The following is a 55,260-nucleotide window of genomic DNA, read 5'->3' as shown; positions in this document are numbered from 1 at the left end:
TTTAAAGGATGTAGGCGCTCGATATACCAGTAACGATCTTGTTTCTCGATTACCGTTTGGATTTTGGGTTCACATGTTACACCGAGACTACAACAACCCTCGCAACAGAGATCATAACCTATGGCAAACACAGTTGGATAAGTGTTTCCCGAACGCTAGAGAGAAGAGAGTTAAACTCAATACATTATTTCAGAAAATGGGAGCATTAAATAAGTTCAGGAATCGTTTATTCCATCATGAGCCAGCATGGAAAGGTAGATCCACTCGAAACCGAGTTGATGCTATTGAGTTTCTTCTAAAAATGTTTAATGAGCACACGGACGCTATTTACTTACTATCCACTTCTAAACGAGAGCTTATTACAGTGTTAGGGTTTGAAGAAAAATTCAATCAAGAGTGTAATATCAAAAACTTAGAACGTTTTGAGTCGTTGTTAGCTCCTGAGAGTCGAAATACTGGCGATTAGTTAGCTAGACATATTTGATAGGTAATTAAATTGGAACATACTAGATATATATGACGGGTAGGAATATTACAGAGTTTCAGCTTATAGCAAACGCTAAGGGTTGGAAGTTTGAAGAAATCGCAAAACGTTGGGGTAAGTCCGAACGCCAGTTATCACGGATAGCAAAGGCGGGTGAACAGCGTGACTTAGACGCTGTGAATGGCCTACCAAACAAAGACAACGAACAAAAGGGATAAAACGATGGGTAGAGCAAAACCAGTCACAATTGCAGGGCGTTTGTTTGAGAAACAAGCGGATGCTGTAAGCTATTTTACAGAGCAAAAGGAAGAAAGGTTAGCAAGTGGTCAAATTAAAGAGGGAGAGCTATACGATGCCCTTAAAGATGTGTACGAGCGATACTGTGACAACTCCCCTGGTTATGAGCTTAATGGTCGATTGATCACTGCATTCAGTGTCGCCTATGAGAAGCGTCAGAACAATGGAGTGTGGGCTACATATGCTTGCTATAAAGTGCATTTTAGCAATGATGAAATTAGACCGTTCTCAATACCAAAAGCAGTGAGATCAGTAGCGAGTAATTCTTAAGGGGAATAATGACGAAAGAAAGTAAGGCGGAAGGTTGCATATACATAATTCTTAATGGGACAAATCCAAATGAAATTAAGATTGGACTTACGGTTGATCCTCCACAGCGATTAAAGAGTCTTTTCTCAACTTCTGTTCCAGCACCGTTTATTCCAAAAAAAATCTGGTATGTGGATGATATGCGCGAAGCAGAAAAAATCGCACACTGCTACATGGATGGGCATCGTATCAACAAAAAGAGAGAATTTTTCTTTTTGGTAACGCCAAGTATGTCTCACCAATGGGCTAAACCTGATTCGGAAATGTGTGGGTTTGACAGTGCTGATTTTTACATAGACCAGTATGCAGAGGTGATTGAAGAACACTGGTCGAGCAATGGAATCAATTTTAAAAGAATTAATGTAGCGAGTTGTTTCAAAAGTAAATGGAATAATTAGGGAAAATAATGCAGTCAGATAATCAGTGCCGATATAACCCTTTGCTCTTAGGGAAGGCTCCAAATCTAGAGAGTAAAAAGATCTATTTAGATGATGACCAAGTTAAAGGCGGAGCCATGTACACTGTACTATCTAGCGGCACATCGAATAGATACCCTCTATTTTTGCATAAGCCTACCAACAAGCTGCTTGGTGGAAAATATCACGTATTCTGCTCACAACAAGAACTGTCTGATATTCATAAAGCAATAGTCCAACATGCTTAACCTGTAGGCTATATAGACACTAAAGTAGACATGTATATGTCATCACCGAATCCCATTCCTGTAAGTCTATACGATGGTATTCCCAATTCGTATTGGGCAGCAGCCTACGAAAAGGGTAGCCGAGTTCATCGCGAGGAACGGCATGTAGAAGAATTAAAAGCAAGAAACGAAATTTAGGGGGAAAGTTGAATATGGAACAACTTGATAAAAAAACGCAAAAAGCATTTTTAGCTAAGACCGCGCAGTTTCGTAAGTTCAACGGAACTGTTAATAAGACCGTTGATATCGACACATCTGACATTGAGAATTTGTCAAATGAAGAGGTTAACGTGATTGCTGGTAATGTTTCTCACAAAATTCAGTTGAAGCAAGAAAACGAGTCGTAGAGGGAAAAGATGGCTTTGCAAAACAAACAACTAGTGATTAGTGATTCTGATATTGACGCAGCATTACACCATCTAAATTCGTTACCTCATACCGTGACTGCAACAATGCCACAACCTTGGGCTAAACAAACATTTTTGGAATGGTTGAAAGAATCACTCCCAAAAAAGATTCAGTACGGGGATCATTTTGATGTTGCTACTGGTGTTTACGCGCATGTAGTTCCAGTTGGTCACGGTTACTCAAATTACCCAAATGATAAACGATACTTGATTGTTTTGTCTATTCGGTCAGGGAATACCGATTTTGATCATTTGAACGAAATTAACTGATAGAGGGAACTGAGCTCTGGGTTAGACCTCCAAGCAGTGCGAATGGTTACTGGATTGAAGTTAGTACCGCAGAACTGTATGAAGTGCTAAAGCCTAAGAGCTAATTTAGGGGGAGAAATGGATGTGGCAGTAATATTGAAAGTTTATGGTACTGATAACACAATTTTCTATATCAGCAGACCGGAGGGCGAACGTGGGGGTGGTTTCAGTGAGACGTCAGACCTTTACAACGCGTGGATTTTTGATGAAGCACCATGTGTGTCTGATTACTTGTTTGAACCAGGAACAAGCATCACTGCTTCTGAGGTGAAAGTCGATAAATCGACTGGCAGAATTATCGCTGAGAGCGGTAAGGAGTCGGTAATATCAAGTGACTCGAATCCAAGACACCAGATCGGCAAAATACGACACTTTTCAAATTAAGGGGTAAAGGCATCATGACCAAATCGATAATTATCGCGGCAATAATCGTGGCGTCTGCAATATTAATCGCTCCTATAGTACTCCATCAGGTGAAACTGAATGAATGCAAAAAAGCATATTCATACATGGATAGCCTTGGTGAAGGTTTCTCCACGGCTCATTGTTTCACTATTTTAAAATAAGCAGGGAATATTGAGCATGTCATTGGTTTCTATTGGTTTGCTATTCAATTTATTGGGTACGGTATTGTTAGCTCTTTTTGGTACTACCGTTACTCAATATGGCAAGGATGGAGCGGAAGCGTTTCATGTCCAAACAGGCGATGAATCAAAGAAGTACGAGTATACGTTTCAATTAATCATGCAGTTTATTGGGTGGTTCAGCTTAATTTTGGGCTTTGTACTTCAACTAATTAATGAGCTCATCAAATAACGAGGGAATAGCCTTTTTGCAGAACTGCAACAAGTAACGGAAAGACCAAGGCGGCCGCTACCAACTAATTAGGTAACGCTGCCACTTTAGTATGAAACTTTAATACTCAGTATGAATCTTTGTTTTCAATCTCTTGAATAACTATTATGTTCTCTTGCTTGTTGTTTTCTAGTGCTTCGGTTGTAACGTAACCAATAGAGTTAGGGTTGTTAGAGACTCTCTTTAAGACAGATTTGTAGTCAGTAACAAAGACTCGTCCCTTGGTTCGGCCTTCGTTGATTTGTTTCGCCCACTCTGACTCAAGTTCTATTTCACTTTTGCCAGTGACAAGGGAATGAAACAGCTTCTTCTCTTCACTGTTTTTATCCAGTTCAACAACATAGACGGTTTCACCATTATCTAAGGTAGTCATACTCCCTGAAAAAATGGATCTGATTTCATCCATAGAAAAACCGTCGATGTTATCAACTAAACTGTTACCAACTACAACCATTCCAGCGTGTGTATTAATTGAAAGTGTCGCTAAAGCAAAAATTATCGATCTATTCATTACTATTCCTTAACGGTCTAGTGTGAAGACCTAGACAATTTTTAGAGCATTTTATGAGCTTTAGTTTATGCCATTAGATTACTATCCAACCTACTACCTAAAATTACATATATGGAACGGTGTTAGTCTTATCAAAACGGAGCATTGATTCTTCCATTAAATCAGACCAATGGTACATCTTCTCTATGTGGCCTGAGCTCTCCCGACCGTTGTTATCGAGCAGTAAACTGTTCATAGGATTACCAATAACAATGTATTGACCTGTTTTCCCCACTTTAAAAACCGACAATACGCTTATTATCGCAGTTACATCTTTTCCTACTAGAGATTTTGCTTCTCCCGAGTTTGCTTTAATAAATTGAGTAAGTCCGCGTTCACTACCATTGCCTCCCTTACGGAAGAAGTGATCTAGCCATTCAGAATTTGTGCGCTTGTCAGTTGAGAAATACTCATCATTAGAGTGTTCGGGTAGATATATCCCAACCGGAGTGCGCAGGTTGTAAAACAAACGCATTTTGGGGTCATTAGCGTGCATCCTATCAACTTCTTGTTTATCACTAAGCGAAGCAATAGTGATCCCCTTTAAAGCCATTTCGTTCCATGTCGCATAATTCATCGACTTAGAATAGTGATCAGCCCAGAGGTTATTCGTCATAATTACAGTGACTTTGAAATCTTGAAGATCGCCTTTCTCATTGATTTGAACGGTGTTAAATGGCACAACAAACGCGTCAATATCACCTTTGTACATGCTTTGAGTTAACTTCACCTTGAATCTGGCAAATGTTGGGGTACCCGCTAATTGTGCTTGTTGTGTTGCAATTGAACCGAATACTTGGCGGCGATATTCATTGTGTCCTTGAGTAAAGTCGGTGCTTAACTTAATAGCTTGATGGCTATCAATTAGGTTTTGAGCGTAGCTTTGCGTTAGCAACGGTGCATTGGAAAGGGCTTCTTGCTTATAGTCTGAGTCACTTTTATATGTTGACTGGCACCCTGAACTTAGTATTGCGGACGCGACGAGTACTAATGTTTTTGTGTATACCGGTTTCAATTTCATGGCTCGATCCTTTGATATTTATTCGTAGAAGCTAACTTACTTCTAAGGTATCAGCGTATCTTATTCGCGAAACCTTAAAGAACATAAAAAAAGCCGCTTTGAATAGCGGCTTTTTGAGAGGTTAATAGAGTACTGGCCTTTCGTTAAGGTGAGCATAGAGAGAAGATAGAGGTGGCTCTTTGGGCTTCTTTCGCTTCTTCCTAGTATGCGTGTCGTTAAGTGATTGAGCTTCTTGTTCACGTTCGATAGCCTCTGTGTGCTCTTTTACACCCTCAATGAATTCAGGGTCACTCATGGCTTTTTTACGTAGAACGTTAATTCGCTCAAGTGTTGCGGATAGAGAAGACGACATATAAACACCTCTTTTCTGTGCAACCACTTCAAGTTTAGAAAATTCACTCGAAAATTTCATTACTTAGGTTGCTAGTTAACATACCTCCAGTAAAACATTGCTTTTGCTTCTCGCAAGTCGCCACTTAATGAACCTGCCAACTTTTGATTTGATAGCTGCTGTGTAGCCCCATTTCAGAAAGCTCTTGTTCAATCAAACTTCTAACGAAAATTTCACCCCCGTTGCCAACGGTTAAGACAGAGCTTGGTATGGAAATTTTCATTTCGTGTCTGTTGCCATCTTTGTGATTCTTCGCCGCTACTACCGCTTGAGTAAAACTTGATGTTCCCATAGGTTATTCCTTGTTTGGACCAAGTAAGTACCTCTATATCAACACTGATCTTTGTAACCGCAAGAATGGGGCGATAAACGTGTCGAGAGGACTTACCCATGGTTTCTTATTGCAAGCGTCTCTCGAATTGAAGACTCATATATCTCTTCATTTCACTTCCTAGCCACTGACCAATTGGCTTTGGCACTCCGTTACCAATTTGCTTATAAGCGTTTGAATTCGATACAGGGAAGGTAAAAGAGTCATCTAACCCCTGTAACCGAGCCCATTCCCTAACTGAATATGGGCGGACATCCATTGGGAATCGCTTATCTACAACCAATCTAGTACTCTTATCCCGTGAATAGTGGGCGAGGCATGTGGGTGCTATGTGACCTTGGGACGGATCGCTAATGATCGGTAAGTCCCGGTACATGCCGTTCATTCGGTTGTAAATGGCTTTAGGTAGAGTTATTTCTGGATCGGTTTCTAAAATATCTCTAAGCGAAGTAGGCTTATGGCAATATGGCGGTCGTATTGAGAATGGTCTTTTGGTACCTACTATCAACAGCCTAGACCTTTGCTGTGGAAGCCATATGCTTGACTCAATCGGACAAAACGTCTGGATGAAATAATCCGGCATCTTTGACATTGCTTCCATGACAACAGGAAATGCGCGCATTCCGGGGACATTCTCAACTGCATAAAACTCAGGTCTAGCTAACGCGAGGTGTCGAAGAGCATGCAAGAAGAGATCATCTCCCGTTCTAACCCCATGAATATCACCAATTGTCGAATAGCGAGTACATGGATACGTAAAGATCATTCCATGACACGATTCTTGTTCGAGAACTAATTCAGTTGTTAGGTCGCATTCTTTTACGTGATCCCCCAGATTAGCTCTATAGGTTTGGCAAGCGTATTTATCTAACTCGAATGCTTGGTTTATAGTGATACCTGCTTCAACTAAGCCTGAGTCAAAAAGTCCAGCACCACAAAAATACGAATTCACTGTTACTTGCACTTAACTTACTCCGATAGCAGCTGGAAGTACTTATATCCTAGATACAAGGTGTATTGATCGAATGCTTCGGAATAGTGGGTTTCACAGCCGGTGGAAACGCATCGGTAATCACCGTTGTCTGTTTCGACGAACCAACGGGGGTCATCAAACTCGTCAATTGCATTTATGAGTAGCTGATTGGAGAATTCATTAAGTTTGCAACTGCCATCTTCCGACAAGGCTTTAAATTGACTTTTTGGGTCTGCATAAGGGCGGCTTGTTATTTCACTCAAGTTTTGGAATGAGCCAAGTACGTCAAAGAATCGCTCTTCTGACTTCACAAGGTACGTAATCACTTCGTCTTGGTCATTTAGTACTGCGTATATATCACTGTAGTGACCACAATATGCGAGGTAATCTGAAATAGCAGTCGCCAGTAAAAAGCTTCTATCCCTAAACTCATACCAAGAACGATTGTCTGGTAGGTCAGTGCTCAAATTAGGATTGATAGGTAGGGTTAGATCTTTCGAGACCATGTTCTCTGAGGCATAGAAGTGTTTCATAAAATCATCGATGCTTGTAGATAGTTGAAACTCAGAGATGCAGCCTTTTTGCTGTCCCAAGGGGGCTGCTAGAGATTTCAGTCCAATAACTAGCTCAGGATTAGCAAGATCTTGAAGGGCTTCAATAGGTAGCTCTGTGTCTCGACGAAGAGAGTCTGCAGTGACACCGAATTGATTCAGATAATCGTGAATCAATTGTTCGGCTGTATGGCCACGTGTCTCAATACAATGAAGCGTTACAGATGAAAGCAACATGTTGTTGCTACCAAGTGCTACAGGTTCATTGAATGTTGCTGTATAGATTTTTAGTCGAGGTTCTTCAGAAGAGAGTAGTTTTGTCATGGCTGTGCCTCCTTGTTGCTGTTCCTCCTATTAAATTCGCATGAGATAAAAGGGTCGCAACTGAAAGAAGTAAGATTTACAGATGTAGTTATTCCACCCCACCCTACACGTCCGTTAGTAACGAAAATGTTATGTCTCATTCCTTGCAACTTCAGGTTTGCCCTTTGACGTAACTATGGTTAACACCTAAAGCCGATCGCTTATTCACTCTTAAATCTACTATTTAAAAAGTGTCAGTGTGAAAACCTTGGCGTGTTTGGGCTTTTGTGTCAGCTACAACATTTGAGAAGACGGTCATTAAAGGTCGCACCATGGGTACATTGATTGGTGCTTTGATTATCGGCTTCCTGAACCACGCACTAAACAACTAGATGTTTCTTCTTGCTACCAGATGCTTGTAAAAGCAGTGTCTCTACTGCTGGCGGTATTGGTTGATATCAAAAACAAGTAATACAAAAAAAATGACTCAAAAGGCCATGAGATATGAAATCAAGCCCAAATAACACAAACTACACAAGGATGAGAATTATGAAAAAACTATCAACTCTTTTTGCTGTATCAGTATTCGCAGTATCGGCATCGGTATAAGCTATACCATTTGAAGGTCAAGGTTTAGGCCATGGAGTGAAACCAACCCCGAACGTGCCTGTACCAGAAGTGCCACCAACGAGTGATGGCAAGCTTAGTAACGTGTTAGGTACGAATGCTGTCTGCGTTGGTATCTCTTGGGATGTCGCACCAACATACTACAACCCATATTTAGATAAGATAGCAACGGAATCAGAGTTCCCGTTATTTCCGTCGACTTATGGGAACTTCATAGATGGCTCTAAAAAAACAAGTACAAATGCACTATGTGTTGGAATCTATTGGGACGTAGTACAGCCATTTGATGGGGACACGAACTACACAATGTGGTCGTTACAGCCGGTGTATCCGGACTACAATCTTGGGTAATTAAATAGTGCATAGATGAAGACTGCTCCACAGTGCAGTCTTCTTTTATTAGCAATACCTAGACATTTCTGAGCCGTTAGTAACTATTCTGACGTTATGTGAGGCTCAGCAATCAATATACTTTCAAACAAAGAGTCGCAATCGTCCCATACTCGACTCGGGTCTATATCGCCTTCGAAATTATTAGGGCGAAACTAGAGGGTGTGAAGTTTTGATAAGTAGTTAATTACAATGTCATAATCCTTGTTGAAATAGACAACATTACCTTGCTGGACCGCAGGTAAACGAACTTTGTATGTTATCAGGCTAGCCTCATTATCTGGCTCAATTTGAACTTGTATGTCCATTTGTTTGCCATTAACGATAATGGCGTATTTATAGTCGTCCGTGTATTTGACTTCACGTTTTATTGCAGTTCTTGTTTCATCCACCCCTTTGTTTGAATGAACTTGGTAGACGAGTTCATAGTCATTGAATGTGCTCGCGATGTCGTCGGTAGTATACTGTTTGTATGAGGCTATATAGTCCCCATTTGAGGTCGAGTTCTCGCGGAAGTCACTCATCTTCATAACAGTTCGATTGGGTTTTGAGTAGACGCGCGTATCTGCTGTGATCTGGTATCTTTCCAAATCAACTCTTGGGTACTCACATCCATATGAAGTAGCTCGAGCCGGTACTTCTATCACGCATCTTTCTCGTTTGAAACGGTATTTTGTATTAGAGAGACTATGGCTTTGCTTTTGGCCGACACTTCTTCCATTTTTTAATACTTGATCAAAGCGCATACTGTCGGATCGAGTGAGTCCGCTGAGTGTATTTGACTCGAAAGTTACTGGGTCGAAGATTGACTTAAAGTGCTGAGTGCTGTTCGAGTGCACTCCGGGTATGACAACATAAAGCTCTCCAGGTAAATCCTTCTCTGCCACAACAACTTGAGGTACGTGGATAGAGTTTTGACTTGCTTTTTGGTGTGTAGAACCGCAGCCAGTCAGTATGGCGGTCAGAGCGAGAGTAAGTGCTAGGTTTTTCATTTTTAAATTCCCTTTGTTATAAGACTTAAATAATTAGTGTTCAGTTTGTAAGCGGATCAATATCACCGGCGTGAAAGGTAAAGTCGCTATGAAATTTGATCGAATGCAGACTCAGATATACGCCTACAAGCTTTTGAATTTGTGTTGAGGTCGAGATAAATCACGGAGAAACACTTAACAGCTTGGTAGCCTATGTTTTCGCTCGGTACGACTTGGTGTGCAAAGTGTGTGCTCTTATCTTTATAGAGAGTAATAAAGGTCAGTAAAGTGAGCAGAACGGGTTACGTATATGCAGGTATTTATGTTGAATGAGGACGAATGCCCAAGTAATAAAAGTATAAGGTTGAACCTTTCTGCTTGGCTACCAATCTGTCCCAAAATAGGAACTAAATCATACTCTTGGTTTAGCTATCGGGTGCGCCGGATTTTTGAATTCGATAACTCTTAATTTTTCCCACTCCTCTAGTTTTAACCAGTTGTTTAAATCGATCACTCCCACTTTCTCAACTCTAGTTTTGAGCGCTGATATGATGTTGTGCTCGCCATAAAAAGGGTTTATCCATTCCCCACCGTCTTTTTGGGTTATGTGTAGTTTGTATGTTGTCTGGTGAATTTCTTCGCCAGATTCGTTAACACCGGAGTACTGGTTAAAACCAACAATCGATATATAAACATCTACCGAACGAATTAGGTTGTTTTCCATTGAAATTGCCTAACTAATCATCTTGTTTACAGGTTTCCTGTAACAGTGGTTACAGGTAATAGATTAAATACTTATAACAGCGGTTTGCTCACATGTTTCTAGCTTCGTAAGTTTGACTTTTAACCGACATCCGGTGATACACCTCAATAAAATGGCAAAGCTATACAAATGAAAAAGGCATAAACCACACACCCTGTAGTTTATGCCTTTAGAAATTAAGTCTTTAGTGCTCGGCGGTAACGGAACTTAAGTATCCATTTTGTTTATCTGGTCAAGCTTTCCAAATAACCGGTGATCATGCCTCGCAATTCCTTTTTGTCAGGCATACTGGTAAACCCCTCTCTCGAATCTCGAAAGGCGAGAAATAGGAATTGATTGGCGACAAACTGCATTAATTCCCAGAGCATGTTTTCTTTCCATGCAATAGGGTTTTTAGTTTCGAAGTGGTAGACAAGCTCATAAACAAGCTCAGTGTATTCGTAGAGATTGATCAAAAAGGAGTCTTCCCCTTCACCGAACGAATCACCTGTATTACCGCCTAATGTCTCTAATTTGTTAAGAACGGCAGTGGCCAAAACATGGTGGTATGACGCTTTAATCGCTTCCATCTGCGTTACTCCTTATGCTGCATTGCTTAAGCGTTGAATGTGTATCTCTATAGTGGTTAACAGGTCCGTTTCCCATTCGCAGCTCGACTTTGAGTTATCAGCACCATAAATGCTCAGAACTTCAGCCTTGTTGTTCATCGGCATCAGTTTTACTCGGTTTATTGCGCCAGATTTAAGAAATTTGAACTCAAGGTATCCGTATTGAGATGAAAGGAGTTCTACGCCATGTTTAGCAATGATTGTATTGATTACTGTGAGTGGGCTTGTTTTGCCCATGATCGAGTTTTCTATGAGACCTTTGTTCTTGGCCGCCGACTCTTTAAGGGTAACCAACGAGATAACGGTGTTAATTGTTCTATGTAGCTCTGCCGGGTTCCAACCATAAAGTTCAGACCAGATGTTACTTGGAGCTTTCGTATTACCGTAAATTGCGATGAGCTTTGGGCTGTCTTCAGTGACAGATTGTGAAAATGTGGCAAGTTTGATTGGCTCACTTCTCCCTTCTTGGGTTTCAAAGATGTAACGCTTGTTCGGAAGTAGTGAATTCAGTATTGATAGTGCCATTTAGTTTCACCTTTTTGATTGCATATGTGACTCCTACAATAACCCCCGCTTTTAGGTGCGCAAATTTGGCTAGTGCTTGCATATGTTTGACATATGTAAGTTGTGATTTATACTAAACATATGTTGTGCATATGCCAAAGCGAGGGTGCAATGAGAACAGTATCTATTTTTAAAAATGGCAGGAATCAAGCGGTACGCTTACCAAAGGACTTAGAGTTTGACGGTGTGAACGAGCTTGAAATCCATAAAGAGGGTGACGTAATTACCTTACGTCCAGCTAGACCGGATTGGCTTTCTTTTGGGAATCAAGAAAAAGCTGATAGTGACTTCATTGTTAACCGTGAAGATGTGATTGAGGACGAAGGACGTTTTAATTTTGAATAAAAAAACCAACTACATGCTTGATACGTGCATCTGTTCTTTCATTATGAGGGAACACCCGATTACAGTTCTTCAAAAACTTCAAACAGTGGTTAGTAATCAAAATCGAATAGTTATCTCTGCAATTACCTATCAAGAAATGCAATATGGGTTACTTGGTAAAAAAGCATCACCTAAACATGCTGTGCTTGTTGAAGAATTTCTAAAACGAGTTGATGAAATTCTTCCTTGGGATAAAGCAGCTGTTGACGCTACAACCAACGTTAAACGCGATCTAATGGCTAAAGGTACTCCTATTGGGAATAACGATACAGCTATTGCAGGTCATGCTATTTCTACAGGCTCGGTATTAGTGACGAATAACACGCGTGAGTTTCAACGCGTCTCTGGCTTAAAACTCGAAGATTGGGTTCACTAGAAAGGTAAAGAGTAGTGGTAATCACAAGATATTTTTGGTTTCGGTGTTACCGCTGATAAGTCTTGAGAATGCTCCAAAAACTATAAAGGCGACCATTGGGTCGCCTTTTTTGAGAGTGGTACTGCCGAAAGTAAGTTGAGTGCAAAGGTCAGAGTTTTGTTCATTTGGTTTTTTGCATTCTACGGTGGTATTTTTGTTTGCTGGGTTTAGGCATGAGCCCTTTTTTTCTTAACTCGTACGCTCTTGTCATTACCGTGTGGATTGTACGCTCTAATGCAAAACTCACTTGTTCTGGCCCCATTGTCTCGTAGTTCTCAATTAAAAACTGCTGATCTAATGTTGTCCAAGGTTTGCCTTGATTCTTATGTAGGTCGGGATGGTAGTTCATGCGACCGTAAGAGTCGTACGTAACCTCTATTGATGAATTCATATAGTGCCTATGGAGTTGGTCTAACAAGGTAACTGTAATCTTCTCACCTATTTGAAACGCCGCAATATCCGCTATTGTTAGACCTTTTCCACCTTCTTAAATACAACCGTTAGTCCTTCCGTATAGCTAAACCCGTAGCCGTAGGCATACCCGCTTTTGTATGCCTTGCTTTTAAAGTTGTTTCCCTCTTGAACCTCGTAGTTATAGTTACCACTTGTAATCGGTGTCACCGAGAGCACTTCATACCCATCTAGATTGAATTCTTCCACGGCTTTTGCCAGATCGTTAGAGAGCCTAACGGCATCAAGCTGACAATCACTCATGCCCACGACTTCTTCTTCGACAACTTTCTCGGTCACTTTCTGGCGAAACCCTAGGAATCCCTTACGAACCTCTCCTGTTGGGACGTTCTTGGTGGTACTTTTCTTGATCGGTACGCCATAGGCAGGAATGAAAAGGACTTTATTCATAACTTCAACACTCCATATGCTCTTCAAGGGTTATAACCGCGTGTCGCCAATCTGATGCAGTGTGCTCCTGATCTTCAATGTAGAAATAGTCCATTTGCTCTTGGTTTGAATAACCAAGTTCTGCAATCATTCCGTAGATTGACGGTGTATATGTTCGCGCCTTCTTTACCTCTTCAACATCCATGGCCCACCAAAGAATGAGACCATCAGCATCTTGGGTGCAGCAAGTTGCTTCTTTTGGCCAAGGAAACCCACCTTGTTTGAGCATATCCGATAGGGTTATGTTTGCTTCTGGTGCTTGAAGGCTTGCTTCTAAGTTAATGATTATGTCTCTCAATCTATTACTCCACATCGTCCCTAATTTCCGGCACTGACGCTTTAGAACCTCATCTTTTGACGAATATTCATGGTAGCTAAAAACAGCTTCAATGAACTCTGATTCTTCATTAGACAGATTCACGCTAAATCCTTCCTTTGTATAGTCAAAACAAGGTGAGTTCTGGTTCCCATCAATCCCATTTCGTTTTATGACTGTTTTGTTTTCGTTAGCAACGAGACTGTCGTCGTTTTTGTCTTCCAACATAATCAAAACCGTCACTTTTAAGCATTGTTAATCTAGCTTATGCCTTTTTATTCGTGGTGGTAACGGCCTGTTGAGTAACTTGCGAGAGCTCGATGTCATGAGATTCTAAATGTATAAGCAATCACGAGGTAACGTTATGAATAACAACTGGTTTGAGCATTTAGAGACGACTGTAAAGAATCGTATTTGTGGGAGATTTGAGTTACCAAAGTTTGAAGGGAAGAAGGAGTATGGACGTATTCTTTCTTCGATGCCTTACAAGAAGAAGGCCTTGAGTGACTTAGTTGGGGATCCGGATATTACAGATGCCCCTCAAGCGTGTATGGCTTGTTCTCGATAACTTGGTTAGATACCTAACTCCAAAAAATAAAGCGCCGAATTGTTCGGCGCTTTTTCTTTTTCCCGCATAAGGCGTTTAAGGTTGTTCGTTCTTGGTTTTCATACGCTTGTCTTCGCGTCTATCTAGATACTCAATGGCTAGAAAGAGAATGAAGAGAATCGATGAGGTGATCATGCAAAATAGCTTGTAAGATTCGATACCCATAGTGTATTTCCTTTTTATAGACCCTTTCGGGTGTTGATTGGTTATTTGTTTTTGTTCGACTTCGGCTCAAGCATTATCTTTAGTGCCAAGATGAGTAACACTAACGGCGTAGCTAAAACGAAGAGGGAGTGTGCTTTTAACAGTTCAATCATGGTATTTCCTTTTTTAGACCCTTTCAGGTAATTGCCGGGGATGGCGTAGGTGTTGTTAGCCGAGTCCTTACATCTAAGGTGGCCACGTTATCGGCAGTGGCGTTTTGCTTAGGTTAAGCAACATGTTCACTATGACAAACGCTCGTGAATTTAGCAACATGTAATAAAAATGGGGCCAGAGCCCCATGTTTATCTATTACGCGGCCATTCTTTCGGGCCTTGTTTGACGATCCATTAGCTCTTCTCTAATTAGGTCCATATCCCCAACGGACTCACCGCTTTCGTCGGTCATGATTGGTAACCGCAACTTATATAAATATTCCCTGTTGATGAAAGCGAAGGCTTGGCCTTTAGGTAGACTCATTATCGTATCCGGGCTAATGATTGGCTCATGTGCTTCAATTACAACACTGGCTTGTGTTCTGGTACCAAAGAAACTCTCGCCGCTCGCTTTTTCGTCGTCATCGAAACTCGCTTTCGGTGTTACCGCGCCGCCATCCGTTACGGCTCCCTGAACATCTAATCCCAAGTAATCACAACTACCCAATTGGTCTGTAAGCATTTCTGCAGTAGCTTTGTTAGCGATTCGCATCATCCAAATAGAGTTAAAGTTACCAAAAACAATATCGGCAAGAGCCTTGTCACCAAGCTTGCCTTCAACATCCTGTCCAACCTGAGTAAAGGCGAACACGCGTACCCCTGCAGAACCACTTCGGTTCAAAAGAGGGATGAACTCTTCACCAATAAGAGCTTGAAACTCATCACAGAACAACCAAATAGGAATAATGTCTTGGGTGTTACCACCAGGCATCCCTTTATTGGTACCGTAGTTGTTTATCTCACCTGCTTTAGCTACGAGGTCAGCAAAGAACGTGTTACCAACCGCTTCAGCTACAACCTCATCTTGCATACTACTGAATCCAGCATAGAAGATGCCTTTGCGTTGGATGATCTTGTCCCAACTAAATGTTCGTCTTGGATCTTTCAAATTATCAAAGTTTGGTGAAATAACATCGGCCAGCTTACCGGAAGTTAACTTGGTAAGAAGAGGAATAAGACTGGCTGTAAGCTTTGAGGTGTAGGCTTGGTCGGTACGCATGGTAGAACGTAAGCCTTCAAACGACTGATTAATCAGCTTTGGATTTCGTTCATAAAAATCCGTGGTCAGTTTATCGGTGACAACGGTTTTGTGTGCACGCCCTTTAAGCTGCCCCATTTTCAATTTGTCTTCAACTAGTTCCCCTTTAGCGTTCATGTGGAATTTTGGTCTTTCAATCTCCTGAAGTTCTTCTTTCCAAGTAGGGTTGTCACGTTTCATCAGGTAACGCCCATAACGATTAAACAGACCTTCCAAGTCTTCGATGTTAGCCTTCATTGACTTGAATGTTGGGCGTTCACCCATATCTAAAAGTGCAGCCGAAACGTATGTCATGAAGTTGAAAGCAAAATCTTTGAATACCTGCCCGTCACCGCCCCCTGACATCTGGTTTGCGATTCGGCCTGCAATCGCCGTCAATCTAGAGAAGGATGAGATAGCGTTATATCGAGCAGATATTTCAGGTTCGCCTAATAGGAAGCAGTAAAAGTCGTCCTCCCTGCCCAATCGCTTAGCTTCTGACCACATAATCCCTAGGAGCTCTAAGTCACCTTTCGGATCAAATACGCCGGTTACTCCGTCTCTTCTCATTATCATCTGGGTAGCTTGAAAGCGTAACATGACGGTTTTTCCAACCCGGCTCTGGCCCAAACAACAAGTGTGACCAACCATATCATCAAGTTTGATATATATGTCTTCTTCCTCGGCAGCGCCGACACCATGAGTTATAGGTGAACCGCCGACTGGAGGTAGTGGGCGAAATGGGTTATTCAGCTCCAACAACCACAGTATCTTCAGCTTTTGCTTTTTGGATGCTTTGGCGATTCTGAGTTTCAACTTATCTAGAGAGGCGGTGATACCGCGTTGCTCTTTAACCGCCATTGATTTTTCATTTCTACGAAGCCAATGGAAGAACTTTCCCCTCTCGTAGTATTTTTTATATTCCCTTTTTTTGGCATCCCAGACGCGTTGAGAGTGTACCGGCGTAAAATTAAAACCTTTTCCAATCCACTGTAAGTCGTTCGTCCACTTAAGCTGCTTAGGAGTTATCGTAAAAGCTTCCATCATTGTTAGGGAGCGCTTGTACTTTCGAATGAAGATAAGCGATTTGATACGTGGATAGCTTAAACCAATCCCAATCAAAGATATCAATACTTGCCAAGGAAGTGAGAAGCCCAAGAAGTCCGCGTATATCCATACCAACGGAATCATAAAGAGCGAGTAAATGATCGTTCTGATCTCATAGTTCGGCCTTAACCAACCATCTAATTCTCTTTCAGTGCTCATTGAATGCCCCCTTCCTTAGTGAGTAGGATTGGGTAGGTACCTACGCCTACTAGCTTCAGAAACTCGGTAGCATCCATCGGCTGATACATCAGATCCGGTGCGAACGTATTTATTGCTTGAAAGTCAGTAAGGCTCTTTACCTCCGTTACGATAACCGCTGCGTTTAGTCTTCGTATGGCGCCTAAATTAGCTTTAAACCAAGCAAGTGAGTACCTATCGGAACCAATGATTGCTATTGGTCTAGTAATGGCTGCAATTGCCTCTTTAGATAGTTTAACGGTTCGACTTGGCAGTCTAGTGGGTTTCATTGACGTTTGTACCGGGAACACAGAGCGTAGTACTTGGTTATCCAATTGTTCTTTTGTGATTTGCCCTTGTTTATATTTTGCTTGGGCAATCATCTCTTCAATCTGTCTTTTTCTGTTCTCGCCACTGATGTTACTTTCAATCTCGATAACCTCTTGAATATGCTTGGATTTGCTTTCGTCACTGGCCAACAAGACCATGTTCGGATCGCCAAACTTATCAGTATCTACAACTACGTTTCTGATTGAACTTTGAAACAACGCGTTTAGCCTTTTAGTTTCCTTGATTAGAACCTCTTCTAACTGCTTGTCTGTAATGGGTTTTCTATCGTACTTACTATCGGCATCAACCGATGGCTGAGTCTGCTTTCCGGTAGTAATTTTGGTTCCCGTTACCGTCGGGTTAGTTATGTCGGTTGCATAACTGGTACTAGACACTAAACACAATACGATTAGGCAGAAAATTACGCTTGTCGCGCTTTTATTAATAAAACTCATATCCATATACCCTCCTAATTGAGCCGCTGCTTTCCTCTGAGGGTGTCTAGCGGTCATATAGGTATGTTTGCTCGATTAATTGGTTAATCGGCTCTATAGCGCTTTGTGGGGATTTTGATCCTTTTAGATCTTACTTTTCATCCAACCAAATTCTCAGCTGCGTATGGCTGATTCAATTTAACGCTTAAGAGCCTACTCAGGTCGATTCATTGCAAGCTTGTTTTGATTAACAAGGGCTCTCTGATAAGAGCCGTTTTGGATCCGTTTTAGCTTGTCCAAAAACTCAGCTTGATATTTGTCAGCCAACCCATTGTTATTGTTTGGGTTGTGATAGCGACCGGCGGCAACGACCCAGTTCTTGTGAATTCGGTATTGCTCGATAAGTATTTGTGAGGCAATCAATCCATTTTTTGTCGGGTGTGCGAGCTCTTCAATTGAATTGACCCGGTGAGAATGCCACTTCCAGTTAACTTGGAATAACCCGACATCGAATGATCGTCTTCCACTCTCCATGATTTCCTTCGACCTCGCGACCAGTTGTTCGTAACTTGCGAAACGCTCAGGCTTACCATCTAAGTTAATTGAGTAAGGCCAAGGTCTAACCGTCTTGTCATTCATGCGGGCGTTTGTCTCTTGCGCTGCTAACGCATACAAGATGTCTGCAGGGACATGAGTGATTTTTGAGATCTCAATGAAGTAAGTTGGTACGTATATTAATTTTTTTCGACTGTTGTTTTCGGCAGAAACGCTTGTGTGAAACAAAACTGAAATTAACAACACCGACTTTAGAATTAAGCGCATACTTAACCCTCCGTAAGTTATTAATTACTGTGATAACGTGTCGTGCCTTTGTCGGTTCTTGTTATGTAGAAAGGAACCTTGCCACCATTTCGGTACTGCTCAATGTAAGGGTTATCTCGCTTTGCATTGATCGTGATTTGACGGGCAAAAATGTCAGCTTGTGATAAACCAATATCGTTAAGCAATTCGAGTACTGACTTTTCGTTTGCGTTGGTAGCGTGTATGTCGAGCTTGGTAACGTTAGATGTCGACGCTACCGCGAGGGTTAGAAATGTTTTGCAGGAAGTGTCGCAGGTGCTTAAGTCCAAAAAAATTGAACGAAGCTTATCAAAGTTACCTGGTAGTACTTTGGCTAATCCCGTTTCTTGTTTCTTGTTCTTTGAAGCAATGAGAGGATCCAGTTCTGACAGAACCGCATTCGCTGATAACTGGAAAGCAATCTCTCTGTCTCTACGATCCTTTTCTAGTTGATTCATGATTCGAGCGTACTTGCGACGTTCGTTTTCTGTTTTGGCTAAGTTTCCAAGGACAATAGGAGGATCTAAATCAGGCGTCCATGTAGCTCTTGGCGTGTACTCCATGGCGTATTTATATTTAGCCCAATCAGCATTTCCGAGATTCCAGTTACGTGCTTTTACTTTATCTTTTTCTGTAAGGGTGATTTCAACACCATCCACTTCATAACTGTTGGTCGCGTTGCCAGTAGTCGTATCTATAACTTGAGTCTGTTTTACTTCAAGTGGTGGTGTATAAACAGCCGAGTTAGCCGAGAAAGCTAACAAGGCTGTAGTCGTTAGAAGGCAGTTAGAAAAACGCATAAGATTTACCCCTCTTGCACTAAGGTAAATTTGTCACCAGATAAACTTTCAATAAGTACGCTATCACTGGTGATTTTTCTTATTTGGTATTGCCCTACTTGGTCACCTTCGATGATAGGGATTGCACCACTAATCATATCTGATAGCTCAGCGACTCGTTGGCTCCCATGGCTAACAATGCTTTCTAACTTAAGAGGTCCAATTTTTGTGATCACTTCACCGTAAGTTGAGTCTAGGTTGTTTTCTTGATTCCTTGCTTTTTCAGACTTTGAAACTGAAACTTTTTTGCCTTCTTCAAGATCGAGCATTTGCTTGTAATCTTCTAACTTTTTAGCGATTAGCAATTCCGAGCTTAAACTTTGTTCATGTATCTCCTTAATTGAAACTCTAAGACGTTCGACCTCTTCTTTTGTTTCGAGTGAAATATTTTCAGTGACTTTCAATTGGCCTAGACGTTGACTGATTTCTTCTAAGCGTTGTGATCGTCTGTTTGACTCTAATTCAAAATTTCCAATCTCGTCTTCAAGCTTTGCTGCAACATTGTCGATACGTTGTTTGAGACTTATTATCTGATTTTCCATTTCTTCTACCGATTCATTAACCCCAATGTATTGGTCTAACTCTGTTCGCAGGTTTTGAAGTTCCATCTTCATTTTTTCCATCTCTTTTGCAGATGGGTTCGGACTACTATCATCAGACATACTAACCAAGTTATAAAACTGGTCATTATTAAAAAAGTAGAAATAGCCGCCACCGACAACTGCACTGAGTAGAACTACACCTCCTATCAATCCAATCAGACTGGTTTTCTTTTTTTTCAATTCACCATCAGTCTTCGTAGCTTTTCCTTTTTTATTGGATTCAGACTCATGAGTCTGCTCAGTCGTTTCAGACGATAGCATTTCTGCAGGCTCACTTTCGTTGCTGTTACCAACGGTTACACTATCGCTACTTTGATAGACAGAAGCTTTAGTTTCAGATTCTTCTACTGCATGTACACCTTCACCTACAGTAGAGGTTTCTAGTTTTTCATTTGGGTCGCGCTTGTTTTCATTTCGCATCTTTAGTACACCTCAGTTAATTAACTGGCGTTATCGTGATTATTCTACTTTCCTCGTTGACGCTGATTTCAAATCCAGCACCAACGATAGTCTCGACGACTTGAAGTGTCGTTGAACGTTGAAAACTCCTATTCGTTATTGGAAGTTTTAGCGAATAGAGATTGAGAGTTTCGTAGTCCGTTTTCTTCAAGTCTTCGAGTGAATATCCCGACAAACTGAGGGCATAGTTTATGGACTGCCCGATGTACTTTATTGATGATGGAAAACTTAATGAGGTAACTTTAAGAAGCGGGTACTTTTGTTGAAGTTCCGTATCTACCTTTACCTGCGTATAACCACCCACATCCATAACTAGATTTTCGGTAACTTTTTGAGTATGCCTGTCTGATGCATGAACTGAAAAAGAAACTGCGAATACAAGTAAGGTCATTCTACTTTTACGCATTGTGATTTCCTGATGTTTAGTTAGCTAACTAACAACTAGACGCAAATCAGGATTCAGCACCTTTTTTAAGATTCCGCATTTTTGGCAGACTAGGCAACCAACCAAAAATCTATGAAGATAAGCTCAAGGTAGGCCACCTACATATAGCTTATCTTCATATATTTTATATAGTGAAAATCGCCTCTGAAAAACTCAATCTAAAATCTCACTTATACAACCTTATGTGTATGCTTTTCCAGAAAATCATATCTCACTTTACTAATGATTATGTACGAAATTCCAAGATTTAGTGGTGAGACGCAAGTTTTCGTATCCGCAATTCCAGTTTTTTTTGTATGGGACCTAAACTTTTTGGCTTGGGTTCCATAATTTGATGTATGAAAATCCAATATAATATGAATGTTTTCATATGCATATGAATGTTTCTTTGATGTGTGATAGCTCTGGCTTATATGGTGAAATAGTCTGTGTTTGGAACAAAAAAAGCGCCTATTGATACCCAATAGACGCCTTTAAGTTACGGTGCAAAGTTATTTTATTTGTATAAGTTTTTCAGTTTTTCGTAGATACCGCTATCCAAGATGTCGTTTCGATGAGATGAAATTTCTGGAGCACAATCTGCACGAAGTTCCAAGTAAATCACTTCTTTTGAAAGCAGTACTTTATTGTTCTTTTCGAACGCCTTTTGAACCTTCGCTGTATTATAAGCGAGGTCTTCCCTGCTGATTCCTGTGCTTGTCCACAAGTTAATTTGAGCTAGTACTTGTCGAAACTTTTTCTTTAAGACTTCGCGTCTTTCTTTGATGTCTTTTACCATTAGAATTGAGTACTGATCGCAATAGAAAAGGAAGTAAAGAAGCGTATCAAGTTCTTTCACAAGCCAGAGAAGATTGTATGAAAGCCTATGAGCTAGTGTTATCTCAACCGAGAGAGAATGACTGTTTTTTGAAATGTTAATTTCAGCACTTGCAGTATTGAAGTGTTGCTCAATCAACTTATGAATCTTCGCCTGTTCTTCACGATAAAACTGGCCAAGATTGAAAATCGACATCTCTAAATTTAATAGCAGTTGATCTGCAAATGGGTCATCTTGTCGTACCGCCGTTAGGATCTTTGTTAGCTTTGTATCGAACCAATCTACACCTTGAATAAAGTGTGTTCCGTTTCCTCTTGGACTGCCTTTTTTTGAGAAAAGCATTAGAGGTGCGGCCTTGGTGTTGAACTCAATTTTGACCGATGGAATATCAGGTTTATTTTCAGTCATCGTTCCAAAAAGTGCTAATTCACTTGTTTCGTTTCCACCAATCTTACTTATCGAATTAAGATCATTTGGCTTAATATGCTCGTCGAAGTTTGGGCGGTTTTTCTGCTCTGTCATAGCTGTTTTCCTTGCATTTTTTGTTCGACTAAATCGAAGATTTTTTGCGAAGTGGTCATGTCGATTTTGTTAATGTATTGACCACTTTCATCTGCAACTCTGATAAGCGCATCCAATTTAATGAAGCTCGATTTGTGGTCTATTTTGTCGGCTATTTTTTCAAATGTTTCCTCCAACTTTGCCAAGCGAAACTGCTTAACTTTGATGTTGTTGTTTGTGTAGTTAGTGCTTATTTTGGAACGAGAAATTTCAATTTGAGGCGATAATATCGTTTTAACAGCCTTACTTGTTCGTTTTGAAGAACCAATCATTTTGAATAGAAATGGATTAGCTGTAGCTGATGCTTTTCTTGCGAATAGCTCGATAAGAATTTCGTACTTATGGACCATTCTTTTAATCAAAAGTCGGCCTTTCGCTGTGTCACTAATATCACTCAATGGAGTGATGGACTCGTAGTCTGTTACGTCTTCATTTGCAATCGCGGAAGCTTCAAAAAGAGCTAAAGAAAGCTGCTTTTCTAAAACGGTATTCGCAAGCTCTCTATCTAAATGAAAGTGTGATGTCAGCAATTCTAAACATTCATTATCGGGCTTCGACATGATTTCATTTATTAACATTGAGTCGCTAAGTACTGCGTCTTCAATTGCGCTTGTAAGCATTAGTTTTTGGCTAAATGCGTGACTCTTAATTGGCATGAACGACGTCCTCCATGATGGCTTTCATGAAAGCTTTAGTTGGCTTTTCATGCTCAAAAATAGAATGCTCTGTACGAGCATGAATAGAGTCGATTAACTCAACAATATTAATGCTCCCACATAATAGAGACTTCGTGATTGCTACTTGAACTGCATCGAGATCTAGTGGCTTAAGAGAAGGAGTATGTACATTCCAGAACTTGCTTGTGATCGTACTGAAGGTCGTCTGTTGAGAGACCCTGACCACTTTTCTAAGAGCCAACTTGTTTCTTATATCTCTAGGAATACTCATAGGTATTTAAGCTCCTTAACTGAGAGCGCTAGTGCGTCATTGACAATTGGATACAGGGCAGACAATGCAAGCTCAGGGTCAACGTCAAAATCATCTTTGATTTGTCCTATTTCACCTTCATCACACGTTGTATTTTTTAACAGAACAAGGGCTACCAATTTCAAAAACTCGAAGTAAAAATTTGTATTATCGAAATACTTTGATAACTCATGTAAAGCTCTACGATTATCTTCGGAAAGCACCATGGCAAACTGCTCTACGCTAGAAATACCGGCAAAATTTAAAGCTGATATCAGTTTTGATAGCTCGACAGAAAAGTTGGTTTTAGTATGTTTCGTAAGGTCAAGATCTAGGTGAATGATGCCGTTTGAAACCTCATGAGCTGACAAGTATTTACTTAGACCTTTTAAGCGACGAGTGTGGTTTGTGAACGTAACTCCACTCTTCGTAAAATCTGAACTCATGAACTGTGAAAAACCGTTTTTATCAGCTTCTTGAACGAATTTTTCTAACTCCGTAAATGACGAAAATGGTTGCTCAATAATGTGTGGAATCGTCTTCTTTAGTCGTCTTACATAGTAGATACATTTGGCCTTATAACTATCAGACAGTTCATTGAATCCATCGGGTAGTTCTGGCAACGAGTTTACAATCTCGTTGATGAATTTGGTTCCTGCCCCCATAAACTTTCCTTTTTCTCTAAGCTACTTTGAAGTTCATAAACTAGTTACAACTGGCTAGTTCGGTTTTTAATCTCGTCGAGTGGTACGTTGTGCTCTTTGCTTAGATTGGTGAGGGTGTTTTCTAAAATGCTTTGAAATCGCTTTGACTCTTCGGCCTGAACTTCTCGTTCGAGCATGACTTCTTCAGTTACTTCTTTAACCGTGTTAGCCAATTTTTCGAGTTGCGGATCAGTTAACGATAAAACTTTCTTCTTTAACTGGTTTTTGGTTCCTATAACTTTAAGAAGCTCTTGGGTTGGTGCTGGCAAATTCGGTTTCTTACTCATTAAATATTCCTTTTAAGTGGTCGAGTTATGACATTTCTATTTAGTCTATTCCCCTGGAAAACAGCAGTTACAAAAAAATCGGTACTTTCGACCGAGATTTCTAGTAATGAAAATTTAATTCATTCAAATCAGTCAGTTAAATCTGTTTCGGAAGTTGTTAAAGATTCAAATAATCCCAAAGATGTGATGTTGTTCCTAGAACCAGAAACAATTCTAGACCGTGAGCAATGCAGGTATTTAGTTGGAGAAATCAAAGAAATCGCTGGTTTGTCAGATGAGAAGTTCGACCTATATTATCGTCCAGCGATTTTGACGTTTGCACGTCTCTGTCAGAGTGTTGGCGCGTCATATCGAAACCATCATAGTGAGCCGTATGGTTTGATAGAACACTCCCTAGAAGTGGCTATGTATGCAATGAGGAAGAGTCAAGGATGTGTGTATTATCCAGACAGAGAAGTTGAAACTATTCAGTGGTTAGAACGAGTTTTCATGTATGCCTGTTTTATAGGTGGCTTACTACATGATGGGGCTAAAATTTTTACAAATTTCCGTTGGTACACTAAGAATGACAAGAACAAGTGGATGCTCTTCAATCACATGATCCACAAGATTCCTAAAGAATCTGACGCTGTTCAATACCGTATTAAACCCTATCAAAATAAAAAAGGTGTCAATGTATATCACCAATCTTCTCACGAACTTTTTGCTGCTAATCTTTTTCAGGACGTAGTGCCACAAGCTGGTATGGAGTGGATCGTTAGCTATAGTGAAGAACATTGTGCAGAGCTGTTTATTGATTTGGTACATACTCTAGCTTCTGACTATTCTCTGGGCCACGAACTTGGAGAGTGCGTTAAGTGTGCTGACCAAGAATCAACTGATGATGGAATAAAGAGGTATCATGAGGCAAATAACAATCGTGATTTTGTAGACTTGTCTGATCCTAACTTACCTCTTTTTGAGTCGTTCAAGTCGATTATCAAAGAGGTTGTTAAGAACCCAAATAGCTTCAACTTAGTAACAAATAAGGTTGCTATGGGAAAATATAGCCATATAGAAAGGTTCGGTAACCTTATCTTTTTCTCTGCAAAAAGTGTGCTCCCTATATTAAAAAAGCGTCTGTCGGATAAAGGTATAAGCCTGCCTAATGACCAGGCAATTTTTACATTGATGGCGGATAATGGTGTTACTTTAGCTGCTCCTTCTGGAGACACGTTTTGGTGGGTAGAGTTTTATAGTGAAAACAACTCAAACAAATCGAAGGAAGTGTCCTATTTTGTGGTTGATTGTACGAAGTACAATGATGTTGCACTAAAAGACCTTCGGACTTTCGATGTTAAGTATAGGTTTAGTGATAAGTCTTTGTGTTTAGACGAAGATGACGAAGCCTTGCCATATTCAGAAGAGAATTACCAAGAAGTATATTCTCTTCTTCATGATTCTGAGTATGAACAGTTAGACAAGAACAAGGCTGCTGAAGACGATCCCATTGAAGCCGTAGGGAAAGAAAGCGAGGTTGTGGACACCTCCAATTCAAATGAGCAACCTAAACTTCTTGATCAAGAAGTGGAAACAAAAGAATTAAAGGATGGTGCTTCTGGAGATGACGATGAAGCCAACAAGTCGCAGCCAAGCGTTATCTTCGGAAATAGAAAACCCACACTAAATGAGAATGAACCGGCAGGTTCCCTGCCGAGTTCTAAACAGGCCCAAGTACCTCTTCAGGTGTCCCAAACAAGCGTAGTTGCTCCACCAAGAGAAACAACCCCAGTCGTTCCTCCTTCGACATCGAAAAGTGGCAAAAATCAAACTAATAACAGCACAAATCAGAAATCAACTAGTAAACAAGGTATTGAGAAACAACCATCAAGTAAGAAAAAATCTAGAAAATCAACTAAAACGTCAATGAGCAAAGGTTCTATGTTAGACAAGGCGATTGGTGTGGGTTTAGGGTTAGACCCTAAAGCATTGAATAGCTCAAACCGTTCTTCAGTGGGTGTAACTAATGGTCAAACACGAGCGAATGTGAAAAAAGGCGCTCCTGATAAAATTCAGAAGAAAAATTCAGTAGTTGAAAGCAATAGTAAAACTGATTCTTCAACGGGTCATCTTCCAGTTAGTGAGACGCCACCAATTTCTGCGTATGAACAGATTGACTCAAGTGACGATTATAGTAATGAGAGTTTACAAGACTATTTTGAGATGAACCCACAAGACCTCTCAGACAGTCCTCCAGATCAGCACAAAATAGCTGTAATGAATGACAATGGTGAAGAAGTTCCTGAAGATGAGAGACCTTTCACTATGGATTCGAGAATCAATAAAGGGCCTCATACATGCAAGCTCAGTGATCGCATGGAAAAATTGTTGGCCAGAAACCATGGGTTAGGCTGTGAAGCGGATACAAGCATTTATCAATCGGATTCTGACCAAAAATGTCTTACAAAGTTACTTACTACTTGGATCCCCTATATTGAGGCCGGCCTAGAGAATAAAACCGTTCGAGCAAATGAGCCAAGTGCTCATATCGTGCATTTGCGCCAAGGAGTATTTTTTGCTGAGCATGAGTTTAGAAAGACTTTTGCGGATGAGCTCGTTGATGATTTATTTAGTCAACTCACTAATTGTGCAGCAACATTGCTTTACGATGGAAAACCGAATTTTGGTGTTGAATTTGAGGATGGTAGTAAGCAATCGGGTGTCATAATCACTGTAAGAGCATTTAAGCCCCATAATGAAAATTTACCTTTATACCGTTCTGCCAAGCTTTTAAAAGGAAATGGCTAGTAAAAAAAAGCGTAGATCGTTGCTTACATCGATCTACGCGCCCCGTGGCTTTGAGGCAAAGTATCAAGAGGATACAAACACAACAGGAAGGTTCAAAAAGTTAATTTCCGAAAATTGAATCTTTTCTTAAGTTCAACTCTTCTAGCATCGATCGACATCCAACTTTTGCATCACGCAATCGACGATTTATTGTTGCTGCAGCTACCTCACTTTGAGCTGCAATCTCGCTTGTGGTCATTCCTTCCACTTCTTTAAGGTAGATAATCTCTAACTCTCGAACGTAGAGCTCTTCTGGGGCGCTATCTTTAAAGCATTGTAGTGTTTTTTCAAAATCACGTTGTAGAATCTCAGGGCTACCTTCGATGTCGTCATAATCAGTAGCAAATGACGAATCTAATACTTCATTGAATTGTACCTTTTGTACCTTTGTCTTTCGTGGCCCACGAATAATAGACAGGTTTCTGTTGAAGTCGATGATTGCGTGTCTTAGCGCCGTTGTCGCATAACGAATGAATTCTAAATAGGTATCCGTTTTAATGCGTCCTTCATGTAGGAAACAACAAAGCTCAAAGAGCTTTGTATCGATAATCTGTCTACACTCAAGAAGGTCATCTTGAGTGTTAGCGAAACTATCATAACGAATTATGTTATCTATTTTTTGGGATAGATCTTTTCTCGCAGCCACAAACAATGGTTGCGGTAAGCAATTTTCGAATGTTAAGTCATCCATGATTTTAAAAGCCACCTGGTTGTTTATATTGGTAGATATTATCTACAAAGCATTGCTTATTAGTGTACGTTGTACGTTTGTTATAAAGTTGCAACTCTTTGTATAAATATAAACCGATTTTCTGAAATAATTACAGTTAATTATTCATTCAAATTTCGTATATCCGTGAGTTAGATCCTATTTTTGAAAAAAGGTTGTCATGGATATGTCAATTCAAGCACGAATTTACTGTGGTTATACTTTTTTATCTAAGGTTATGAAAATATTATGAATATCGTCATTTTCGGTGCCACCGAATCGCTGATATTTATGGATTTTGCGCAATCGATAAAATTATCATCCAATCATAGTCTTAGAGTTAAGAATCTACTTATATGTCAACACTTGAGTGTGGTGATACGAATCAATTTTCTCCTTCCTTCTTGCTAAGTTTTCCGCCCCAAAATGAAACCAAATTGAGATATAGGAGAGAGAAAGTCAGAAATAAATTTCCATATATCTGATGTCAATATGTGCGTAGATAGAGTGAAATATTGAAGCTATTACGAAGTGTTGACATATAAGTAGATTCTTTAGGTTTAACCCCCTCTTGCATGTGCAAAAGGGGGCTACCATTGAACAATTGAATTATTGGCCAAAAGGACGGTCAGTATTCCAGCGTTCATTTTTAGGAGGCTTTGCGTATTGTGAAGTAGCAGGTTGCTGCGATGCTTCTTGGTACTGTCTCGGTGCAGGTTGCTGCGGTGCTTCTTGGTACTGTCGCGGTGCAGGTTGCTGCGATGCTTCTTGGTACTGTCGCGGTGCAGGTTGCTGCGATGCTTCTTGGTACTGCTGCGGTGCTTCTCGGTACTGTTGCGGCGCAGGTTGATCGCTACTCCGCTTTTGAGCTGGATCGCTCAAGATTTGTACACGATGGGACCAGTCATTTACAACGATATCCATCACATAGCGGCTTATACCGTTATCATCGTACGATCTAGTCTCAAGAGCGGCTTTTACCTCAACCAGCATACCAACTTTGCAGTGGTTCAAAACGAACTCCGCAGGTTGGCCGTAAACGTTGATGTAGAACTTGTTTGTCTTTTGTACAGGCTCGCCAGTTTGTCTATTTCGCCATTTTTTCGTGACGTATAAAACAATCTTCGCGGCTTGACCAGAACTAAGAACTACTTCTTCCGGATTTGCGCCAAGGTTACCAATTAAACGCATTTCATTTTCATATGCCATGATATTTTCCTTCTATAGACCCTTTCGGGTTAATTTGTTAGTAAGCCGCGCCCTACATTTAGGGTGTTACATAAGCAGCTGTAACGTTTGCTCTAAGAGCAAAATCGATTAACTGATATCTTGCCTTCGTAAAGACATATATCGCTTAAACGAAAAGTTGAGGGCATTTACCCTCAACTTTGTCAATTTCTTAATTAACAACATCTAAACTTGGGTCATATATTGACTCAAGACCATGATCATCTGCTGCGTACACAGAGAACTCAGGTAGATGGTTGTCGTAGGACGGAACAATAGAAGCCGAGTGAGTGTTATCATTAACGACTCTCTCTCCGTGATCCGTTTGAGTAGAGTTAGCTGTTGCGAACATCGAAGCAATTGAAGTCTTAATTGGAAAACCATCATCATCGCGGTCAAGTTTACCTGCCGGATTAGTTTGGAATATCCCCTTACGTAAAAACGTTGGTACATCAAGTTCAGAAGAATCTCGTTCACAGCTTAAATCATAAACATGCGTTGATTTTGAGCTGTTTGCTTTGAGTGTCTTTAAGACACTATTAGCTTCATAGAAAACTTCATCATATTGATTGGATAACTTCTGTCGCATCTTTTTATTTTTCACAGCTTGTCTAAATTCGGTCTTCTTCTTGTTTAAGATGACACCCTTTTGGAAAAGCCTCCCCCATTCTTTACAGGCAATAATAAATTCTTTAGCCACGTTTAACGGGAGTTTTAAAACCCAGACTAAACCTTTACCCAGTAAAGATAGGGTTTTGCAGAAGACATTCCACACCATTCCAGCCAACAAACCAAGGGAGTTAGCTAACTGCCCAAGAAATTGAACTATCAAATGCGGTAATGCGACTAGTGCTATGGCACAAGCAAGAGCAATAAATAAAGTACTCATAAGTGTTTCCTTTTCAAATAGACCCTTTCGGGTTCGTGTAGTGGGTTTAGGTGTATAGTTTAAGGTGCTGCTCTAAAGCGCCTTTTTTTGGTAAGGTAAACCCTAACTGGATTAGTTCTTTATAAGCTTTATCCAAAGTAGAGTACCTTCTATCCATAAGTGGAATTGATTGATGGTATACAATGACATTGAACCTGTCGGTTACATACGTATCCTTGACTATGCAAGCTACTTGTTCATTGCAGTTCTTATTGATTGCTTCAACAAAACCACCAGGGCATTGAATCTTATACGAGGATTTAATCATGTAGATCAAGTGGTCCAAGTATTGTTCAAGTCTTCTTGCTAAATCATCTTCATCATCAATGTCTAGTAGATAAAAGGCATCAACGTTCCCATGATACAGCTCAATCGAATCTTGATAGAATTCAATTAGGTCTTCATAGCTATCCATTCGAACTCCTAAGCAAGAAAGATCGAAATTCGAGTATTAATATACTCTTTGGCCACTATGGACATACTGTCAACGAACTTTAATACGCATGCGATAGGCACAATCAAGTTCGCAACATTAAAGCCATAAACCATAAAACTGCTTTCTCGTGTACACCAGATATAGAACAGAGCTAGTAGACAAAAACAGTTAATCAGAAAAATAGCGTTTAAAAACTTCGCAAATAAACGAACTTTTCCTTTTACGAAAGGGACGTTTAAAAGAGACCATACAACAGCTCTACTACAAGCATTGTCATAGTAAATCAATAACATAAAGTGTTTCCTTGTGACGATAAAGCCGGACCCTTTCGGGTAAGAAGTGATGTTTTGAGCCGAACCCTTCATTAAGGGAGTCACGTAATCGGCGGTGACATTTTGCTACGGATAGCAAAAATAAGTACATTGCTTAAACAAACGTTTAGCGATGCACTCAATATGAAGAGTTAAGTGAGCCTTGCGGCTAGTAGGATAGAACAACGTTATAAATATATGCGTAATGTTCCGTAGCGTCAACGACTATTAGGTTAACTAGGGGGTGTTCGGTTTCTACGACCGACTTGCGCCGTAAATATGCGTGTTAATCTGTATATGAGGACTAATAATATTCGGAGTTTTGATCATGTTTATGGAAATTTTTCAGGACCTAACCACTATTCAACTTGTAACAATCGCAATTTTGGCTTTCGTTTTTTGTCACAAGCTAGGCTTCAATAAACCATATTATCTTTTTGTAGGCTTTGTTACTCAGGTCATCGTCGATATTTGTACTGACCAAAAATAGAAACGGCTGCGAATGAGCAGCCGTTTTACTATTTTCTATGTTTCTTACTATTCTCTCGAGCTAATGCGGTTCGTTTTAATCCGCTTTCGTATCGTGCGCGGGATGCTTCAAGCACTTCCTTGGGTGCATCTAGTGTTATGTCTAAGGCGAACCCGTGAGCCTGCATTCTTTCAAGCTTCGCGATTGGAATATGATGGCGAACCCCCAAAACTTTGTAGATATTATTCGACGGATCTATAGGCATAACTTGAATCATCAATAGGTGATCATCATCAGTGAGCATTAGACAATCGTGACCAAATTTTTCTCTCATCTTATCGAGCATTTTCGAGTTTTTGTACACGATGTTAGTCATCTTTTTAAGCCCTTCAAGAACTGCTTGGTATGGGCGCGGGACAATTGCCCCTTCAACTTCTAGTTGAAACTTCATCAACTCACTATTCATCCACTCTTCAACTGAACGATAATCAACAATCATTTTTCCGAGTGCTGTTTGGAAGTAATCATTTGAGATGATGTTAATGTCTACTACCTTATTGTAGTTTTCGAAAACAGAATCTTCTTTAAGATAAGAGTCGACCCATGATTTATCGGTGGACATAGATACTGACGCGCCGTAAAGGTAACCAGCTGCCGGTGAAGATAGAGCGGCAAGGGCACTAAATCTATTGAAAAATTCTTGGTCTACACCTTTTCTATCAATGAGGTTAACACTCTCTGGGTTGCTTACTTCGATGTGCAGCTGATCGCGACGAATAGATTGATTATCATCTGAGTAACCAAATGCATTAATACCACTATTTGAGACGATATGTTTCGCAGCTAGCGTTTCGATATAAGCAATATGTTCAGACTTCAGTTTGTTAGGAGCTCTAAAGAACCTAATCTCTAGGCGCCCTACTCCGTCTCTAAACATAGAAAAGTCATGCTTGTACTTCTTCTTGTGAAAGTACATATCGAGTTCGCGATTAAAATCGATCTTCCAATAGACATTGATAAATGAGTCTTCACCTTTAGTGAAGAAATGAGATTCGTCAGTGTAAATATGTAAAGTATGGTGATTCATTTGTGTTTCCTTGTTAGTAATGCCTTTCGGCGGTTCCCATTTTAAAAGGCTTTCAAAAAATGAAAACCCTTTAAAATGAGGGTTGCCCCTCATTGTTTATGTAACAATCTCTCTCCATCGATGTACAATCTCGGGAAAACCATAAGGCCCGATCTCGCATAGAACGTCTAACCAATCTACTGACTTTCGACTTCCTAAATCCATAGGAGGTGTAAGTCGAACGACACTATACCCTTCGTGTAATAATCGCTCTTCTAGTTTCTTAGCTTCTCTTTCGCCTGTTTTCGAAGCATCTTTGTCTTCGAAGATAATAACGAATTTGACGCCATCTCTAGGTTGATAGTTACCAAGACCTCCTGCATTAATACTACAGTCCATTGGTAATTGCGAAACATGCTTAACGGCTAAAACCGTTTCGAATCCTTCACCAACACCAACTACTGGAGATACATCATCGATGTAACAAGCACAGCCAGTAACTTCAAGTCCCACACCACCAGGCATCATCTTTTTGACTTCAAATCCAGCTTTAGAAAAGTCAGCTTTTTCGCCTTCTTTATCCAAAAAGATTCGATGTAGTCGCTTAGGTTCACCATACTTGGTTCGCACCATTAGCAACAGACAAGGATGATTGCCCATATTAGCGTTTACAGGAGCCCTTACGTTATCAATCTCTTTCTCAATGAAACCACTAAACGCCCAGTGGTTTTTGCAGTAAGAAATTAGTTTCTCTCTTGCTAGTGCATCCTCCGGTTCTCGATCTTCGCTTGGGTGCGAAATCGGAATGAAAAACGGCATAGCTGGATGAAACTTAACCTCTTTTTTCATCATACCGTGTAAGGTTGTTATACCTCTTTTAGCAAAATACTTTGCCGCCGGTAACGCGATGTCATTGTTTAGAAAGACTGATTGTTCCCATGCATCATTCATCTTTTTAATAAGACGCTTTGAGTCTTCTAGCTCTGAGGGCGTAGGCTCTTTTGGACCAGCAATACCAACATTTTTTTTAGTATTCGCCTTCGGAACATAGTTTGGGTCAGGTCTGAAACCAATTGCGTGTTTGACCTCATTAGCCGCAGCTGGAAAGTCACAGTTATTGAAACTCATAATAATGTCGAAACGCGAAAATCGCGTACGGCACTTATGGCAATATCCGGCTCCCGTATGATTGGCATCATCAAACAAAACAAAGTTCCCAGTAGGCTTGCCCCCTTTGGTTTTTGGCCAAAGTTTATGTTCACTACATGAGTGATTAGGACAAATATCAAATCGCTTACTGTTTTTGGTACCTACGTATTGAATAGCCCCCTCTAAAGGAGTTGTTTTTTCTAAGATACTTAGCCAACCCTCGGCTTCAACAGCATCATAGAACTGCGCATTTTCAGCAGAATAGTCTCTACTCATTGTCATTTCCTTCTATAGATCCTTTCGGATTAAAAGGCACATACTTATTAGTATATGCCCCGTTTTTCGCTAAAAAATCTAGATAACTTCTTTAGCAATGTTTAAAAGCTCCCTCGGTAGGTCACTAAAGTTTTGAACATAGATCCAGTTGTTGGCACCATAGATTCCATTAAAAATACTATGGGCTCTTTGGCTGACGCCGACACCGAGTGCGATTACACAAATACCTTCCTTTCTCATGGTCTGAACCATGTTAAAAGTTGATGTTTGATCGTTCGGTTCACCGTCAGTGACCATAATGGCCACCTTTTTTTTGCCGCTCATTCGTCTGAATGCTTGAATTGATGCCCAATATGCTTCGGTTGCAGGTGTCCCCCCAGTTGAACTTAGTGAAAAAATACGACCTTTCACTAATTGGTCGACACGTTGGTTAGGCTTTTGTATCTCTACAATACCATTCCCTCCGAACCCATAAGCACAAGTGTTTGCCCCATCAATCTTACTAAGACAATCCAATAAGGCAAAGCTGGCAATTTGAACTGATTTAATATTGCTGCCCATTGAGCTTGAATAATCAGCCAATACCGCCACATCACAATTCACTTCATCACGTTCAGTAAACTTACGCTTAAAAATGCGAGTATCACCAACTATAAGTCGATGAGCCTTGCCTTTAGCTAGTCTGCGCCCCTTACGGCCTGTGACTCGTTGTGATCTAGTTTTATCTTCCATCAATCTAACTAGTCCATAACGAAGCTCACTTGTCGTTTGAGATGCCATGTCGACCGCACAATCAATTTTAGCCTGAGAAATGTTAACACTTTTTTCAGTTACAGCTCCTAAAGCATATTTTTCTTCAGTTGTTAATGGAAGTTGGTTGTCACTATCTGACAAAATGTCTTTTAGTAAATCGCCCAAGTCACCACTACCTAGTTGATCTTGCGTTTTCGCTATTGTTTCTTTGATGGCTTCAGTCGCTTCCTTGGATAAGGATTCTTTATTCTCGGAATCGACATTTTGACCACCAGCGCCTTTACTAGACTTTCCATCTTTCGAGTCATTTCCATCAGGTATGCCACTTTGTGAGTTACCATCGAAATTTCCATCGTCAGATTGATTTGGTTTCTCTCCGCTTTGAGTACTAGCAGTTTCACCTTCTGAATTATCATCATCGGTACTACTAGCATCACCGTCGGGCCCGTCGCCGTTAGAGTCATCATTTGAACTATCACTACCATTTTGAGGTTGTGATTTGTCTTTAGAGTCGTCTGAATTACCGCCTTGATCTTGATTGCTTTCCGAATCAGATTTCTCTTCTTGGTCAGCTGCTTTAACGAGATAGGTAAGAATCTCCTTTGAAAGATCAAGAGCTTCAGTTGTCGACTTTGTGAAACGAGCTTTATCAAGTAATTGATTAAAGCTGTACATGAATATTAAGTTGAACTTTCTATTCATAGCTTCTTGTAGTTTCACCGTATCTTCATCCCAAATTGGGTAATTGGGGATAAAACCGCGTATGTAGTTAAATACATAGTCGACAAGTAATTCATTCAAACCTTTGTCTTTATTGCTTTCCCAGTCATACTTTAGAACTTGTAAAGTTAGTTCATCAAAGTGCTTTTTTACTCCGGGAAAGTACTCAACTTGAACTGCTTCGATACGAGTATCTTCAACTACGTTGAGTAGCCAACCTAGGAAGGGATTAGCCTTCTTAGTTGCAATAATAAGATCAATGTCAGAGTCTCGAATATGACCGGCCTCATGAGCACAGTATCCCCATGTCATAGCCAGATATTCAGGCTTAGGCTTGGGAATCCAAACCGTTTTCCCGTCTGTACACGCCATACCTCTAGTGTTGATTTGAATATCAATATCAAACTCATCAGCATACACGCCAGAGAGTACGATGATGTTTTTACTTAGATCCATAATGTGTTTCCTTTTAGATAGACCCTTTCGGGTTCATGTAGTAATGATGTTCCGCGACTCAACAATTTGAGCGTTACCTTAGCGGAAGTAACATTTACTCCGAGGAGCAAAACTTTAAGGCACACAAATTCAAGTAGAAGTTGGGCAATAGAATGGTGGGAGGTGTTGGAAGTCTAGGATTATGCACGACCCACTATAAGAAACAGTCACTCTTTCTAACTTGGTATGTGAGCGTACAATTAGTTCGCATGTACTTAGATAATAGAGGAATTGATTCGTTGAATCAAATAAGGAAAGATAAAGGTTTAATTGAACAGGTACCTGTCACTCTTGAAGGGAGAAAGCCTTTAGTCAGGGTAAACTTTGAAAAGTATACCCAAAAGGACTCAGTCTGAGCCCCAGACTTAGCTAGCTTTTAGGTCTTCTTTATCGTCATTTGAACGAAATTTTTCTAGAACTGAATCAGGGAATCTACCCTTAAGTCCCATACGAGATCGCAAAGGGTTTCCTTTATCACTAGGGAGTGGGAATTTTTTATGCTGTGGGCTAAACCCTAAGATCACAATTTTATCTTGTTGTTCACCTAACCAAGAATAGTGAATAACAGCATCCGAGGTGTAATCTTCATAATTTGGTTGCCGCACATTAAGTGTTTTATAATCAGCATCATCAGCATGGGGCCCTGCATGGTAATGCCATACTTTACACTGCTTGTAAGCCTTGGCTTTAGGTATATCTTTGCCATCCTTGTCGTGCCAACTAGGTTTATTACGCCCTTTTAATTTATTGCCGTCAATGACGTCGTCAACAAAGTCCATCAACAAATCCAGATGTTCATCGCTCAAGTTTTGATAATCGACAAAATAACAATTATTTGTCATTCCTTGAAAAAAGGACTTGTGTAGTAGCACAGCTTTTACTGGCATTTATTTGTTCCCTAAATAGAAAAAACCCCTGCGATTTTAAATCAGCAAGGGTTTATATGCAACTGCGCAACACTAATTAACAAACGGCCATAGATGCTGAATGTTGTTGAACCATTGAAGGTTGAAGCGCTTGACGACTTTGTTGCATTTCGGTTTGTGCTCTAAGAGCATCACGAGCTTCTCGCATAAGTCGACGACGATCTTGTTTCGACATATCGCTAGTCAGAGCCAAACCAACCTCTTCCATTGACGTTGATTGTGCTCTTTTTAAGAGCTCTTGTTCACTTTTGATGTAATCGAGATCTTTATTCATATGGCTTTCCTTAAAGGTACGCCTCAAAGTTACTGAACATAAACTGCTGAACAAATCAAGACAGTGTTCAGAATACGATGGTCGCACATTATCCAAATGACCGTAAAAATGTCAACATATTTTGGTGACTAGATGCATAAGTAGATGGGGAACACTTATCGCAACAAGATCATTTTTAACACATCCTAAAATACAACTCTAGAACAAATTGCATATAATAAGATGTGCATAATTAATATTAGGACTGTATTCAAATTAATCAACAAATTCCTTGATTGAACAATCTTGATGACTATCTAGGCTTACCTATAGGCCCAGGAGATACAACGCTATAGACCTTACTACCATTTTTCTTACAACAACGAAAAGGCCGGTAGAGTTTGAAAATGGCTGAACCATGTGGATTGTTATTATTAAATTTTGCTGTGCGAACGTCATCGAGAGTCGCTTGAGCAGGGTCAAATACATAACGACCGGCTCCCCCTTCATATCTAGTACAACGCTTTTGCTTATAGGGGTAAACCATGTCCATTTTGAACGATTGTGCATCTTGAGGGGTTCGATACTGACCGCCAGTAAAACTACCGGCACCATATTGCGGTAATGGCACGTATACATGAAGACCAACAACCCCTGAATATTGTGCGCGGTTTTCCGCAGCGATACTTGTACCTCTAATTGCAGCTACAACAGAAGCTTTAAACGGGTTAGGAGTATTGATATAACCACTTCTTGGCATAGTCGAACCGTAGTTATTTCCTATATCATTCCATGATAAATGATGGGCTTGATATAGGGCAGTAAGGACAACTTCTGAAGTCGCTAACCATCGCCAAGAAAATAGATCTAGTGTTGAGTTGTAGTAGACTGCTCCACCAGCAGTTGGAACGTTGCAATATCCAGCCCAACCCAAAAATCCGCTTGCAATCGAAGTATGCATACCTTTTTCTACATTCCCACTCACTTGAACATCGCGATATAAAAATCGATTCTCCTGTGATTGGGAGGTAGCGCCCGGTGTATTTTCTAGAAGGGAGTCTATACCGCGCCCTATCATTCCAATAAGTCCAGAACCTGAGTAGCGTGAAAACTTCCAAGTGTAGGGATACATAATAAACATATCTTCAGCTATACCACTTGAGCTTGGGTACACCGACTTCTCAACAAACTCTAAAGGTTCTATTGATGGGGCTTGAGCTACTACTTCAACGTGCGTATCTCTTACAAAATGTTCAACAGCTAAACCAAAGGTGAACTTAGGCCCCCAAAAAGTCCACCGAACAGAAAGACACGATCCGACAATACTGTACTCAATACAGTCTAAGAGTTGAGGAATGTTCACAAGATCGTTTTGCCATGAATAATAAAACTCATCCAGAATAGTCCAAGGATCTCTTTGGGTATTACCAACCGCTTGATTAATCGCAGTAATTCCCATTACTCCGCCGCCGCCGACTGCTAGGCTTCCTATTGCCATAGCGCCCTGAGCCATGTCCCCAATGCTAGATGCCGTATCCACAGCTCCTTGCATTTGTTGAATTTGGCTTAGATCAGGTATGACGCCCAAATTTGCTTGGGCGTTCGAACCGGTCAAAAGAGCGGTCAATAAGATAAACAGACATAAGGAACGATTAACCATACTCACTTTCCTTGTGCATAATACATATCAATTGAATCTTTGACTGAAAGACCATACGTAACGTATTTGTCATTTATGATCACTGCAGGGATGCGCTCAATTCGATACATTTTCGCCATAGTAATTCCGATTTCGGAACGCATCATTTCTGGCGCATAAGCTTTTATCCTAGGAATGATATGCTTGTTAAGGTAAGCGTCCTTTTCGACTTCTGGCCTATCATTTAGCTTCTTTGGAAACTGCCCCTCAAAGTAAGCTCTCAATTTTTCTGATTCATCGACCTTAAAGTAATTGAAGTTTGTGTTCGAAGCAGCTTTTTGGGCCTTCTGAACTTGCTCACTTGTCACCTGAGTTGTGGTAAGCCAAACCACTTTTTCTATAGGTTTGGCTATAGAGTTCTCAGAAAAGGCAAAAGAAAAAAGTGCTAATAAAAGAGATAATTTCATCAGTACCTCGCAAGCTCTTTTTCCAACATAATGTTGATTTCTACTCGACGATTACATTCTCGACCTTCTTCTGTCTCATTTGTACACTTTGGTACCTCTTCCCCGTCTGATAAGCTCTCAATTCGATATGGATTTACCTTACCCAACAACAGCACTTTTCGAACGGCGTCAGCTCTATCTTTTCCAAGTTGCAGATTTGATTTTTCTGAGCCCACAGAATCGGTATGACCGATAATTTCAATACTTGATTCATTGTAGTCTTGAAGGACTTTCGAAAGGCTACGAAGCTTGTCTTTCATAGGGCGCTTCAAAGTAGATTTCCCCGTTTGAAAACCATACTCAGTTGGGATAACTACTTTGATTTCAAAGTCACTGGTTTTAGCAACCTCAAGGTCGATGAACATGTATTTTATGATGTTGTATTGATCATCAAGGTACGCGTTTGAGTTATGCTCAAAAACACCTGCAGTCGCACCAAACGATAAAGTTGTAATTGTTATTAAGGTCGTTTCAATTAATAACCTTTTTAAGCTGCGCATTGTTGTTTAATCTCCTGATAATCAATTCTTCCTTCAATACCTCTTAAGGAATCGAGCTTGTTTGCGATCTCATAAACTGCTTCTAGTTCATCAGTAATTCCGTTCTCTCTCATATATTTTGTTCGAGCTGCTTTTTCGCTTTTGTCTGTTTGTGCTTGCGCAAGAATCAAAGACGGTGGGGTATTTCTGAACATTATCCGGTGGTGTGGTGAGATTACGACGCCTTCTGTGTAAGCTTTGTCTTGCTTACGTGTATTCACCATTAGATGAACATCTTCATCAGACAGCGAACACAACTCTTGAATCTTTCTGGCTTCTTTTTGACGGAAGTTTAAACAGTAGAACCATTCAATATTATTTAGAATTTTCGCGGACTCCCCTTTTAAGTCGTCACAATCCTGAGTTGCAAAGAATGGGTTATGGCCAAGTTTTCGAGCAGTTTTAACAACACGAGTTAAGATCTTCCCTAACACCTGGTTGTTCAACAACAAGTGGGCTTCATCAGTAAATGACACTACATCTCTACTCTCATATTGGTATGCTTCACTTAAATTGTTTATGTGTTGCATCAGCGATAGCACAGCTACATTAAGTTGTGCAGCGTTACCGTCCTGAGATAAAAGGCCCAAGTTAAATACTGTGATGTCTGTATCTGGCCAAGCTTCGGCAGGTTGATTGAATAGTGTGTCGTTGATGCCTGTTGTGAATGCTTCTAGAGACAATGCAATATCTTTTAAGAAGATACGTTTTTGCTCATGAATATCTAGGCTGGTATCTCTAACGTACCCCTCTATAGTCTCGATAATATCTGAGACTACAGTTGGTTTTGCTTTTCCTAAACCTTCATCTAGACCTTTCTGGCGTTGACGCTTGGCAGTATCAACTAAAGCGCGACGTAAAAGGCTTCGGTCTGCCCTAGTGTAACGAGCAAGCTCAGACTCTTCAGAACCAGTGGCCATCAAGAGAAGAACGAGTTCGAGCTCAGATATAGTATCGCCTTGTTTGGTTACATCTTTCTTATCTTCTTTATCATTAACGTCGACATAATCAATATCGTCGAATTCTTCAATCTGATTAACTAGGTCACTATCTGGAATATCGTCAAGAATCTTGTCAATTTTAGAGAATGGAGCTAGACGCGGCGCTGTTTCAGGCATAACTTTTATGTAGTTGACTGAGAGCCCCTTCATAGCCCAGTCTTTGGCCGCCATAACAAAACTGTCGCCATATTCAATGATGAATGTTCTTGGTCTTCTCATAGCGGCAAGGGATGTAACAAGGTTAGCGATAGTTACTGACTTACCACTACCTGTGCTACCAAGTATCATTCCAAATCCAGTTGCTTCATGGTCGAGTTTAGAGAACGGATCAAAAAATACCGGGCTACCCGAACGATTAAAAAACGTAAAGCATGGGTTACCGGTGCCCTCTCCTCTGCTGAATGCAAAAGACAAGTTTGCGCAGTGTTGGGCCCACATGGATCGTAAGTAATACCCTTTGTCTTGCTCTGGTCGAAAGTTCATTGGAAGATGGTTTACGAAAGCTTTAAGCGATAATCCATCAACTTTATCTTTGTAAAGCATTAACCCGGCGTTATTGAGAACTGTTAATGTCTTCCGTTGGTTTGTTTCGAGATCTAGTAAATCATCACCCGTAATATAGACACCCATAGTGACTTGCAATTTTTTTTGGTCGGTTCCAATTTGATCACTCATAGATGCGAAATTAGCTTTTACTTCTTGAGCTTCTTTTGAACTACTTTCAGCTGACTTTGCTGTTTTACGGAATCGCTTATCGAATTCAGGTTGAGGTGTAAAAACGATGGTCTTTGCTAAGATCGTTGAGCTCGGTAAAGCATCCATCACACAGAAATTTGTTTCATTAGCACCTTCTCCGCTAGATACCTCTCCAGTTAGAGCTCCAATACGCGGTGCTTTTCTTAGGCTAGAGAACCGAAGGAATCTCATTGGCTTTTCATTGAAATACCAACAGTTATCTTCAACATCACTTCTTGGTTGATCACTGAGTAATGCTTCACGTAGAGCGCGTCCAGTTAAGAGGTCACTATCTATGTCACACATTCGCTCATAGTAATCTTCTTTATTTTCAAAGATCGATTTGTCTGGTTTCGGGTTAAAGAATTTGAATAACCAAGTAAAGAGGTCAATGTCATCATCTTGGGTGTGCTTTATCCCTGCTTGACTCATCTTTACTTTAAAATTCTCGATAACCTCATTGATTTCTGTCACTGGTGAATGACGCCCAGTAGAGAAGTTACGTACATCACTTTCAGTTTGACGGCGATAGAGGATTAGCTTTGTCCGCGGCATCTTGAAGCGCCACGGTTGGTTGGTTACTTTTGTGTCATGATATAAGCCATCTTCTTTCTGCAGCGTCTTAAAGTGGCGCATCATTAAGTTGATATATTGCTCTGTAAATACAGTACCTTTAGCGTGTGGCAATACATAATCACGCATTCGTTGAATAATGGCATCGACGGAATTATCTTCATACGTAAACTCCTGAAGAACCCACCTTCCCTTTTCTCGCTCTTCAAGTTCATCATAAAGAGACTGAATTGCATCTCTAGTTGTCGCGAGCTGGCTTCCTGTTCGTCCTTCAGTTGCTATCGGAAGTAACGTAAGCGAAACGGCCCTCGATACAAGATCTTCAAGAATGAAAGTTTTAGTTTCCTTGTCATAACCCGAGTAAGGAAGCATAGAAACAAAACTAGGTAGTTTTGTGTCGTAAAGGCCTTTAAGGTGTTCCTTAGTAAAATTATCCCCTGTTCTAAATGGCTCTGTAACCGATTTAAAAACGTCACTCAATGCACTCATTTTCGTTCTCCATTGAATCGGTCACCAAATACGTATTCGTCTCTATCGTACATTTTGAACTCTGTCATCATGGCCGGGATCGGCAATCGATCCGTTTCTGAAATTTTGGGTGGAAAATACATATAAATCGTTGGGTTATGGAGCTTGTTGAAGTTAGCTTGTGTTGAGACTTGATTAATTCGATATACATCCATTACTTGAGGTGTCCCTATGGTTCCTCGCGCTAACAATGCTTGTTTACTCTCGACAAACTCTTGGTCAACATTCGAACCACTTATCTGAGTTCTTCCGCCATTTATGTAAATATCTCTCATCGTTTCGTCTGACTTTGGGATCATCCGATCTTTCTCAGAACTTGAAGAGCACCCCGATAAAATAATTGCAGTGGCAATCAACAGTGTTTTGGTCTTTACCATCCTAAGTACTCCTTCCCGTTCTCAATGTGGACTAATTTTCTCCCATCAGGCTCGTAGTCAATGTGTAATGACTTCTCAATGTTGAGCACCACCTGCTCTCCTGTAGGGACAAACACGACATCAAATGCACTTTGTTGGCGCTCTGCGTACCATCGACCTATTTCATTTGAACCATCAGAAAAACCTTCCCCTAGAGCTTTCTTGCTTGCATCGTTAACTACAGAGGTCGTTGCACCATCAGCCGACGTTGTTGTCGTAACAGCTGAATCAGCGAGCGAACTTGCAAAACTAGATAAAGTCACTAATCCACTTTGAGTTGCAATAAACTCCGGGGCATTAGTCAGATATTCACCGCTTATACATGGGACGCCATAGGCATCGGAGAGCCATCCAAGAGACTCTTCTCCTTCACCACCAGTAATTTCTCTTACTGTTTGATCAGTAAAAGTAAAAGTAATTTTGTCGACGGTGCCCCTAGCGCATTCAAGCGTAAAGTCACCTTCTGCATAACCACTTGCGGTCATGCTTTCTAAGTGAGGCATAAAGAAGTTGTTGGATGCTAAGTTGTCTGAGCCAATCAGAATTTTAAATCGGTAGGGGTTACTGAGCTCATTGCCAATTGGTACTCGACCAAGGATTGCGGACATTCCCACCGAGCCAAAAAATGTAGAGTTTTGGGGTACTGTGTAAATCGGGACTTCAACTTTCTTTGGTTCCTGTTCTCCAAAAAGTTGGGAATCACTAGAAAGAGGTTGTTCAAACCCCGGTTGAGTGTCAGAAAGCGTTTTGCTGTTAAGATTTGGGTAAACGTACTCTTCAGTTCCCTCTTTTGTCGTTATTACGGTACGGTCACTCTGCTCGATTACAACCATGCGATCATCGTCTGAGTTCTGATATGGCAGGTTAGTCGTGTCAATTGGCGAGACGATATCGTCATTAGTTGCCAACCCAGAAATATCTATTGCAGGCTGTACAATCATATCGACAATTGCGTTACCGGTGGCGGGGGGAATATCAACTTTATCGACTGTCTGTTCATAATCGGTGACACCGATTGGCTTCAAGTCGTTGTCATTTATGCCAAGAAAGGAATCATCTTCAGGCTGAGATTGTTCTTGGTACTCTTTTAACTCTTGACTAAGTAATTCGATTTTGTATTCCATTTCGGCATACTTGTCTTGTAGTTGAAGATACTCCCCTTTTTCTCCCCCCCCTTTTGCATTCAATTGTCGTTCTAATGACCCTAATTTATTGCGTAAGAAATCGTTTTCATTATTCAGAGAATCTATACGTTTATCAGTATTTTTCTTCTCAGCAAGTAAGGTGTTAAGAGTACTTTTGGTGTTGTTTAGTGATAGGTCATCTTCACTTACTTGCTCATTATGGAAACTATCTTCTTTAGTTTCTTGTTGCTGGTTAACTGACTCAACCTCTTTACCAGAGTTAATTTGAACTAACAAACCGATAACGATTAGAGCGCCAAGTCCCACCAGAATTTTGTTTAAATTACTCATAGTTTGCAAACTCCCTGTTATCGAGTAAGACGCAAACCATTGAATTTGACGCAATCACATCACGCCAAAAATGCGGTCAATTTGAAATGAAAATGCAGCCGATTAAGGCTGCATTGATTGGAGGTGCTTATTCTGAAATGAACGCTATAGAAAGCTAGAATTCTCTGAAAGCGGCTTATCAGTTATGTAGTACAAGACTGATGATTGTCCATCCGTTCCCCTAGGCATTACATTGATGTGCTGACTGCTCGCTGCTAGATACCCATTTACTTCTAAATCAGAGAAGATTATAGGCTGCACTTCATTGGTTCTATTCGTTAAAACGATGGCGGTCAAAGTATAATTTTGCGTTCGATACTGCTTTACTGCCTGTAAATCGAATAGGCCTGCGCTTCTACCAGTGAACATAAGTTCAAGATTTAACGGTCTTAATATGGGAGACTCCTGAATAGGTAGGTCCATTTTTTTAAATTCAGGTGGAGCGAAAAAATCGTGAGTGGCATATTGAGTTAGTTGCTTCTTAGATACTTGCCCTGACTTGGCAAATAACTTTTGCCTCGATTCATCATCGGCTATTTTTTCTTCATTAGTAATTACTTTAACGTTCGGTAAAGGCATTTCGTTTGAGGATTCTTCGGCGAAGATATACGCCCAAATTACCTCTCCTGTACTTACCAATGTTACCTTAATGCGAGCTTTTGGGAATGGAGCTCTTGGAATAAAATAAGCGTTACCGGCACTTGAGTCTACCCTCATCCGATTAAGTACTTTATTGGGGATTGCCATTGAAATGTTATCTGGGAATTCAATAATCCGTTCTTTGTTTACTTCTAGTCTTATCTCTAACGGCTTCTTGTCCCAAACTAGAACCTCCGTTGCGAAAACATTGAATGAAAACATCGCCATCATAAATATAACCAGGTACTTCATTACTTAACCTCATTGATGATTGTTGGTTTTCGTTCAAAGCCAGTTACTATCAGCCCTAGTGGATTACGGTCATAGTTTGTTTCCACGCGTTCAACTTGGAGTGGGTATCGTGCGCGAACATGTTGAACTAATTCACCCAAATAATAGTCTTCAACAATGATATCTAGGTAGACAACCCACGCCTTATTCTTCACACGCTCAAACACACGCTTTTCAACTTCGTGAATCATTCCCGGCACTAACGTGACTTTACGAACTCGGTCAAGCTCCCCTTTTGCTTTTAAGCTCTTGTACGATCTAAATAATTGTTCTCGAAAATCTTCAGAAAAGTACTCTCTATAGGCATCAAGGTTTTGAAAAGCATCTTTTTCTCCGTTTTTAAGCCACGAATTAACCTCTATCCACAGGTATGAAACCGTAGATAACACGTTTGCACTTGGAACATCACCAATCTGCATTACAGCGCCATTAGATAGGTCAGGCGGTACGTAAACTGTAATTTTATCTGGTGCTTTATAGATGGTTGCTATCAAACCAATGATGATGATGCTCTGAAGCAGAAACGATATTCTGAGAGAGACAATTTGTGCATTTTTCTCAGCTAGAACGTCTACGAGCTTTTTAGGTAATGACAATTTCATGTTGCTTATACCTCCCTATCATTAATCGACCAATACGTACTTCGTATACACTTGAAGTCGATTTTGATACCCAAAAAACCGTCATCTTGAACCTTCCTTCTTAAGTCGACCCATAACATATAACTAGGTCGACCTTTTTTGACATGATATGCAGTGTGTGATGCCTTTGCGGTAAGAAGTCCCGCAGTCGCACCTCCAGCAATGAGACCCAATGACCAAATTCCGATCCAAAAATGAGCAATGAGAGTCATGACCGACGCTGAAATCAAGAACATCACCACAAAAGTGATTAGAAGTTCTTTTTGAGTGAAGCCGCCAACCATAGTTGCTTCATAGTCCAATTTATCGAGCGTAGATTGAATGTTGTTTTCATCAAATTCAGCCATTGGAACCTCACTAAGTGGTAAAAATTTGCTCTGCCATTGTTAGCAAGATCATGCCTATTACAGCTACGATACCGCCACTAACACCCACAGAGATAAAATCTGACCACTCTTTCTTCTCCTTGGTTACGTCCCAGTAGGTTTTACCAAGCGCGCCGACATATCCGACTAAGATTAATGCGCCGACAATCTGAGCAAAAAGAACCACACCATCAGTGGCCGTTTCTCGGCCCATCGCAATATAGTCACCTTGCTGTGCACCTGTTGATGTTTTGGCAGTCGGCAACGCTGAGAGAGCATCTACTGAATAGAGAGCTCCAAGGTAATACCACTTGTTTAAGAGTTTTCTATACATCCTTTTTATCCTTTGATTAGAGTGAAATTAATATGTTTAGAATGGTTAACATTCCCAACGCTCGGATAACTAACAAGCCCCAAGCTTTCTTAGTAATTTGGCCGTCTGTAAATGCGCCAAAACTGTCGTGAATAGCGTATGCCATAATGCAAAATGCCACACCCAGTGTTAGCCCTTTGATGATGAATCGAATGTTGTCTACTGCATTGGAACCGACTACGAAATCAAATGCTTCTTGTACTGTTGTACCCACTGGATCAGGTTCCTGAACAACTGCAAACGCTTCTGGTACAAATGCGATTAATAAGACCGCAATTAAACGTAAGAATGGCGATGACTTATTCATACGAATCTTCCGTGGTAGTTTTTGAATGTGCATCAATTGGGAAATCAATTGATCGATACTCTTCAAGGGGTTTGTTTAAGTGATGCTCTATCTTTCTGGCAATTTGGTTTGCATCATGGAGTAACTTTGGGTAGTTCAAAGATATACGGGCGTTCGGGTCTGCGCTTTCTGAAGCTTGCACTAATACGGTTTGATTAAGTGCATCAAGTTGCTTCATATAGCGCTCTAGATGCTCCCTTTCTTCCCATATACCCGCTTGGCTTGATACTGAAAAAATGGCCGTTAACAGTGGTAGTATTTGGAGTGGCGTTAGATTCATCGTATCGTCCTTGGTTTTTACGGTTACTAAATACTCAGGACGCTTTAGATAGATTTTGATGTACCGATAAATGCCAAAAAAGCGGATTCGATAATGAATCCGCAGTTGAGTTGAAAGCTTTACCAGTATTTCTTGTATGAAGCTGTTACTTGTCGGACGAAGAATGCTGACAAGCAAGCACTTGGTAACATTACGTGTGTAGCTTGAAGAGAATTGGGGATGGCCATGTAAAAAAATAAAACTGTATAACTCGATGCGGTAAAGGCCAAATACCACCACTCAATGGTATCTTGTGAGTCTCGCTTACCTTTGAAGGTATTAATTTTCCTTTCTACAGTTCCATCAACAAACCCTGCGCCGATTATAACCAAACACGGCAAAATCATCGCAATAACAGTGAGAATTTTAGCTAACCAAGTAAACGTTACGATAACCCAAAGGCGAATTAACTCTGGAATAGCTGAAATAATGTCCTTAGAAAAGGAGATCATTAGACGCGACATTTCTGTCTTACCAGATGATGATTGTTCAAGCTTGCTAGAAGCTAAAACTGCATATTTGTCTACAAATGCGATCATTCCATCAAGGTTTACAGCTCCTAGTAGGTAAACCTCTACCATCGTCATAACTGATTCTTCTTTAAACCAGCTTCCCGTTTGAGCAAAATTTGAAACGCTCTGATAGCGTTCATAACTTGCTTGTAGAGGCTCATCCACATACATGAACAAACCGAGTTCAAGTAACAACAACACCATCCCTGCAAAAATTGAGACCCCAATTACTTTGGTCAATAGCTTTAATAAAAACCCAAAGACTGGAATTTTAGGACTAAACTTTGCGTTATCCTTTTTAGGTTCTTGATTGTTGTTAGTACTTGATTTGGCCATACCCTTTAACCTTCGTTAGTGACGAATGTTTGGATAATTTGTTCTGGTGCTAGGTAACCCTCATATGGGTAACCATTTATAACAAAAACTGGTGTACCTCCTAGTCCTAACTGCATCGCGACATTAAAGTTGTTTTGGATGATTGGACTCAGTGGAGAGGCATGTATGTACTGACTTTTAAATAGTCTCTGCATATTCTCATAAGGCGCATCAGACTCAACGATAGTTGACATCATATTCGCCACTTGGTCACTTTGAACGCCATTCCTAGGGAACAATACAAACCGGAAAGAGATCCCCGCCGAAAGGTAAGAATCAATGTTCTCATGAACCTTTTGACACCAACCACAAGTAAAATCAGTAAACATAGTAACGACGACTTTTTCGTTGGGCGCGACCTTATTAATTGTGTCCGGCATGTTCATTACCACATAGTCAAACAATTCAAGATCAACTAGAGCCAATTCGCCATTTCGGATCATCATGGGTTTAGTGCCTTTAAAAAACACTTCTCGCTCTTCGTTGTAGTATATAGGGCCCTGATCCGTTAATGCTGTTTTGAAAGATACGTTATCTAAAGCCTCATTTTGTGAATCTACAAACACTGTTAGACCATACTGGTTTAGGTAATGCGTGCCTGTCTTTGCAACGTTTGTTACTTCTTGGTCCGCTAGTGCAGTAGTACCAAATAGAACTGTTGCTGAAAAAATTGCATTCAGAATCGTTTTCATATTTTTGTCTCTTAGATAAAATCACACCAAGTAAAATAGGTAACTGCGCCATCATCGAAGTAGGTCTTAACACCATCTACATCTTCCCCTGTAGCACGATAACGAACCAACCAATCGACTCCATTATCAACAGCCCACGCAGCAACAGCTTTTAAGTTATATGGAAGATCTGAACCTGTTGCTGTAATACCCTTAACAGCAACTTCAATTCGTGGTTGATAATCTGTTGGACAAGTTGGCTTGGTTACTGAGGTGCCGGTAGCACCGGATGTTACTAGAGAGCCAACTTTTACTGTCCCGGTTAAAGCCGTACGATCGGTAAGTCCAGTGAATGAAATATCTCGAACATTGTCTAAATAGAATCCACCGTAATCCCAATCAGCAGTCATAGGATCTGAACCATCACGGCTTACTAGGCTGTCCATTGTCACTGCGGTACCCGGTCTAGTGAAAGTGATCGTAACAACGCCACCGGCCTCAGTGTAATTTGGGATTTCAATTAGTTTTGAGCGGACGACATTTCGAAATCTAATGGGCTGAATATTCGATATATCAAATGAGAGTCGAAATGCAGGATAGTTGTCGGCTGGATCGGAAAATCGAACTAAATTCAATACAACATCTGCATTACCAGCAGTTACCCATGGCAGTTTCGTTTGATTAAGGCATAACCCTGCTACTTCGTTTGCATCCGAACACGCGTCGATGTACCCGTCGGCAATTAGCTCGTTTATATTTAATGGGTAATTGTTTAAAGAATCTGGTGCACTCCCACTCAAAACAGACTCCATAAAATGGCGTTGGGCTGCATCTTGAACAGTCATAATCCGGTTAACGGCAATGTTCGCTAACTGTTCTTGCTTTAGGTTTCTTAGAACCCTAGCTCCAGAAACGGCAATGACAATCAGAACAATAAGACCAAGAGCGACATTTACTAAAAGATCACCTTTTTGCTTTTTCCTTAGTGATGGTTGTCTATTCATTCCGAGTTATCCGTTACATAAATTAGTATCTATATGAAGTAATGAAAATGCTGTTCGTTTAAAATCTATCTTTCGAGTAAAACGCACTTCATCATCATCACTGAAAGTGAAAAAAGGGAGTTGGGAGTAACTTTGTGTCGCAGTTTCATTTAATGGAACTACGATATCTATGGTGTCGACAAAGCCAATAGCAGAACCAGAACGGTAAGTAACTGTCGTTCTTACAGGGTCAAAGAAACGTTGAGTTGACCATTGGGCATCTAACATTCCAATAGCTATTAGAGTTGTACCATTTGTAGCGGTAGGTACTGTTGTAAAACAAGAGCCGTTGGTATTCACCTCATTAAAGTAATTAAGTTTTGCAGCGACATAAATGTCATCAAAGAACACTTGAAGTTCTTGCTTTCGTAATGTGTCATCGAGGATTTTTTTCGATTGAGAAACGCTTATGACCAAGAGGATAGAAATTACTAAAACCCCTAAAGCGGTCTGTATTAAGGTAACGCCTTTTTGCTTCTTTATCATAAGCGCCTCAATCAACTATTAATTACAGAGCTACATCGTCAAAGTAACTGTGCCACCCGTAACATCGATGGTGCCGCAGCCTGTTACTGATTGGCACGCATCAGCAGTTAGTGGCGCTAACGTATCGCCAATATCGTTAACACGCTCAGTTGGTAACCCTGTTACAACAATCGTCTTTTGCATTACATTAGCTGCAACAGCAATTGTGTATGAACCACCAAATGGGTTTGTGTTTGCACCTGTACCACCAACACCACCACAAGTTGTTTGACTGATCGATTGCTGCCCCGCCGCACATAGGACTGTCATAGATACGCCTGTATACCCAGGACGAAATGACTTCCAAGAATCGGCTGCTGAATTAATTTCTGTAACATCACGCACAACGTCTTGTTTTGCTAATCGGTATTGAATTTCGGTCCAGCCGAAAATACCTACAGCCAATATAACGATACCTGCAACAACAGCTAGACCAATTTCTACTAGTGTTACCCCTTTACGACGGTTTGAGTGTTGAGTTTCTGTTTTAGCCATGTTCATGCATTTCTCCTTTTAACAGTGCTTTTAGTGGCTTTCATACATAAAAACGCCTTTTGACATAACCCCTCCCCTTTTCAATGCCAAAAAAGCGGTAAAGTCGAATATTTTATGAATGTCATAGCTTGTTGAATCGACGTAGTGCAGAGGGCATTACTCAATGGTCTGGAAGTGGTTCGTTGTGCTGAGAATAGGCACTACGTTTTAAATCAAGATACGTTGGAAATGAAAACCTGAGCATGTATTGCTCAGGCTTAAATGGGAGAAATTAGTTAATTGAAAGTGCGACCATAAAAATAGACACGAACAAAGTCAGCAGTGACCCAATAAAGAAGACCATGAATATTAGTTTAGTCAACTTTTGAAGATTACTAATTTGGCGCTCCAAAATAGTATTATGACTTTGAGCAGAAAGTAGTAATCGATCTCCTATTTCTGAATCAGGAATGCTTCTACTTAAACGGTGGATATCTCGTTCATTGATCATGCCTGTATCTAAAGTCTCGCCCAGAACGCCTTGAGACTTATGAATGTTGTCTTCAATTTTTGATAGGTGATATCTAGTATAGAAATTAGAATTTTTCTGTAAAAACTGAACACTGTCTAACAATGGTTCATCAGCGTTTATCAACGTGGATAAGCTACTTAGAGTTAAACCTCCATTCAAGATTCGGTACTGCTTAAAAAACGGTAGTTTATCTATGAAAGCACGAGGAGGCCCTACAAGTTTAGTTGTGATAAACCAAACAAGCACAAAGAAAGCTATTACTCCACTTACGATTTGTATCCAGTTTCCAGCAACAAACCCAGTGTACTCATACATGAACCGTGAGAAAAAATCCCATTTCTTATAGGGTTGAATTTCAACAAGTTGAGAGAAAATGTATTGTCCAATAAAGCCTACAGCCATCATTACAAGCACAATTTTGAATACCGGGATAATGAATGAGAAGACTAATTTTCCAAACAACCCTTCATTAAGTTGTAAAGCTCTACTGGCCTCTTTAAAACCCTTACTGGTATCACCATTATTGATACCCGCCTTTAGAGTTTGCAAAGTCGTTGGTGATAAAAGAGGTTTAAAAACGACATCTAGTGGCTGTGAGTTTTCAATGGCAATTTCCATGTTTTTGCCAATAACCTTTTCAAACCCCGACCCTTTTTTAAGGTCAATTGCTATATCAACACTAGGCATATCTTGATCAAGTAAAAACGCGATATCTTCAAGCAAATGCATTTTGTCTTCAGTAGATGAAAGTTTGTAGGTAAGATTATCTAAAAATCCGATCTCCATTATTTACTCCATGACTCGCATTTGTTGATAAGAGTGCTCAACTTTTTCCTCGACAAGCCCATCTACCTCTTCAATGATGGAGCGGTAGTCTAATACGCCAGAAGTTAATTTGGATTGAGCATGATCTCGAAGGCTAGGAAACCCTTGCTCTTTCAAGTGTTCTAACCATTCATTCAACTTCAGCTCTCTTATAAATTCTCTGGCTTTTGCATCAACCAAGATGAGTTCAAATAGAGCTGTTCGACCTTTTTCGCCCGAGCCTTTACAAGTTGTGCAGTTGCTATGCGAGTTACGGTAATATACTCCACTTACATCTACATCTTGCTGTAGTCTCATTTTTTCTACATCTTCGTATGCTTGCTCTAAAGAACTGTCTCTATCGAAGTATTCATTGGCTTTCTCATGTGGGATTTTACAATCAGGGCATAGTGTTCTTACTAACCTTTGGTGCGCCAACCCTTTAATGATACCTGGAGCAGCAAGCTGTGAAACGGGTACGCCTAGCTGCTCTGCGATAGTTGTTATAATGGAGATAGCTGAGTTACAGTGAATGGTCCCAACCATAACCTGACCGGTAGTAGCCAATCTCATAAATATAGCTGCTGCCTCTTTATCCCTTACCTCTCCAAAATAAAGACAGTTTGTGTCGTGACGCAAAAGGACTTTTCCATAATGCTGGAAGCTCTTCGTTTTCTTTTTTGTTTTCTTATCAGTAAAGTCTTCGTTGACAGCTGTAGAAAAGTTGTTTTTCCCTTGTCTTAGGAATTCAACTGGATCCTCTAGAGAGTGTACAACCTTCGTAGATTTAATCGTACTTAAGCCCGCGTTTATGGTAGTTGTCTTACCTGAACCTGTAGGCCCACTCATTAAGAGTGCTCCTTGTGCCGAATTAACGATCTTAACAAAAGCGTCTATATGCCCTTTAGATAGACCTAACTGTTTAAGTGTCAGTATTTTTTCAGCACCAATCTGTAGAGCACGGATAGTTACTTTACTGCCATCATCAATTTTAATTTGAGATAAACGCCACTTAGTCGTCTTGCTCAAAGTAACTTTTGAGCCCTTTGAGTCGACTTCAGATACATCAAGCATAATTTCGAATGTTGCATCTACCTGTGTCTCCATAGAAAAGGCTTGTTGTCCACCAATTGCTGTAGCTGCGTAACGACAGAGCTCTTCACCATACTTTAAGGTTTGATTTGGCATCAAATCAATGAACTCGCCGTCTTTTCGTTGACTTAACTCTGATGTGCCATGCTTATTGCTTAAACGAATATGGACGTCTGAAGCACCATTCGCGATGGCTTGTTCTAAAACACGTTGAAGACGTAATTTCGCGTCTGAGTCACTTAATGCTTTTTCGGATTCAACTGAGGTTGATGAAATTGATTTTATCTTTAGAACCGCGTCCCTAACTTCAGTTTCCGATACGAGTATGAATTTAGGTTGAACACCGTAGAAAACTCCATCAAATGCTTTTTCAGAATTTTTTACGGCTTTCTCAATATCAGAGTAGTCAAACTCGTTTTCATTCTTATAACCACATAGGTATCCATCATTATTGATGTAACATGTTTCTGACTCACAAATTAAATCTCTTAACTTCTCGTCTTTACAAATACCTTCGACATAATCAATAGTCTTAGCTTCCATTTACCGCCCTCCTTAGCTTTCAAAACCGCTGTGGCCAAGTTTCTTGGTTACATTGGCAGGAACATATCTAATTGAGATATTGGACTCATTTATGTCTTTGATTACAAAATCTCCAAGCTTTCTCCCAACTGTTGCTCTAAACAACTTTTTATCGTATCGAACCCAAGCCGAAACCTCGTTTTCCATGCCCTTTCTTTCCGTAACCGTTAACGACGCCAATGTAATTCTAGAAAACTCCTCTGATATGTCTGAGTCGTGTATCGAAGCGCTTGAAAGTAAAGGTTTAGTAGTTTCCAACTCCGTAAAACCTGAAGTATCAACATTAGGCACTGGAATGAAATTGCCGTTAACATTCGTTGGAACTACCTCACCAGTAATTTGAAGTTGGTTTAACTTCTTGGCTGCCTTTAACTTCTCGTTCTTGGCTTGTAACTCAAGAAGCATGTTTTCCCTGAGAATATTCATAATGCGCTTGTTATCGTCGCTAACGAGTAGATGATTACTTGAGTCAACGGTAATAGGCGCAGGCTCAAGAATTTCCTGAACTATATTCCCTTCACTGTCTGTGTATTCGTATGTTTTAAAATTCTGGACTTCCGCAAGTGTTGCGCCGCCACTAAGAAGCGCTGCGCTTTCATTTTTAGAAATGTTTTCGATAGATTGGGATTCACCTGTAGGCGGTAGCAACTGTTGAGATACCTGTTCTGCTTTCTGCGGCACATACGGTACAACTGGTTTATAGAAAAACATCCAATAAATACCCGCTGCGCCGAGACTTAAGAGGGTTAGAACCATAAATGGTAGGATTTTCTTTTCTTTATCAGTCATGGTTATACTCCAATTATCGTTGCTGTTAGTTCGATGTTTATGATCGTTTTGTTGTTTTCTAATGGTTTAATATTAAGTTTTTCAACAAAAATCGGTTTGTTTTCAAAGATATAGTTAAAGACTTCAAGGTAAGCCACAGACACCCCCTCAAAGTAGAAAGACACCAACTGCGTTGTGTGATCTAAGTTATATACGGGTTCGTTTGACCTCATTTTCCCGCCTAAACTAATCATCAAGTCCATAAACTGGTCGCGAGTATCTACAAAATTGGACTTGTGCTTTGTCCACTTAAACCAAGATGGTTGAATTATGGGATATTGAAAGACTGCCTTTTGACCATTGATTGTTATAAATCGGCCGTTCTGAATGGAGTCTCTAAAGTACTTCAATTGCGTAGTCTCACCTTGTAGGTGCTTGATCTGCGCGTATACATTCCCGGTATCAAAGAAAACCTCATCTATTTCCCAGTTCTCAGGAATTTTTGAAGCCAAAAGGGTGGCTGTTACAACAGCTTCGAATATGTCTTCATATAAAACCCGATTAACCATTGTTTTTCGATATTCGTAAAAGTTGTCTTTACGGTGTTTTTTAACCTGAATAATTTTCTCTACTGGTTCAACAACTGCTTCCTCTTCTTCCCCAGAGAACATCCACAAGGCTAGGACTAAAGAAGTGATAGCAATTCCACCAGCTGTTTTAAGCCGCTTTACTAAGGTCTTGTTATATTTATCTTTGAGTTGATGAGGACTATTTTTTAATTCGCGGTCTTCAATTAACGGTATTACTATTGGATCGATTTTCAGATCATTAGAGAGTTCAATGTCCTCGGTAACAAAGACTGGTACCCTTTTCCTTATTGCG

69 protein-coding genes and 1 pseudogene (2 of these 70 only partly in view) are annotated in these 55,260 nt (G+C 40.4%); 15 read left to right on the top strand and 55 right to left on the bottom strand.

Features of this window, described 5'->3' with window-relative positions:
• The 9 genes from FIV04_RS26080 to FIV04_RS26040 form a co-directional block, all read left to right on the top strand.
• Positions 1–466: the 3' portion of a hypothetical protein gene (locus tag FIV04_RS26080; RefSeq protein ID WP_102258076.1), read on the top strand. Its footprint begins 278 nt before the window's first position; the window shows 466 of its 744 coding nt (coding positions 279–744); its start codon lies beyond the left edge, outside the window; its stop codon occupies positions 464–466.
• A gap of 50 nt (positions 467–516) precedes the next feature.
• Entirely contained in the window at positions 517–702 is a 186-nt protein-coding gene (locus FIV04_RS26075) for a hypothetical protein (protein WP_017086662.1), read from the top strand.
• 4 nt (positions 703–706) lie between these two features.
• On the top strand, positions 707–1,051 hold the full coding sequence (locus tag FIV04_RS26070) for a hypothetical protein (RefSeq protein ID WP_152471330.1): 345 nt from the start codon (positions 707–709) through the stop codon (positions 1,049–1,051).
• Between the two features lie 8 nt (positions 1,052–1,059).
• On the top strand, positions 1,060–1,488 hold the full coding sequence (locus FIV04_RS26065) for a GIY-YIG nuclease family protein (RefSeq protein WP_152471329.1): 429 nt from the start codon (positions 1,060–1,062) through the stop codon (positions 1,486–1,488).
• Positions 1,489–1,496: 8 nt separating this feature from the next.
• On the top strand, positions 1,497–1,754 hold the full coding sequence (locus FIV04_RS26060; protein ID WP_152471328.1) for a hypothetical protein: 258 nt from the start codon (positions 1,497–1,499) through the stop codon (positions 1,752–1,754).
• 191 nt (positions 1,755–1,945) lie between these two features.
• Positions 1,946–2,140 carry a hypothetical protein gene (locus tag FIV04_RS26055; RefSeq protein WP_152471327.1) on the top strand — a complete coding sequence of 65 codons (195 nt, stop codon included), beginning with the start codon at positions 1,946–1,948 and terminating at the stop codon, positions 2,138–2,140.
• Positions 2,141–2,149: 9 nt separating this feature from the next.
• Entirely contained in the window at positions 2,150–2,470 is a 321-nt protein-coding gene (locus tag FIV04_RS26050) for a hypothetical protein (protein ID WP_152471326.1), read from the top strand.
• A 117-nt stretch (positions 2,471–2,587) separates the two neighbouring features.
• Positions 2,588–2,893, top strand: a complete 306-nt coding sequence (locus FIV04_RS26045) for a hypothetical protein (protein ID WP_152471325.1) — start codon at positions 2,588–2,590, stop codon at positions 2,891–2,893.
• 198 nt (positions 2,894–3,091) lie between these two features.
• Positions 3,092–3,325, top strand: a complete 234-nt coding sequence (locus tag FIV04_RS26040) for a hypothetical protein (protein WP_152471324.1) — start codon at positions 3,092–3,094, stop codon at positions 3,323–3,325.
• A gap of 106 nt (positions 3,326–3,431) precedes the next feature.
• Here FIV04_RS26040 and FIV04_RS26035 read toward each other — a convergent pair whose 3' ends face one another.
• From FIV04_RS26035 to FIV04_RS26010, 6 genes are all read right to left on the bottom strand, one after another.
• On the bottom strand, positions 3,432–3,875 hold the full coding sequence (locus tag FIV04_RS26035) for a phosphate ABC transporter substrate-binding protein (RefSeq protein ID WP_152471323.1): 444 nt from the start codon (positions 3,873–3,875) through the stop codon (positions 3,432–3,434).
• Between the two features lie 103 nt (positions 3,876–3,978).
• A complete protein-coding gene (locus FIV04_RS26030; RefSeq protein ID WP_152471322.1) occupies positions 3,979–4,935 on the bottom strand; it encodes a hypothetical protein in 957 nt (318 codons plus the stop codon).
• Positions 4,936–5,056: 121 nt separating this feature from the next.
• Positions 5,057–5,287: a hypothetical protein gene (locus tag FIV04_RS26025; protein WP_152471321.1), complete on the bottom strand. Its 231-nt coding sequence runs from the start codon at positions 5,285–5,287 to the stop codon at positions 5,057–5,059.
• A gap of 124 nt (positions 5,288–5,411) precedes the next feature.
• Positions 5,412–5,618: a hypothetical protein gene (locus FIV04_RS26020; RefSeq protein WP_152471320.1), complete on the bottom strand. Its 207-nt coding sequence runs from the start codon at positions 5,616–5,618 to the stop codon at positions 5,412–5,414.
• Between the two features lie 106 nt (positions 5,619–5,724).
• The gene (locus FIV04_RS26015) at positions 5,725–6,609 is read right to left on the bottom strand and encodes a DNA cytosine methyltransferase (protein ID WP_367618272.1); all 885 of its coding nucleotides are present in this window, start codon (positions 6,607–6,609) and stop codon (positions 5,725–5,727) included.
• Positions 6,610–6,626: 17 nt separating this feature from the next.
• Complete coding sequence (locus FIV04_RS26010; RefSeq protein ID WP_152471318.1) at positions 6,627–7,505, bottom strand: hypothetical protein; 879 nt, start codon at positions 7,503–7,505, stop codon at positions 6,627–6,629.
• Between the two features lie 290 nt (positions 7,506–7,795).
• Between FIV04_RS26010 and rbsC the strand changes: the two are divergent.
• Both rbsC and FIV04_RS26000 read left to right on the top strand, forming a co-directional pair.
• Positions 7,796–7,956 (top strand): annotated as a pseudogene (gene rbsC / locus FIV04_RS26005) (ribose ABC transporter permease); the annotation flags it as partial.
• A gap of 173 nt (positions 7,957–8,129) precedes the next feature.
• A complete protein-coding gene (locus FIV04_RS26000; protein ID WP_152471317.1) occupies positions 8,130–8,462 on the top strand; it encodes a hypothetical protein in 333 nt (110 codons plus the stop codon).
• 194 nt (positions 8,463–8,656) lie between these two features.
• Here the strand turns inward: FIV04_RS26000 and FIV04_RS25995 are convergent, their stop codons facing one another.
• The 4 genes from FIV04_RS25995 to FIV04_RS25980 form a co-directional block, all read right to left on the bottom strand.
• Positions 8,657–9,493: a hypothetical protein gene (locus FIV04_RS25995; RefSeq protein ID WP_152471316.1), complete on the bottom strand. Its 837-nt coding sequence runs from the start codon at positions 9,491–9,493 to the stop codon at positions 8,657–8,659.
• Positions 9,494–9,884: 391 nt separating this feature from the next.
• Complete coding sequence (locus FIV04_RS25990; RefSeq protein ID WP_152471315.1) at positions 9,885–10,196, bottom strand: hypothetical protein; 312 nt, start codon at positions 10,194–10,196, stop codon at positions 9,885–9,887.
• A 263-nt stretch (positions 10,197–10,459) separates the two neighbouring features.
• Positions 10,460–10,804: a hypothetical protein gene (locus tag FIV04_RS25985; RefSeq protein WP_152471314.1), complete on the bottom strand. Its 345-nt coding sequence runs from the start codon at positions 10,802–10,804 to the stop codon at positions 10,460–10,462.
• 12 nt (positions 10,805–10,816) lie between these two features.
• Positions 10,817–11,368, bottom strand: a complete 552-nt coding sequence (locus FIV04_RS25980; RefSeq protein ID WP_152471313.1) for a hypothetical protein — start codon at positions 11,366–11,368, stop codon at positions 10,817–10,819.
• Positions 11,369–11,518: 150 nt separating this feature from the next.
• On the opposite strand from FIV04_RS25980, the gene vapB reads away from it, so the two are divergent.
• Both vapB and FIV04_RS25970 read left to right on the top strand, forming a co-directional pair.
• Positions 11,519–11,752 (top strand): type II toxin-antitoxin system VapB family antitoxin, encoded by a 234-nt coding sequence (gene vapB / locus FIV04_RS25975; RefSeq protein WP_152471312.1) that lies wholly within the window; start codon positions 11,519–11,521, stop codon positions 11,750–11,752.
• 13 nt (positions 11,753–11,765) lie between these two features.
• Positions 11,766–12,167: a type II toxin-antitoxin system VapC family toxin gene (locus FIV04_RS25970; RefSeq protein WP_152471335.1), complete on the top strand. Its 402-nt coding sequence runs from the start codon at positions 11,766–11,768 to the stop codon at positions 12,165–12,167.
• A 160-nt stretch (positions 12,168–12,327) separates the two neighbouring features.
• On the opposite strand, the gene FIV04_RS25965 is transcribed toward FIV04_RS25970, so the two are convergent.
• From FIV04_RS25965 to FIV04_RS25955, 3 genes are all read right to left on the bottom strand, one after another.
• Complete coding sequence (locus tag FIV04_RS25965) at positions 12,328–12,597, bottom strand: hypothetical protein (RefSeq protein WP_152471311.1); 270 nt, start codon at positions 12,595–12,597, stop codon at positions 12,328–12,330.
• 77 nt (positions 12,598–12,674) lie between these two features.
• On the bottom strand, positions 12,675–13,067 hold the full coding sequence (locus FIV04_RS25960) for a hypothetical protein (RefSeq protein WP_152471310.1): 393 nt from the start codon (positions 13,065–13,067) through the stop codon (positions 12,675–12,677).
• Positions 13,068–13,071: 4 nt separating this feature from the next.
• Positions 13,072–13,527, bottom strand: coding sequence for a hypothetical protein (locus FIV04_RS25955; protein ID WP_152471309.1), 456 nt, complete (start codon positions 13,525–13,527; stop codon positions 13,072–13,074).
• 259 nt (positions 13,528–13,786) lie between these two features.
• Here FIV04_RS25955 and FIV04_RS27070 point away from each other — a divergent pair, with 259 nt between their 5' ends.
• Positions 13,787–13,990, top strand: a complete 204-nt coding sequence (locus FIV04_RS27070) for a hypothetical protein (RefSeq protein ID WP_172974342.1) — start codon at positions 13,787–13,789, stop codon at positions 13,988–13,990.
• Between the two features lie 75 nt (positions 13,991–14,065).
• Here the strand turns inward: FIV04_RS27070 and FIV04_RS27365 are convergent, their stop codons facing one another.
• The 12 genes from FIV04_RS27365 to FIV04_RS25900 form a co-directional block, all read right to left on the bottom strand.
• A complete protein-coding gene (locus tag FIV04_RS27365) occupies positions 14,066–14,194 on the bottom strand; it encodes a hypothetical protein (RefSeq protein WP_301339530.1) in 129 nt (42 codons plus the stop codon).
• Positions 14,195–14,542: 348 nt separating this feature from the next.
• Complete coding sequence (gene traD, locus FIV04_RS25950; protein ID WP_152471308.1) at positions 14,543–16,729, bottom strand: conjugative transfer system coupling protein TraD; 2,187 nt, start codon at positions 16,727–16,729, stop codon at positions 14,543–14,545.
• Positions 16,726–17,538, bottom strand: a complete 813-nt coding sequence (locus FIV04_RS25945; RefSeq protein WP_172974341.1) for a DUF2859 domain-containing protein — start codon at positions 17,536–17,538, stop codon at positions 16,726–16,728. The genes traD and FIV04_RS25945 overlap by 4 nt, the downstream gene beginning before the upstream one ends.
• A gap of 186 nt (positions 17,539–17,724) precedes the next feature.
• The gene (locus FIV04_RS25940; protein ID WP_152471306.1) at positions 17,725–18,333 is read right to left on the bottom strand and encodes a transglycosylase SLT domain-containing protein; all 609 of its coding nucleotides are present in this window, start codon (positions 18,331–18,333) and stop codon (positions 17,725–17,727) included.
• A 20-nt stretch (positions 18,334–18,353) separates the two neighbouring features.
• Positions 18,354–19,151 (bottom strand): hypothetical protein, encoded by a 798-nt coding sequence (locus tag FIV04_RS25935; protein WP_152471305.1) that lies wholly within the window; start codon positions 19,149–19,151, stop codon positions 18,354–18,356.
• 5 nt (positions 19,152–19,156) lie between these two features.
• Positions 19,157–20,212 carry a hypothetical protein gene (locus tag FIV04_RS25930; protein WP_152471304.1) on the bottom strand — a complete coding sequence of 352 codons (1,056 nt, stop codon included), beginning with the start codon at positions 20,210–20,212 and terminating at the stop codon, positions 19,157–19,159.
• Positions 20,213–20,228: 16 nt separating this feature from the next.
• The gene (locus FIV04_RS25925; protein WP_152471303.1) at positions 20,229–20,657 is read right to left on the bottom strand and encodes a hypothetical protein; all 429 of its coding nucleotides are present in this window, start codon (positions 20,655–20,657) and stop codon (positions 20,229–20,231) included.
• Positions 20,658–21,192: 535 nt separating this feature from the next.
• Positions 21,193–22,035, bottom strand: a complete 843-nt coding sequence (locus FIV04_RS25920) for an AcaB family transcriptional regulator (RefSeq protein WP_152471302.1) — start codon at positions 22,033–22,035, stop codon at positions 21,193–21,195.
• Positions 22,032–22,730 (bottom strand): hypothetical protein, encoded by a 699-nt coding sequence (locus FIV04_RS25915; RefSeq protein WP_152471301.1) that lies wholly within the window; start codon positions 22,728–22,730, stop codon positions 22,032–22,034. The genes FIV04_RS25920 and FIV04_RS25915 overlap by 4 nt, the downstream gene beginning before the upstream one ends.
• Positions 22,720–23,022: a hypothetical protein gene (locus tag FIV04_RS25910; protein WP_152471300.1), complete on the bottom strand. Its 303-nt coding sequence runs from the start codon at positions 23,020–23,022 to the stop codon at positions 22,720–22,722. Before FIV04_RS25910 ends, FIV04_RS25915 begins: the two co-directional genes overlap by 11 nt.
• Positions 23,019–23,705, bottom strand: a complete 687-nt coding sequence (locus tag FIV04_RS25905; RefSeq protein ID WP_152471299.1) for a hypothetical protein — start codon at positions 23,703–23,705, stop codon at positions 23,019–23,021. The genes FIV04_RS25910 and FIV04_RS25905 overlap by 4 nt, the downstream gene beginning before the upstream one ends.
• A gap of 44 nt (positions 23,706–23,749) precedes the next feature.
• Positions 23,750–24,031: a hypothetical protein gene (locus FIV04_RS25900; RefSeq protein ID WP_152471298.1), complete on the bottom strand. Its 282-nt coding sequence runs from the start codon at positions 24,029–24,031 to the stop codon at positions 23,750–23,752.
• 27 nt (positions 24,032–24,058) lie between these two features.
• Between FIV04_RS25900 and FIV04_RS25895 the strand changes: the two genes are divergently transcribed.
• Positions 24,059–26,818: a TraI domain-containing protein gene (locus FIV04_RS25895; protein WP_152471297.1), complete on the top strand. Its 2,760-nt coding sequence runs from the start codon at positions 24,059–24,061 to the stop codon at positions 26,816–26,818.
• Between the two features lie 100 nt (positions 26,819–26,918).
• On the opposite strand, the gene FIV04_RS25890 is transcribed toward FIV04_RS25895, so the two are convergent.
• The 30 genes from FIV04_RS25890 to FIV04_RS25745 all read right to left on the bottom strand — a co-directional run.
• Positions 26,919–27,548 carry a hypothetical protein gene (locus tag FIV04_RS25890; RefSeq protein WP_152471296.1) on the bottom strand — a complete coding sequence of 210 codons (630 nt, stop codon included), beginning with the start codon at positions 27,546–27,548 and terminating at the stop codon, positions 26,919–26,921.
• Between the two features lie 627 nt (positions 27,549–28,175).
• A complete protein-coding gene (gene ssb / locus FIV04_RS25885; protein WP_152471295.1) occupies positions 28,176–28,775 on the bottom strand; it encodes a single-stranded DNA-binding protein in 600 nt (199 codons plus the stop codon).
• 190 nt (positions 28,776–28,965) lie between these two features.
• Entirely contained in the window at positions 28,966–29,682 is a 717-nt protein-coding gene (locus tag FIV04_RS25880) for a hypothetical protein (RefSeq protein ID WP_152471294.1), read from the bottom strand.
• Positions 29,683–29,728: 46 nt separating this feature from the next.
• The gene (locus FIV04_RS25875) at positions 29,729–30,136 is read right to left on the bottom strand and encodes a hypothetical protein (protein ID WP_152471293.1); all 408 of its coding nucleotides are present in this window, start codon (positions 30,134–30,136) and stop codon (positions 29,729–29,731) included.
• Between the two features lie 850 nt (positions 30,137–30,986).
• Entirely contained in the window at positions 30,987–32,024 is a 1,038-nt protein-coding gene (locus FIV04_RS25870) for a hypothetical protein (RefSeq protein WP_152471292.1), read from the bottom strand.
• Positions 32,025–32,120: 96 nt separating this feature from the next.
• Positions 32,121–33,428 carry a toprim domain-containing protein gene (locus FIV04_RS25865; protein ID WP_172974340.1) on the bottom strand — a complete coding sequence of 436 codons (1,308 nt, stop codon included), beginning with the start codon at positions 33,426–33,428 and terminating at the stop codon, positions 32,121–32,123.
• A 78-nt stretch (positions 33,429–33,506) separates the two neighbouring features.
• The gene (locus tag FIV04_RS25860) at positions 33,507–35,357 is read right to left on the bottom strand and encodes a VWA domain-containing protein (protein ID WP_152471290.1); all 1,851 of its coding nucleotides are present in this window, start codon (positions 35,355–35,357) and stop codon (positions 33,507–33,509) included.
• A gap of 404 nt (positions 35,358–35,761) precedes the next feature.
• Positions 35,762–36,283: a hypothetical protein gene (locus FIV04_RS25855; protein WP_152471289.1), complete on the bottom strand. Its 522-nt coding sequence runs from the start codon at positions 36,281–36,283 to the stop codon at positions 35,762–35,764.
• 76 nt (positions 36,284–36,359) lie between these two features.
• Positions 36,360–36,596: a hypothetical protein gene (locus FIV04_RS25850; RefSeq protein WP_152471288.1), complete on the bottom strand. Its 237-nt coding sequence runs from the start codon at positions 36,594–36,596 to the stop codon at positions 36,360–36,362.
• A gap of 292 nt (positions 36,597–36,888) precedes the next feature.
• Positions 36,889–38,235, bottom strand: coding sequence for a TraU family protein (locus FIV04_RS25845; RefSeq protein ID WP_152471287.1), 1,347 nt, complete (start codon positions 38,233–38,235; stop codon positions 36,889–36,891).
• 2 nt (positions 38,236–38,237) lie between these two features.
• A complete protein-coding gene (locus tag FIV04_RS25840; protein WP_152471286.1) occupies positions 38,238–38,681 on the bottom strand; it encodes a DUF1525 domain-containing protein in 444 nt (147 codons plus the stop codon).
• The gene (locus tag FIV04_RS25835; protein ID WP_152471285.1) at positions 38,681–39,220 is read right to left on the bottom strand and encodes an OmpA family protein; all 540 of its coding nucleotides are present in this window, start codon (positions 39,218–39,220) and stop codon (positions 38,681–38,683) included. The genes FIV04_RS25840 and FIV04_RS25835 overlap by 1 nt, the downstream gene beginning before the upstream one ends.
• The gene (locus FIV04_RS25830) at positions 39,208–42,057 is read right to left on the bottom strand and encodes a conjugative transfer ATPase (protein ID WP_152471284.1); all 2,850 of its coding nucleotides are present in this window, start codon (positions 42,055–42,057) and stop codon (positions 39,208–39,210) included. The genes FIV04_RS25835 and FIV04_RS25830 overlap by 13 nt, the downstream gene beginning before the upstream one ends.
• Positions 42,054–42,473 carry a hypothetical protein gene (locus FIV04_RS25825; RefSeq protein WP_152471283.1) on the bottom strand — a complete coding sequence of 140 codons (420 nt, stop codon included), beginning with the start codon at positions 42,471–42,473 and terminating at the stop codon, positions 42,054–42,056. Before FIV04_RS25825 ends, FIV04_RS25830 begins: the two co-directional genes overlap by 4 nt.
• Entirely contained in the window at positions 42,467–43,987 is a 1,521-nt protein-coding gene (locus FIV04_RS25820) for a TIGR03752 family integrating conjugative element protein (protein WP_152471282.1), read from the bottom strand. Before FIV04_RS25820 ends, FIV04_RS25825 begins: the two co-directional genes overlap by 7 nt.
• Positions 43,988–44,131: 144 nt before the next feature.
• Positions 44,132–44,917, bottom strand: a complete 786-nt coding sequence (locus FIV04_RS25815) for a TIGR03749 family integrating conjugative element protein (protein ID WP_152471281.1) — start codon at positions 44,915–44,917, stop codon at positions 44,132–44,134.
• The gene (locus FIV04_RS25810; protein WP_152471280.1) at positions 44,917–45,558 is read right to left on the bottom strand and encodes a PFL_4703 family integrating conjugative element protein; all 642 of its coding nucleotides are present in this window, start codon (positions 45,556–45,558) and stop codon (positions 44,917–44,919) included. Before FIV04_RS25810 ends, FIV04_RS25815 begins: the two co-directional genes overlap by 1 nt.
• Positions 45,559–45,563: 5 nt before the next feature.
• Complete coding sequence (locus tag FIV04_RS25805) at positions 45,564–45,944, bottom strand: DUF3487 family protein (RefSeq protein WP_152471279.1); 381 nt, start codon at positions 45,942–45,944, stop codon at positions 45,564–45,566.
• 10 nt (positions 45,945–45,954) lie between these two features.
• Positions 45,955–46,296, bottom strand: a complete 342-nt coding sequence (locus FIV04_RS25800; RefSeq protein WP_152471278.1) for a DUF2976 domain-containing protein — start codon at positions 46,294–46,296, stop codon at positions 45,955–45,957.
• Positions 46,297–46,312: 16 nt separating this feature from the next.
• Positions 46,313–46,642: a DUF3262 family protein gene (locus tag FIV04_RS25795; RefSeq protein ID WP_152471277.1), complete on the bottom strand. Its 330-nt coding sequence runs from the start codon at positions 46,640–46,642 to the stop codon at positions 46,313–46,315.
• Positions 46,635–46,961, bottom strand: a complete 327-nt coding sequence (locus tag FIV04_RS25790; protein ID WP_152471276.1) for an RAQPRD family integrative conjugative element protein — start codon at positions 46,959–46,961, stop codon at positions 46,635–46,637. Before FIV04_RS25790 ends, FIV04_RS25795 begins: the two co-directional genes overlap by 8 nt.
• A gap of 119 nt (positions 46,962–47,080) precedes the next feature.
• Positions 47,081–47,848, bottom strand: coding sequence for a DUF4400 domain-containing protein (locus FIV04_RS25785; protein WP_152471275.1), 768 nt, complete (start codon positions 47,846–47,848; stop codon positions 47,081–47,083).
• Positions 47,849–47,853: 5 nt separating this feature from the next.
• Positions 47,854–48,579: a thioredoxin domain-containing protein gene (locus tag FIV04_RS25780; protein WP_152471274.1), complete on the bottom strand. Its 726-nt coding sequence runs from the start codon at positions 48,577–48,579 to the stop codon at positions 47,854–47,856.
• Between the two features lie 11 nt (positions 48,580–48,590).
• Positions 48,591–49,562, bottom strand: coding sequence for a hypothetical protein (locus tag FIV04_RS25775; RefSeq protein ID WP_152471273.1), 972 nt, complete (start codon positions 49,560–49,562; stop codon positions 48,591–48,593).
• 6 nt (positions 49,563–49,568) lie between these two features.
• Complete coding sequence (locus FIV04_RS25770) at positions 49,569–50,087, bottom strand: type II secretion system protein (RefSeq protein ID WP_152471272.1); 519 nt, start codon at positions 50,085–50,087, stop codon at positions 49,569–49,571.
• Positions 50,088–50,117: 30 nt separating this feature from the next.
• Entirely contained in the window at positions 50,118–50,627 is a 510-nt protein-coding gene (locus FIV04_RS25765) for a hypothetical protein (protein ID WP_152471271.1), read from the bottom strand.
• Positions 50,628–50,892: 265 nt separating this feature from the next.
• On the bottom strand, positions 50,893–51,918 hold the full coding sequence (locus FIV04_RS25760) for a hypothetical protein (protein ID WP_152471270.1): 1,026 nt from the start codon (positions 51,916–51,918) through the stop codon (positions 50,893–50,895).
• A 3-nt stretch (positions 51,919–51,921) separates the two neighbouring features.
• A complete protein-coding gene (locus FIV04_RS25755; RefSeq protein WP_152471269.1) occupies positions 51,922–53,571 on the bottom strand; it encodes a GspE/PulE family protein in 1,650 nt (549 codons plus the stop codon).
• A gap of 12 nt (positions 53,572–53,583) precedes the next feature.
• A complete protein-coding gene (locus tag FIV04_RS25750; protein WP_152471268.1) occupies positions 53,584–54,399 on the bottom strand; it encodes a hypothetical protein in 816 nt (271 codons plus the stop codon).
• A gap of 2 nt (positions 54,400–54,401) precedes the next feature.
• Positions 54,402–55,260 carry the 3' portion of a hypothetical protein gene (locus tag FIV04_RS25745; protein WP_152471267.1) on the bottom strand. The gene runs 323 nt beyond the window's last position, so only the last 859 of its 1,182 coding nucleotides appear in the window; its start codon lies off the right edge, out of view; its stop codon occupies positions 54,402–54,404.

The organism is Vibrio sp. THAF190c (assembly GCF_009363355.1).
GTDB lineage: Bacteria > Pseudomonadota > Gammaproteobacteria > Enterobacterales > Vibrionaceae > Vibrio > Vibrio fortis_A.
This window is presented reverse-complemented; position numbering and strand designations above follow the sequence as displayed.

Coding starts and splice junctions, on each gene's coding strand:
- FIV04_RS26075 (WP_017086662.1), top strand. CDS start 517: ATGACGGGTAGGAATATTACAGAGTTTCAGCTTATAGCAAACGCTAAG.
- FIV04_RS26070 (WP_152471330.1), top strand. CDS start 707: ATGGGTAGAGCAAAACCAGTCACAATTGCAGGGCGTTTGTTTGAGAAA.
- FIV04_RS26065 (WP_152471329.1), top strand. CDS start 1,060: ATGACGAAAGAAAGTAAGGCGGAAGGTTGCATATACATAATTCTTAAT.
- FIV04_RS26060 (WP_152471328.1), top strand. CDS start 1,497: ATGCAGTCAGATAATCAGTGCCGATATAACCCTTTGCTCTTAGGGAAG.
- FIV04_RS26055 (WP_152471327.1), top strand. CDS start 1,946: ATGGAACAACTTGATAAAAAAACGCAAAAAGCATTTTTAGCTAAGACC.
- FIV04_RS26050 (WP_152471326.1), top strand. CDS start 2,150: ATGGCTTTGCAAAACAAACAACTAGTGATTAGTGATTCTGATATTGAC.
- FIV04_RS26045 (WP_152471325.1), top strand. CDS start 2,588: ATGGATGTGGCAGTAATATTGAAAGTTTATGGTACTGATAACACAATT.
- FIV04_RS26040 (WP_152471324.1), top strand. CDS start 3,092: ATGTCATTGGTTTCTATTGGTTTGCTATTCAATTTATTGGGTACGGTA.
- FIV04_RS26035 (WP_152471323.1), bottom strand. CDS start 3,875: ATGAATAGATCGATAATTTTTGCTTTAGCGACACTTTCAATTAATACA.
- FIV04_RS26030 (WP_152471322.1), bottom strand. CDS start 4,935: ATGAAATTGAAACCGGTATACACAAAAACATTAGTACTCGTCGCGTCC.
- FIV04_RS26025 (WP_152471321.1), bottom strand. CDS start 5,287: ATGTCGTCTTCTCTATCCGCAACACTTGAGCGAATTAACGTTCTACGT.
- FIV04_RS26020 (WP_152471320.1), bottom strand. CDS start 5,618: ATGGGAACATCAAGTTTTACTCAAGCGGTAGTAGCGGCGAAGAATCAC.
- FIV04_RS26010 (WP_152471318.1), bottom strand. CDS start 7,505: ATGACAAAACTACTCTCTTCTGAAGAACCTCGACTAAAAATCTATACA.
- FIV04_RS25995 (WP_152471316.1), bottom strand. CDS start 9,493: ATGAAAAACCTAGCACTTACTCTCGCTCTGACCGCCATACTGACTGGC.
- FIV04_RS25990 (WP_152471315.1), bottom strand. CDS start 10,196: ATGGAAAACAACCTAATTCGTTCGGTAGATGTTTATATATCGATTGTT.
- FIV04_RS25985 (WP_152471314.1), bottom strand. CDS start 10,804: ATGGAAGCGATTAAAGCGTCATACCACCATGTTTTGGCCACTGCCGTT.
- FIV04_RS25980 (WP_152471313.1), bottom strand. CDS start 11,368: ATGGCACTATCAATACTGAATTCACTACTTCCGAACAAGCGTTACATC.
- vapB (WP_152471312.1), top strand. CDS start 11,519: ATGAGAACAGTATCTATTTTTAAAAATGGCAGGAATCAAGCGGTACGC.
- FIV04_RS25970 (WP_152471335.1), top strand. CDS start 11,766: ATGCTTGATACGTGCATCTGTTCTTTCATTATGAGGGAACACCCGATT.
- FIV04_RS25965 (WP_152471311.1), bottom strand. CDS start 12,597: ATGAATTCATCAATAGAGGTTACGTACGACTCTTACGGTCGCATGAAC.
- FIV04_RS25960 (WP_152471310.1), bottom strand. CDS start 13,067: ATGAATAAAGTCCTTTTCATTCCTGCCTATGGCGTACCGATCAAGAAA.
- FIV04_RS27070 (WP_172974342.1), top strand. CDS start 13,787: ATGAATAACAACTGGTTTGAGCATTTAGAGACGACTGTAAAGAATCGT.
- FIV04_RS27365 (WP_301339530.1), bottom strand. CDS start 14,194: ATGGGTATCGAATCTTACAAGCTATTTTGCATGATCACCTCATCGATT.
- traD (WP_152471308.1), bottom strand. CDS start 16,729: ATGAGCACTGAAAGAGAATTAGATGGTTGGTTAAGGCCGAACTATGAG.
- FIV04_RS25945 (WP_172974341.1), bottom strand. CDS start 17,538: ATGGATATGAGTTTTATTAATAAAAGCGCGACAAGCGTAATTTTCTGC.
- FIV04_RS25940 (WP_152471306.1), bottom strand. CDS start 18,333: ATGCGCTTAATTCTAAAGTCGGTGTTGTTAATTTCAGTTTTGTTTCAC.
- FIV04_RS25935 (WP_152471305.1), bottom strand. CDS start 19,151: ATGCGTTTTTCTAACTGCCTTCTAACGACTACAGCCTTGTTAGCTTTC.
- FIV04_RS25930 (WP_152471304.1), bottom strand. CDS start 20,212: ATGCGAAATGAAAACAAGCGCGACCCAAATGAAAAACTAGAAACCTCT.
- FIV04_RS25925 (WP_152471303.1), bottom strand. CDS start 20,657: ATGCGTAAAAGTAGAATGACCTTACTTGTATTCGCAGTTTCTTTTTCA.
- FIV04_RS25920 (WP_152471302.1), bottom strand. CDS start 22,035: ATGACAGAGCAGAAAAACCGCCCAAACTTCGACGAGCATATTAAGCCA.
- FIV04_RS25915 (WP_152471301.1), bottom strand. CDS start 22,730: ATGCCAATTAAGAGTCACGCATTTAGCCAAAAACTAATGCTTACAAGC.
- FIV04_RS25910 (WP_152471300.1), bottom strand. CDS start 23,022: ATGAGTATTCCTAGAGATATAAGAAACAAGTTGGCTCTTAGAAAAGTG.
- FIV04_RS25905 (WP_152471299.1), bottom strand. CDS start 23,705: ATGGGGGCAGGAACCAAATTCATCAACGAGATTGTAAACTCGTTGCCA.
- FIV04_RS25900 (WP_152471298.1), bottom strand. CDS start 24,031: ATGAGTAAGAAACCGAATTTGCCAGCACCAACCCAAGAGCTTCTTAAA.
- FIV04_RS25895 (WP_152471297.1), top strand. CDS start 24,059: ATGACATTTCTATTTAGTCTATTCCCCTGGAAAACAGCAGTTACAAAA.
- FIV04_RS25890 (WP_152471296.1), bottom strand. CDS start 27,548: ATGGATGACTTAACATTCGAAAATTGCTTACCGCAACCATTGTTTGTG.
- ssb (WP_152471295.1), bottom strand. CDS start 28,775: ATGGCATATGAAAATGAAATGCGTTTAATTGGTAACCTTGGCGCAAAT.
- FIV04_RS25880 (WP_152471294.1), bottom strand. CDS start 29,682: ATGAGTACTTTATTTATTGCTCTTGCTTGTGCCATAGCACTAGTCGCA.
- FIV04_RS25875 (WP_152471293.1), bottom strand. CDS start 30,136: ATGGATAGCTATGAAGACCTAATTGAATTCTATCAAGATTCGATTGAG.
- FIV04_RS25870 (WP_152471292.1), bottom strand. CDS start 32,024: ATGAATCACCATACTTTACATATTTACACTGACGAATCTCATTTCTTC.
- FIV04_RS25865 (WP_172974340.1), bottom strand. CDS start 33,428: ATGAGTAGAGACTATTCTGCTGAAAATGCGCAGTTCTATGATGCTGTT.
- FIV04_RS25860 (WP_152471290.1), bottom strand. CDS start 35,357: ATGGATCTAAGTAAAAACATCATCGTACTCTCTGGCGTGTATGCTGAT.
- FIV04_RS25855 (WP_152471289.1), bottom strand. CDS start 36,283: ATGCCAGTAAAAGCTGTGCTACTACACAAGTCCTTTTTTCAAGGAATG.
- FIV04_RS25850 (WP_152471288.1), bottom strand. CDS start 36,596: ATGAATAAAGATCTCGATTACATCAAAAGTGAACAAGAGCTCTTAAAA.
- FIV04_RS25845 (WP_152471287.1), bottom strand. CDS start 38,235: ATGGTTAATCGTTCCTTATGTCTGTTTATCTTATTGACCGCTCTTTTG.
- FIV04_RS25840 (WP_152471286.1), bottom strand. CDS start 38,681: ATGAAATTATCTCTTTTATTAGCACTTTTTTCTTTTGCCTTTTCTGAG.
- FIV04_RS25835 (WP_152471285.1), bottom strand. CDS start 39,220: ATGCGCAGCTTAAAAAGGTTATTAATTGAAACGACCTTAATAACAATT.
- FIV04_RS25830 (WP_152471284.1), bottom strand. CDS start 42,057: ATGAGTGCATTGAGTGACGTTTTTAAATCGGTTACAGAGCCATTTAGA.
- FIV04_RS25825 (WP_152471283.1), bottom strand. CDS start 42,473: ATGGTAAAGACCAAAACACTGTTGATTGCCACTGCAATTATTTTATCG.
- FIV04_RS25820 (WP_152471282.1), bottom strand. CDS start 43,987: ATGAGTAATTTAAACAAAATTCTGGTGGGACTTGGCGCTCTAATCGTT.
- FIV04_RS25815 (WP_152471281.1), bottom strand. CDS start 44,917: ATGAAGTACCTGGTTATATTTATGATGGCGATGTTTTCATTCAATGTT.
- FIV04_RS25810 (WP_152471280.1), bottom strand. CDS start 45,558: ATGAAATTGTCATTACCTAAAAAGCTCGTAGACGTTCTAGCTGAGAAA.
- FIV04_RS25805 (WP_152471279.1), bottom strand. CDS start 45,944: ATGGCTGAATTTGATGAAAACAACATTCAATCTACGCTCGATAAATTG.
- FIV04_RS25800 (WP_152471278.1), bottom strand. CDS start 46,296: ATGTATAGAAAACTCTTAAACAAGTGGTATTACCTTGGAGCTCTCTAT.
- FIV04_RS25795 (WP_152471277.1), bottom strand. CDS start 46,642: ATGAATAAGTCATCGCCATTCTTACGTTTAATTGCGGTCTTATTAATC.
- FIV04_RS25790 (WP_152471276.1), bottom strand. CDS start 46,961: ATGAATCTAACGCCACTCCAAATACTACCACTGTTAACGGCCATTTTT.
- FIV04_RS25785 (WP_152471275.1), bottom strand. CDS start 47,848: ATGGCCAAATCAAGTACTAACAACAATCAAGAACCTAAAAAGGATAAC.
- FIV04_RS25780 (WP_152471274.1), bottom strand. CDS start 48,579: ATGAAAACGATTCTGAATGCAATTTTTTCAGCAACAGTTCTATTTGGT.
- FIV04_RS25775 (WP_152471273.1), bottom strand. CDS start 49,562: ATGAATAGACAACCATCACTAAGGAAAAAGCAAAAAGGTGATCTTTTA.
- FIV04_RS25770 (WP_152471272.1), bottom strand. CDS start 50,087: ATGATAAAGAAGCAAAAAGGCGTTACCTTAATACAGACCGCTTTAGGG.
- FIV04_RS25765 (WP_152471271.1), bottom strand. CDS start 50,627: ATGAACATGGCTAAAACAGAAACTCAACACTCAAACCGTCGTAAAGGG.
- FIV04_RS25760 (WP_152471270.1), bottom strand. CDS start 51,918: ATGGAGATCGGATTTTTAGATAATCTTACCTACAAACTTTCATCTACT.
- FIV04_RS25755 (WP_152471269.1), bottom strand. CDS start 53,571: ATGGAAGCTAAGACTATTGATTATGTCGAAGGTATTTGTAAAGACGAG.
- FIV04_RS25750 (WP_152471268.1), bottom strand. CDS start 54,399: ATGACTGATAAAGAAAAGAAAATCCTACCATTTATGGTTCTAACCCTC.